This is a genomic window from Saccharothrix xinjiangensis, from assembly GCF_039527585.1.
GTDB lineage: Bacteria > Actinomycetota > Actinomycetes > Mycobacteriales > Pseudonocardiaceae > Actinosynnema > Actinosynnema xinjiangensis.
This window is the reverse complement of the sequence record NZ_BAAAKE010000039.1, coordinates 1-56,462: the sequence shown is the minus strand read 5'-3', so window position 1 is coordinate 56,462 and position 56,462 is coordinate 1. Positions and strand designations below refer to the sequence as shown.

49 protein-coding genes are annotated in these 56,462 nt (G+C 74.3%); 22 read left to right on the top strand and 27 right to left on the bottom strand.

The genetic code is table 11. The annotated features are described in order from the left end of the window. Nucleotides 1–169 precede the first annotated feature (169 nt). The gene (locus ABD223_RS40325; RefSeq protein ID WP_344043033.1) at nucleotides 170–1,438 is read right to left on the bottom strand and encodes a glutamate mutase L; all 1,269 of its coding nucleotides are present in this window, start codon (nucleotides 1,436–1,438) and stop codon (nucleotides 170–172) included. Between the two features lie 100 nt (nucleotides 1,439–1,538). On the opposite strand from ABD223_RS40325, the gene ABD223_RS40320 reads away from it, so the two are divergent. Then, nucleotides 1,539–3,059 carry an amino acid permease gene (locus tag ABD223_RS40320; protein WP_344043031.1) on the top strand — a complete coding sequence of 507 codons (1,521 nt, stop codon included), beginning with the start codon at nucleotides 1,539–1,541 and terminating at the stop codon, nucleotides 3,057–3,059. A gap of 201 nt (nucleotides 3,060–3,260) precedes the next feature. Here the strand turns inward: ABD223_RS40320 and ABD223_RS40315 are convergent, their stop codons facing one another. The 6 genes from ABD223_RS40315 to ABD223_RS40290 form a co-directional block, all read right to left on the bottom strand. Beyond that, complete coding sequence (locus ABD223_RS40315) at nucleotides 3,261–4,190, bottom strand: cation diffusion facilitator family transporter (RefSeq protein WP_344043029.1); 930 nt, start codon at nucleotides 4,188–4,190, stop codon at nucleotides 3,261–3,263. Between the two features lie 43 nt (nucleotides 4,191–4,233). Continuing rightward, complete coding sequence (gene manA / locus ABD223_RS40310) at nucleotides 4,234–5,451, bottom strand: mannose-6-phosphate isomerase, class I (protein WP_344043027.1); 1,218 nt, start codon at nucleotides 5,449–5,451, stop codon at nucleotides 4,234–4,236. A gap of 4 nt (nucleotides 5,452–5,455) precedes the next feature. Then, nucleotides 5,456–6,532, bottom strand: a complete 1,077-nt coding sequence (locus ABD223_RS40305) for an SIS domain-containing protein (RefSeq protein ID WP_344043025.1) — start codon at nucleotides 6,530–6,532, stop codon at nucleotides 5,456–5,458. Nucleotides 6,533–6,538: 6 nt separating this feature from the next. Then, complete coding sequence (locus tag ABD223_RS40300) at nucleotides 6,539–6,736, bottom strand: Trm112 family protein (RefSeq protein ID WP_344043041.1); 198 nt, start codon at nucleotides 6,734–6,736, stop codon at nucleotides 6,539–6,541. A 5-nt stretch (nucleotides 6,737–6,741) separates the two neighbouring features. Next, a complete protein-coding gene (locus ABD223_RS40295) occupies nucleotides 6,742–8,094 on the bottom strand; it encodes a phosphomannomutase/phosphoglucomutase (RefSeq protein ID WP_344043039.1) in 1,353 nt (450 codons plus the stop codon). A 79-nt stretch (nucleotides 8,095–8,173) separates the two neighbouring features. Beyond that, complete coding sequence (locus ABD223_RS40290) at nucleotides 8,174–8,530, bottom strand: DUF3499 domain-containing protein (RefSeq protein ID WP_344043023.1); 357 nt, start codon at nucleotides 8,528–8,530, stop codon at nucleotides 8,174–8,176. A gap of 148 nt (nucleotides 8,531–8,678) precedes the next feature. Between ABD223_RS40290 and ABD223_RS40285 the strand changes: the two genes are divergently transcribed. Beyond that, the gene (locus tag ABD223_RS40285; protein ID WP_344043037.1) at nucleotides 8,679–9,125 is read left to right on the top strand and encodes a metallopeptidase family protein; all 447 of its coding nucleotides are present in this window, start codon (nucleotides 8,679–8,681) and stop codon (nucleotides 9,123–9,125) included. Nucleotides 9,126–9,360: 235 nt separating this feature from the next. Here the strand turns inward: ABD223_RS40285 and ABD223_RS40280 are convergent, their stop codons facing one another. Continuing rightward, the gene (locus ABD223_RS40280) at nucleotides 9,361–12,666 is read right to left on the bottom strand and encodes a glycosyltransferase (RefSeq protein ID WP_344043021.1); all 3,306 of its coding nucleotides are present in this window, start codon (nucleotides 12,664–12,666) and stop codon (nucleotides 9,361–9,363) included. Between the two features lie 71 nt (nucleotides 12,667–12,737). Continuing rightward, a complete protein-coding gene (locus ABD223_RS40275; RefSeq protein ID WP_344043019.1) occupies nucleotides 12,738–13,019 on the bottom strand; it encodes a WhiB family transcriptional regulator in 282 nt (93 codons plus the stop codon). Nucleotides 13,020–13,327: 308 nt separating this feature from the next. On the opposite strand from ABD223_RS40275, the gene ABD223_RS40270 reads away from it, so the two are divergent. From ABD223_RS40270 to ABD223_RS40250, 5 genes are all read left to right on the top strand, one after another. Continuing rightward, nucleotides 13,328–14,074, top strand: a complete 747-nt coding sequence (locus ABD223_RS40270; RefSeq protein ID WP_344043017.1) for a site-2 protease family protein — start codon at nucleotides 13,328–13,330, stop codon at nucleotides 14,072–14,074. 24 nt (nucleotides 14,075–14,098) lie between these two features. Further along, complete coding sequence (gene cofD, locus ABD223_RS40265) at nucleotides 14,099–15,064, top strand: 2-phospho-L-lactate transferase (protein WP_344043015.1); 966 nt, start codon at nucleotides 14,099–14,101, stop codon at nucleotides 15,062–15,064. A gap of 124 nt (nucleotides 15,065–15,188) precedes the next feature. After that, on the top strand, nucleotides 15,189–16,496 hold the full coding sequence (locus ABD223_RS40260) for a coenzyme F420-0:L-glutamate ligase (protein ID WP_344043013.1): 1,308 nt from the start codon (nucleotides 15,189–15,191) through the stop codon (nucleotides 16,494–16,496). Next, a complete protein-coding gene (locus tag ABD223_RS40255; protein ID WP_344043011.1) occupies nucleotides 16,493–17,032 on the top strand; it encodes an NUDIX hydrolase in 540 nt (179 codons plus the stop codon). The genes ABD223_RS40260 and ABD223_RS40255 overlap by 4 nt, the downstream gene beginning before the upstream one ends. Nucleotides 17,033–17,111: 79 nt before the next feature. Then, nucleotides 17,112–18,257 carry a glycoside hydrolase family 6 protein gene (locus tag ABD223_RS40250; protein WP_344043009.1) on the top strand — a complete coding sequence of 382 codons (1,146 nt, stop codon included), beginning with the start codon at nucleotides 17,112–17,114 and terminating at the stop codon, nucleotides 18,255–18,257. A 266-nt stretch (nucleotides 18,258–18,523) separates the two neighbouring features. Here ABD223_RS40250 and ABD223_RS40245 read toward each other — a convergent pair whose 3' ends face one another. Next, on the bottom strand, nucleotides 18,524–18,940 hold the full coding sequence (locus ABD223_RS40245) for a hypothetical protein (RefSeq protein ID WP_344043007.1): 417 nt from the start codon (nucleotides 18,938–18,940) through the stop codon (nucleotides 18,524–18,526). Between the two features lie 158 nt (nucleotides 18,941–19,098). Here ABD223_RS40245 and manB point away from each other — a divergent pair, with 158 nt between their 5' ends. Together manB and ABD223_RS40235 are read left to right on the top strand one after the other, a co-directional pair. Further along, nucleotides 19,099–20,175, top strand: a complete 1,077-nt coding sequence (gene manB / locus ABD223_RS40240; RefSeq protein WP_344043005.1) for a mannose-1-phosphate guanylyltransferase — start codon at nucleotides 19,099–19,101, stop codon at nucleotides 20,173–20,175. 86 nt (nucleotides 20,176–20,261) lie between these two features. Further along, nucleotides 20,262–21,188, top strand: coding sequence for a DNA-3-methyladenine glycosylase family protein (locus tag ABD223_RS40235; RefSeq protein ID WP_344043003.1), 927 nt, complete (start codon nucleotides 20,262–20,264; stop codon nucleotides 21,186–21,188). Here ABD223_RS40235 and ABD223_RS40230 read toward each other — a convergent pair. The 4 genes from ABD223_RS40230 to ABD223_RS40215 form a co-directional block, all read right to left on the bottom strand. Further along, nucleotides 21,181–24,327: an NACHT domain-containing protein gene (locus tag ABD223_RS40230; protein ID WP_344043001.1), complete on the bottom strand. Its 3,147-nt coding sequence runs from the start codon at nucleotides 24,325–24,327 to the stop codon at nucleotides 21,181–21,183. The genes ABD223_RS40235 and ABD223_RS40230 overlap by 8 nt on opposite strands. Before the next feature lie 64 nt (nucleotides 24,328–24,391). Next, a complete protein-coding gene (locus tag ABD223_RS40225; RefSeq protein WP_344042999.1) occupies nucleotides 24,392–25,246 on the bottom strand; it encodes a glycosyltransferase family 2 protein in 855 nt (284 codons plus the stop codon). 141 nt (nucleotides 25,247–25,387) lie between these two features. Further along, nucleotides 25,388–26,515, bottom strand: coding sequence for a glycosyltransferase family 4 protein (locus tag ABD223_RS40220; RefSeq protein WP_344043035.1), 1,128 nt, complete (start codon nucleotides 26,513–26,515; stop codon nucleotides 25,388–25,390). Between the two features lie 79 nt (nucleotides 26,516–26,594). Continuing rightward, nucleotides 26,595–27,629, bottom strand: a complete 1,035-nt coding sequence (locus ABD223_RS40215; protein ID WP_344042997.1) for a glycosyltransferase family 4 protein — start codon at nucleotides 27,627–27,629, stop codon at nucleotides 26,595–26,597. A 20-nt stretch (nucleotides 27,630–27,649) separates the two neighbouring features. Between ABD223_RS40215 and ABD223_RS40210 the strand changes: the two genes are divergently transcribed. From ABD223_RS40210 to ABD223_RS40190, 5 genes are read left to right on the top strand one after another with little or no spacing between them, the layout of a single operon-like run. Next, complete coding sequence (locus tag ABD223_RS40210) at nucleotides 27,650–28,570, top strand: glycosyltransferase family 2 protein (RefSeq protein WP_344042995.1); 921 nt, start codon at nucleotides 27,650–27,652, stop codon at nucleotides 28,568–28,570. A gap of 24 nt (nucleotides 28,571–28,594) precedes the next feature. Beyond that, complete coding sequence (locus tag ABD223_RS40205) at nucleotides 28,595–32,380, top strand: nSTAND1 domain-containing NTPase (RefSeq protein ID WP_344042993.1); 3,786 nt, start codon at nucleotides 28,595–28,597, stop codon at nucleotides 32,378–32,380. Continuing rightward, a complete protein-coding gene (locus tag ABD223_RS40200; protein WP_344042991.1) occupies nucleotides 32,377–32,754 on the top strand; it encodes a CU044_2847 family protein in 378 nt (125 codons plus the stop codon). The genes ABD223_RS40205 and ABD223_RS40200 overlap by 4 nt, the downstream gene beginning before the upstream one ends. A gap of 47 nt (nucleotides 32,755–32,801) precedes the next feature. After that, nucleotides 32,802–35,294 (top strand): glycosyltransferase, encoded by a 2,493-nt coding sequence (locus ABD223_RS40195; protein WP_344042989.1) that lies wholly within the window; start codon nucleotides 32,802–32,804, stop codon nucleotides 35,292–35,294. After that, nucleotides 35,287–36,369, top strand: a complete 1,083-nt coding sequence (locus tag ABD223_RS40190) for a glycosyltransferase family 4 protein (RefSeq protein ID WP_344042987.1) — start codon at nucleotides 35,287–35,289, stop codon at nucleotides 36,367–36,369. The genes ABD223_RS40195 and ABD223_RS40190 overlap by 8 nt, the downstream gene beginning before the upstream one ends. A 61-nt stretch (nucleotides 36,370–36,430) precedes the next feature. On the opposite strand, the gene ABD223_RS40185 is transcribed toward ABD223_RS40190, so the two are convergent. After that, a complete protein-coding gene (locus ABD223_RS40185) occupies nucleotides 36,431–36,577 on the bottom strand; it encodes a hypothetical protein (RefSeq protein ID WP_344042985.1) in 147 nt (48 codons plus the stop codon). A gap of 119 nt (nucleotides 36,578–36,696) precedes the next feature. On the opposite strand from ABD223_RS40185, the gene ABD223_RS40180 reads away from it, so the two are divergent. After that, a complete protein-coding gene (locus ABD223_RS40180; RefSeq protein WP_344042983.1) occupies nucleotides 36,697–37,137 on the top strand; it encodes an Imm1 family immunity protein in 441 nt (146 codons plus the stop codon). A gap of 9 nt (nucleotides 37,138–37,146) precedes the next feature. Here the strand turns inward: ABD223_RS40180 and ABD223_RS40175 are convergent, their stop codons facing one another. Next, nucleotides 37,147–37,878 (bottom strand): hypothetical protein, encoded by a 732-nt coding sequence (locus tag ABD223_RS40175; protein ID WP_344042981.1) that lies wholly within the window; start codon nucleotides 37,876–37,878, stop codon nucleotides 37,147–37,149. 46 nt (nucleotides 37,879–37,924) lie between these two features. On the opposite strand from ABD223_RS40175, the gene ABD223_RS40170 reads away from it, so the two are divergent. Beyond that, nucleotides 37,925–38,917, top strand: a complete 993-nt coding sequence (locus tag ABD223_RS40170) for a BUD32 family EKC/KEOPS complex subunit (RefSeq protein WP_344042979.1) — start codon at nucleotides 37,925–37,927, stop codon at nucleotides 38,915–38,917. A 93-nt stretch (nucleotides 38,918–39,010) separates the two neighbouring features. On the opposite strand, the gene rfbD is transcribed toward ABD223_RS40170, so the two are convergent. Continuing rightward, on the bottom strand, nucleotides 39,011–39,904 hold the full coding sequence (rfbD, locus tag ABD223_RS40165; protein WP_344042977.1) for a dTDP-4-dehydrorhamnose reductase: 894 nt from the start codon (nucleotides 39,902–39,904) through the stop codon (nucleotides 39,011–39,013). Continuing rightward, nucleotides 39,904–40,896, bottom strand: a complete 993-nt coding sequence (gene rfbB, locus ABD223_RS40160; RefSeq protein ID WP_344042975.1) for a dTDP-glucose 4,6-dehydratase — start codon at nucleotides 40,894–40,896, stop codon at nucleotides 39,904–39,906. The genes rfbD and rfbB overlap by 1 nt, the downstream gene beginning before the upstream one ends. Nucleotides 40,897–41,067: 171 nt before the next feature. On the opposite strand from rfbB, the gene ABD223_RS40155 reads away from it, so the two are divergent. The 3 genes from ABD223_RS40155 (at nucleotide 41,068) to ABD223_RS40145 (ending at nucleotide 44,755) form a co-directional block, all read left to right on the top strand. Beyond that, nucleotides 41,068–42,594: an LCP family protein gene (locus ABD223_RS40155; protein ID WP_344042973.1), complete on the top strand. Its 1,527-nt coding sequence runs from the start codon at nucleotides 41,068–41,070 to the stop codon at nucleotides 42,592–42,594. Between the two features lie 91 nt (nucleotides 42,595–42,685). Beyond that, nucleotides 42,686–43,885 (top strand): LCP family protein, encoded by a 1,200-nt coding sequence (locus ABD223_RS40150; protein WP_344042971.1) that lies wholly within the window; start codon nucleotides 42,686–42,688, stop codon nucleotides 43,883–43,885. Between the two features lie 174 nt (nucleotides 43,886–44,059). Next, complete coding sequence (locus ABD223_RS40145) at nucleotides 44,060–44,755, top strand: TIGR03089 family protein (protein WP_344042968.1); 696 nt, start codon at nucleotides 44,060–44,062, stop codon at nucleotides 44,753–44,755. On the opposite strand, the gene ABD223_RS40140 is transcribed toward ABD223_RS40145, so the two are convergent. Beyond that, entirely contained in the window at nucleotides 44,752–45,150 is a 399-nt protein-coding gene (locus ABD223_RS40140) for a DoxX family protein (RefSeq protein WP_344042966.1), read from the bottom strand. The two genes, ABD223_RS40145 and ABD223_RS40140, sit on opposite strands and share 4 nt — an antisense overlap. A gap of 193 nt (nucleotides 45,151–45,343) precedes the next feature. Between ABD223_RS40140 and ABD223_RS40135 the strand changes: the two genes are divergently transcribed. Further along, nucleotides 45,344–45,937 (top strand): hypothetical protein, encoded by a 594-nt coding sequence (locus tag ABD223_RS40135; protein WP_344042964.1) that lies wholly within the window; start codon nucleotides 45,344–45,346, stop codon nucleotides 45,935–45,937. Here the strand turns inward: ABD223_RS40135 and ABD223_RS40130 are convergent. The 7 genes from ABD223_RS40130 to ABD223_RS40100 all read right to left on the bottom strand — a co-directional run bounded on the left by ABD223_RS40130 (nucleotide 45,843) and on the right by ABD223_RS40100 (nucleotide 53,696). Beyond that, nucleotides 45,843–48,263, bottom strand: a complete 2,421-nt coding sequence (locus tag ABD223_RS40130; RefSeq protein WP_344042962.1) for an NACHT domain-containing protein — start codon at nucleotides 48,261–48,263, stop codon at nucleotides 45,843–45,845. The two genes, ABD223_RS40135 and ABD223_RS40130, sit on opposite strands and share 95 nt — an antisense overlap. Nucleotides 48,264–48,422: 159 nt before the next feature. Then, nucleotides 48,423–49,586 carry an acyl-CoA dehydrogenase family protein gene (locus ABD223_RS40125; protein WP_344042960.1) on the bottom strand — a complete coding sequence of 388 codons (1,164 nt, stop codon included), beginning with the start codon at nucleotides 49,584–49,586 and terminating at the stop codon, nucleotides 48,423–48,425. 37 nt (nucleotides 49,587–49,623) lie between these two features. Further along, nucleotides 49,624–50,145, bottom strand: coding sequence for a 5-(carboxyamino)imidazole ribonucleotide mutase (gene purE / locus ABD223_RS40120; protein WP_344042958.1), 522 nt, complete (start codon nucleotides 50,143–50,145; stop codon nucleotides 49,624–49,626). Next, entirely contained in the window at nucleotides 50,142–51,335 is a 1,194-nt protein-coding gene (locus tag ABD223_RS40115) for a 5-(carboxyamino)imidazole ribonucleotide synthase (protein ID WP_344042956.1), read from the bottom strand. The genes purE and ABD223_RS40115 overlap by 4 nt, the downstream gene beginning before the upstream one ends. 80 nt (nucleotides 51,336–51,415) lie before the next feature. After that, nucleotides 51,416–52,441: a hypothetical protein gene (locus ABD223_RS40110; RefSeq protein WP_344042954.1), complete on the bottom strand. Its 1,026-nt coding sequence runs from the start codon at nucleotides 52,439–52,441 to the stop codon at nucleotides 51,416–51,418. After that, nucleotides 52,438–53,310: an ABC transporter ATP-binding protein gene (locus ABD223_RS40105; RefSeq protein ID WP_344042952.1), complete on the bottom strand. Its 873-nt coding sequence runs from the start codon at nucleotides 53,308–53,310 to the stop codon at nucleotides 52,438–52,440. Before ABD223_RS40105 ends, ABD223_RS40110 begins: the two co-directional genes overlap by 4 nt. Further along, the gene (locus ABD223_RS40100) at nucleotides 53,307–53,696 is read right to left on the bottom strand and encodes a GntR family transcriptional regulator (RefSeq protein WP_344042950.1); all 390 of its coding nucleotides are present in this window, start codon (nucleotides 53,694–53,696) and stop codon (nucleotides 53,307–53,309) included. The genes ABD223_RS40105 and ABD223_RS40100 overlap by 4 nt, the downstream gene beginning before the upstream one ends. Nucleotides 53,697–54,008: 312 nt before the next feature. Between ABD223_RS40100 and ABD223_RS40095 the strand changes: the two genes are divergently transcribed. Next, nucleotides 54,009–54,488: a ricin-type beta-trefoil lectin domain protein gene (locus tag ABD223_RS40095; RefSeq protein WP_344042948.1), complete on the top strand. Its 480-nt coding sequence runs from the start codon at nucleotides 54,009–54,011 to the stop codon at nucleotides 54,486–54,488. Between the two features lie 147 nt (nucleotides 54,489–54,635). On the opposite strand, the gene ABD223_RS40090 is transcribed toward ABD223_RS40095, so the two are convergent. Continuing rightward, the gene (locus tag ABD223_RS40090; RefSeq protein ID WP_344042946.1) at nucleotides 54,636–55,442 is read right to left on the bottom strand and encodes a GGDEF domain-containing protein; all 807 of its coding nucleotides are present in this window, start codon (nucleotides 55,440–55,442) and stop codon (nucleotides 54,636–54,638) included. A 149-nt stretch (nucleotides 55,443–55,591) separates the two neighbouring features. Between ABD223_RS40090 and ABD223_RS40085 the strand changes: the two genes are divergently transcribed. Then, the coding region (locus ABD223_RS40085) for a sigma-70 family RNA polymerase sigma factor (RefSeq protein WP_344042944.1) at nucleotides 55,592–56,462 on the top strand (871 nt) is incomplete at its 3' end.

Here is a 56,462-nt window from a genome sequence, read left to right as displayed (position 1 = left end):
GACCGCCGAGAAGGCGTTCTCCGACCTGAGGAAAGCGGGGGTGGTGGTCAGTCACCTGAGGCGTGACGTGCTGGTGCCGGACCTGGCCGGTTTGCGCGAATTCGCGGGAATCTGAAGACCCGCCGAGGCGGCCCGGCCCGTTGACCGGGTCGGGCCGCCGGCCGACCTGTCAGCCCAGGCGCGCCAGCAGCCGGTCGGCGGCGTCCACGCGGCCCTCGCCCGCGAGCAGCCCCGCCGGCGCCAGCACGTGCTCCCGGTCGACGGTGACCACCGCGTTCCGCAGCACCGGCCGCAGCACCGGGTCGGCGCGCAGCGCGCGTTCCACCTCCCCCACGGGCCCGGCGTGCCGGAACACCCCGCCCGACAGCACCAGCAGCCCCGCGCCCCGCGGACCCAGCTGCCCGTCGACCAGCGCCAGGTGCCTCCGCACGGCCAGCACCGCGGCCAGCACGCCCAGCCTCACGTCCTCGGCCGGGTCCTCCGGCAACCACGACACGTCGGCCGACCTCGTCACCGCGTCGGCCTGGAGCGCGATCGCCTCCGACCGGTCGACCAGCTTCTCCCGCAGCGCCGCGCTCACCAGCGTGCCCGCCGACCAGCGCACCCCCAGGTCGCCCTCGACCGTGCGGCGGTCCGGCGGCAGCGCCACCACCCGCTCGGGACCCTCCGCGGACGCCGTCGACACCGCCGAGTACACGTCGGTGGTCGCGCCGCCCACGTCGACCACGAGCACCGCGCCCTCGCGGTCCCGCGCGGCGAGGCGGGAGACGCCCGTGAGCACCGCGTCCGGCGTCACCGCGCGCACCAGCCGGCGGAACCGCGGCCCCCTCGACAGGCCCTTGCCGCCGATGACGTGCCGCAGGAACACCTCGCGGATCGCCTGGCGCGCCGGGCCCGGGGCCAGCTCGCCCACGTCCGGCAGCACGTTCGCGGTCGGCACCACGGTGCGCCCCGCCAGCAGCCGCAACGCGCCCTCGCGCGCCTCGGCGTTGCCCGCCAGCACGATCGGGCAGGCCAGCCGGTTCGCGCCGAGCCGCCCGGCGTTGTGCAGCAGCACCGAGTCGTCGCCGCCGTCCGTGCCGCCGACCAGCAGCACCACGTCCGGTCGGGTCGCGCGCAGCTCCCGGACGCCCGCGCCGTCCAGCGGCCCGGCGGAGACGTGCACGACCTTCGCGCCCGCCGACAACGCCACCCGGTACCCCGCCTCGGTGCTGACCAGGCGTTCCTGCCCGACGACCGCCAGCTTGAGCCCGCCGCCCGCCGACGAGCACGCGAGCACCCGCCCGACGGGGTTTAGCGCACCGCCGACCGCGTCAACCCCGCGGAGCACCTCGGGTGGGGTGGTCGGGTGCTGCGCCGTGCCCAGCAGCTCCCCGGCCTCCGACACGAGGGCGCCCTTGGTCCACGTCGAGCCGACGTCCAAGCACAGCACGGTCATGCGGCGCAACCTACCGGTGCGGCCGTTCGGGGCACCTGACCTTAGTCTGACCGGATCTACCAGCACCTCATCAACCACCAGCACCCCAGGGAGGCCGGCAGTGCCGGGTAACGGGCTGTGGCGCACGAAATCGGTCGAGCAGTCGATCGCGGACACCGACGAACCGAACACCAGGCTGCGCAAGGAGCTCACCGCGTGGGACCTGACCGTGTTCGGTGTCGCGGTGGTGATCGGCGCGGGCATCTTCACCCTCACCGCCTCCACGGCGGGCAACCTCGCGGGACCGTCGGTGTCCTTGGCGTTCGTGCTGGCGGCGGTCGCCTGCGCGCTGGCCGCGCTGTGCTACGCCGAGTTCGCCTCGACCGTGCCGGTGGCGGGCAGCGCGTACACGTTCTCCTACGCCACGTTCGGCGAGTTCGCGGCGTGGATCATCGGCTGGGACCTGGTGCTGGAGTTCGCGGTCGGCGCGGCCGCCGTGGCCAAGGGCTGGTCGCTGTACCTGGAGACGGTGCTCGGGCAGCTCGGGCTGTCGGTGCGGACCACCGCGAGCGTCGGCGGCTTCGACGTCGACTGGGGCTCGCTGCTGCTCGTCGCGGCGCTGACCGGGCTGCTGATCGTGGGCACGAAGCTGTCGTCGCGGGTCAGCACCGTGATCACCGCCGTGAAGGTGGCCGTGGTGCTGCTGGTGATCGTGCTCGGCATCGGGTACATCAACACGGCGAACTACAGCCCGTACATCCCGCCCGCCGAGACCGGTGAGGCGACCGCCACGGGCCTGGAGCAGTCGCTGTTCTCCCTGCTGACGGGCTTCGACGGCAGCACTTACGGCGTGCTGGGGCTGCTCGCCGCCGCGTCGCTGGTGTTCTTCGCGTTCATCGGCTTCGACGTGGTCGCCACGACCGCCGAGGAGACCCGCGACCCGCAGCGCGCCGTGCCGCGCGGCATCCTCGGTTCGCTGGCCATCGTGACCGTGCTGTACGTGGCGGTGTCGCTGGTGATCACCGGCATGCTGCCCTACACCGAGCTGAAGACGCAGCCCGACGGCACGCGCGCCACCCTGGCCACCGCGTTCTCCGCCAACGGCGTCGACTGGGCGGCCACGGTGATCTCGGTGGGCGCGCTGGCCGGCCTGACCACCGTGGTGATGGTCCTGATGCTCGGCCAGTCGCGGGTGCTGTTCGCGATGTCCCGCGACGGCCTGCTGCCGCGCGGCCTGGCGCGCACCGGGCGGCGCGGCACGCCGCACCGGATCACCGCCGTCATCGGCGTGCTGGTCGCGATCGCGGCCGGTTTCTTCCCGGCGGGCAAGCTGGAGGAGATGGTGAACGTGGGCACGCTGTTCGCGTTCATCCTGGTGTCGGCCGGTGTGCTGGTGCTGCGCAAGACCAGGCCGGACCTGCCGCGCGGGTTCCGCGTGCCGCTCGTGCCGGTGGTGCCGGTGCTGGCCATCCTCGCCTGCCTGTGGCTGATGCTGAACCTGACCGCGCTGACCTGGGTGCGGTTCCTGGCGTGGATGGCGCTGGGCGTGGTGGTGTACTTCGCGTACGGCCGCCGGCACTCCCTGCTGGGCAAGCGGGGCGCCACGGCCGCGCCCGTGGTGGAGGAGGACGAGGTCCCGTAGCTCCGGACCGGTGGACCCGGTCCGCGTCGAGACGTCGAGACGTCGGGCGAGGCGGCGTCGAAAGAACGGCGAAGGGCGACGAGCGCTGCGCACAGCGCTCGTCGCCCTCGCGGTCACGGGCGAACTCCCCGGTGGCGGGGAACTCCTCGCCTCAGGGCTGTAGCCCTACGGGTTCAGCCCTGCGGCTACAGCCCTGAGGCATCAACCCTGCGCCTTCGCCGCCGTCGACCGGTCCAGGTCGGGCTCCAGGTAGATCAACCGCGCCGACGGCACCCGGTTGCGCACCCGCTGCTCCGCGTGGTCGATGGCCTGCGCCACCTCGGTCAGCGACAGCCCCGGCTCCAGCGCGATCTTCGCCGCCACCAGCAGCTCGTCCGGCCCGATGTACTGCGTCTTGACGTGGATGACCCGCTGCACCTTGCCCGCCGCCAGCTCGTCCACGATCACGTCCAGCTCGGCCGGCGCCGCGCCCTCGCCGATCAGCAGCGACTTCATCTCGATGATCAGGATGACCGCGATGACGCCCAGCAGCACGCCGATGCAGATGGTGCCGATGGCGTCCCACACCGGGTCACCGGTGATGGACGACAGGCCGACGCCGCACAGCGCCAGGACCAGGCCGAACAGCGCGCCCGCGTCCTCGAGCAGCACCACCGGCAGCTCGGGCACCTTCGACTGGCGGATGAACTGCCACCACGTGGCGTTGCCCTTGACCGCCCTCGACTCGACGATCGCGGTGCGGAAGCTGTAGCACTCCAGGCCGATCGCGACGACCAGGATGACCACCGCGACCATCGGGCTGTTCAGCTCTTCGTGGGCCTCCAGCTTGTGGATGCCCTCGTAGAGCGCGAACACCGAGCCGAGGCTGAACAGCATCAGCGCCACGATGAACGAGTAGAAGTAGCGGTCCCGGCCGAACCCGAACGGGTGGGCCAGGGTCGCCTTCCTCTTCGCGGTCTTCTGCCCCAGCAGCAGCAAGCCCTGGTTCGACGTGTCCGCCACCGAGTGCACCGACTCGGCCAGCATCGACGACGACCCGGTGATCAGGAAGCCGATGAACTTGGCCGTGGCGATACCGGCATTGGCGACCAGCGCGGCGATGATCGCCTTGGTCCCGCCCCCTGCTGACACGATTGCTCCCTACGCGCCCGAGGTCTGTTTGGTCGGGGTGACCCTACTCAACCCCGGGGGTGGCGCGGAAAAGCTGAACCGAAACATCCGCGGATACCACCACGGCCGGGTCGCGGGCCGGCAGCCACACCGACTGACCCCGTCCCACCACCAGCGACGCGCCGTCGGAGGTCAGCGTCGCCCGGCCGCGCGTGCAGATCATGATCTGCGGCCCGCCGTGGTCCAGCCGCACCTCACCGCCCGGCGGCACCTCGACCCGGGACAGCTCGAACTCCGGGCACGGCGTCCGGTACGCCCACAGCCCCGGCGCGGTCTCCTCGCCCCGCAGCACGGTCATGTCGCCGCAGGCGAAGTCCAGCACGCGCATCAGCTCGGGCACGTCGACGTGCTTGGGCGTGAGCCCGCACCGCAGCACGTTGTCCGAGTTCGCCAGGATCTCGATGCCCGTGCCGTGCAGGTACGCGTGCAGGTTGCCGGCGGGCAGGAAGATCGCCTCGCCCGGCTGGAGCACGTGCCGGTTGAGCAGCAGCGCGGCCAGCACGCCCGCGTCACCGGGGTACGCCTCGCCCAGCTCCAGGGCGGTGCGGCACTCCAGGTCGAACTCGCCGTGCTCCTTCACGTGCACCACGCACGCGTCCAGCACCTGCGGCAGCAGCACGTCCAGCGCGGTCTGCGGCAGCGTGATCAGCGTGGTGAACAGCGCGCGCAGGCCGTCGGGGTCCGGCTGGGCGGCCAGCAGCTCGGTGTAGGGCGCGAAGTCGGGCGCGTCCAGGGACCGCAGCAGCGCCACCGTCCGCGCCGGGTCCCGGAACCCGGCCAGCGCGTGGAACTCGGTCAGCGCGCAGATCAGCTCCGGCTTGGCCGACGGGTCCTTGTAGTTCCGCACCGGCGAGTCGATCGGCACGCCCGCCGCGTCCTCGACGGCGAACCCGAGCGCGGCCTGCTCGGCCGACGGGTGCGCCTGGAGGCTCAGCGCCTCCTCGGCGGCCAGCACCTTCAGCAGGAACGGCAACCGGCTGCCCCAGCGGTCGGCGCACCGCGCGCCCAGCTGCCCGTCGGGGTCCTCGGCGAGCAGGTCCAGCAGCGAGCGCACCGCGCCGTCCGGGCCGACCACGCGGGACGGGTCGCCCGGGTGGGCGCCCATCCACAGCTCGGCCTCCGGGTGCGGCGCGGGCACCTCCCTGCCGAGCAGCTCGGCGATGGCCGTGCGCGAACCCCACGCGTACGGCCGGACCGCGTTGTGCAGCAGTTCCACAGTCATCCCCTCACACGGCCGGCGCGTAGCGCCCCGGCCCGCCGAGCGTGCCCGCGGCCAAGCCCAGGTACAGCGCGGCCAGCTCGAACCGCAGCGCGAGCAGCGCGGCGCACACGGCGTCGCCGCCGCCGACCTCCTCGGCCGGTTCGAGCACGTCGGCTCCCGACAACGTCTCCAGCGCGACCCGCCGGGCGAACTCCGCCTGCGGCCCCTGGCGCACGGCCAGCAGCAGCACGCGCACCAGGCCGTCCTGCTCGTCGTCCGGGTCTGCGAAGAGGTCGGCGCCCGACGTGCCGCTCACCGCCCGGCGGTGCAGCACCGAGCGCGTCAGGGCCTGAGGATAGCCGGCCACGTCGCTCACCACGCCCGCGTACGCCGCCAGCGCGTTCGCGCCGTGCGCGGCCACGGCCGTGGCCAGGTCGTCCAGCCCCCACAGCAGCGGGGTGCGCTCGGCCACCCGCAGCGCCAGCGCCTTGGCCGGGTTCACGAACGACTCGTGCGCCGGGTGGCAGCGCTCGGCCTCCCGGTCCAGCTCGTCGGCGATCGCCTGCACGTCCACGTCGAGCAGCCGCAGCGCGTTCAGCGCCGACAGCCACGCGGCGAACCCGCGGGCGAAGCCGAAGCCCTGCGGCACGGGCACGCGCGGCGGCACCAGCAGGGCGCGCTGCGCGGCGGCGGCGGCCACCGGGCCCTCCGACTCGGCGGTGAGCAGCACCCGCGCGCCGCGCCGGACCGCCCGGTCGACCGACTCGGCCAGCAGCACGTCGCCGGGGTCCTCGGTGTGCGCGAGCACCACGTCCAGCGCGCCCACCCACGCGGGCACGTCGTCGGAGACCACGACCGGCACCGGGCAGCGCGGCCCGAGCAGCGCGGTCACCAGGCCCGCCACGGCGCTCGCCACGCCCGGCCGGGTGACCATGACCACCGCGCGCGGGCGGTCGGCGAACAGGCGTGCGACGCCCAGCTCACCGGTCGCCTCGGCGGTGGCCCTGACCTGCGCGCCCGCTCGGGCGGCCGCGCGCAGCAGGCCGCCCGGGTCGGCGTCGATGAGCCGGTGCTGGTCGTCGAGCAGGCTGTCGTCAAGCACGCTGGGTCACCCGGCCGTCGGCTCGACTGCCTCGTCCAGCAGCAGCACCGGGATGCCCTCCCGGACCGGGAACGACCGGCCGCACGAGGTGCAGGTCAGGTAGTCCGCCTGCGGGTCGGTCGCGGTGCCGGTCTTCAGCGGGGCGTGCTCCGGGCACGGGCACGCCAGGATCTCCAGCAGTTGCGCGTCGAGTTGGACCGCCACGGCGCTCATCCCCTCACGATCGCCAGGACCTCGTCGCGCAGTGCCGCGACCGAGGCCGCGTCGGCGGCTTCGACGTTGAGCCGCAGCAGCGGCTCCGTGTTGGAGGCGCGCAGGTTGAACCACGAGCCGTCGGGCAGGCTCACCGTGAGGCCGTCCAGCTCGTCCAGCTCGACGCCCTCGCGGCCGCCGAACTCGGCCTTGATGGCGGCCAGCCTGCCCTGCTGGTCGCCCACCGTCGAGTTGACCTCGCCGGACGCGGCGTAACGCTCGTAAGCGCTGGTCAGGTCGGACAGCGGGCCGTCCTGCTCGCCGAGCGCGGCCAGCACGTGCAGCGCGGCCAGCATGCCGGTGTCGGCGCGCCAGAAGTCCCGGAAGTAGTAGTGCGCGGAGTGCTCGCCGCCGAAGATCGCGCCGGTCTTGGCCATCTCCTCCTTGATGAAGGAGTGGCCGACGCGGGTGCGCACCGGGACGCCGCCGTGCTCGCGCACGATCTCCGGCACCGCGTGCGAGGTGATCAGGTTGTGGATGACCGTGCCGCCCGGGTCCTTGGCCAGCTCGCGCACGGCGACCAGCGCGGTGATCGCGGACGGCGACACCGGCTCGCCGCGCTCGTCGACCACGAAGCAGCGGTCGGCGTCGCCGTCGAACGCCACGCCGGCGTCCGCGCCCTCCTCCAGGACGCGCGCCTGGAGGTCGACGATGTTCTTCGGGTCGAGCGGGTTGGCCTCGTGGTTGGGGAAGCTGCCGTCCAGCTCGAAGTACATCGGGACGACCTCGATCGGCAGGCCCTCGAAGACCTGGGGCACGGTGTGGCCGCCCATGCCGTTGCCCGCGTCGACCACGACCTTCAGCGGCCGGCTGTCGGACAGGTCCACCAGCTGCCGCAGGTAGGCGGCGTACTCGGAGAGCATGTCGCGCTCGGTGACGGCGCCCTTGGCCACGCCCTCCGCGTCGGGCACGCCCTGCTCGGCGTCCTGCCGGATCTGCCCCAGGCCGCTGTCCTGGCCCACCGGGGCGGCGCCCGCGCGGCACAGCTTGATGCCGTTGTACTCGGCCGGGTTGTGGGAGGCGGTGAACATCGCGCCGGGCAGGTCGAGCTTGCCGGAGGCGAAGTAGAGCATGTCCGTGCTGGCGAGGCCGATGGTGACGACGTCGACGCCCTGGGCGGTCACGCCGTCGGCGAACGCGGCGGCCAGGCCCGGCGACGACTCGCGCATGTCGTGGCCGATGACGACGGCGGGTCCGCCGACCAGGCGCGCGAACGCCGCGCCGAAGTCGCGCACGACGCCCTCGTCGAGCTGCTCCCCGACCAGACCGCGGATGTCGTAAGCCTTGACGATGCCGGACAGATCGCGCACAGCCACACTCCCAAGTTGGCTCTTGACACTGCCTTGGGAAGCGTACCGGCGCGCGCGTCGGCGGCGTGTCCGGTGTCGTTCAGTCTTCGTTCGGATCGGGCAGAACGCGCAGGTGGCCGCGTCTGATGGTGCCCGCCGGCACCTCCGGCACCTCGATCGCCGGTGTGCGCCCGGCCTCGCGCACGGCCTCCGCCAGGGCGGTCAGGTCGTCCACGGTGGGTTCGGGGGCGCGGAACTCGCCCTGGTGCCGCACGACCTCCCAGCCGCGCGGGGCGGTGAGGCGCAGCGCGTGCTCCTCGCAGAGGTCGTAGGAGTGCGGTTCGGAGTACGTGGCCAGTGGTCCGACCACCGCCGTGGAGTCCGCGTAGGCGTACGTGAGCGTGGCGACTGCCGGGTTCCCGCACCCGGTTCGCGAGCACCGTCTCACGCTCCGCACGGCGGGGACGATATCGCGTCCCGCGTCGGGTGTGTTGGATTACCTCCGGCGCGGCGCTGGAGGTGGCCGCGGAGTTCGGCAAGTTGCCTGGTCGAGGAGGTACCCGGCGGGGGCCCGACGGCGGACAACTACCCTGGACGCCGTGGTGATGGCTCGGGGTTCACGGAGGCAGGGCGCTCCGCGGCGACGCAACCGCGACCGGCACGGGCGCGGGTTGCGCGGTCCGCTGTACCCGGCCTCCCTGCCGGCGGCGCGGAGCCGGGCCGAGCGCTTCGACGCGCTGGTCCTGGAAGCGCTGGAACCGATCGAGGCGCGGTGGCGCACCGAACTGACCCAGCTGGACGTCGCGGTGGACGACGTGCCCGACGTGGCGCCCAACGGCGACGACGGCGACGTGGTGGAGGACGGCAACGTCCCCCTGGCCCGCCTGGTGCCCGCGGGCGCCGACCGCCGCGCCCGGATCGTCCTGTACCGGCGGCCCCTGGAGGCCCGCGCCAAGGACGGCGCCGACCTGTCCGACCTGGTCCACGACGTCCTGGTCGAACAGGTGGCCAACTACCTGGGCCTGGACCCGGACGTGATCGACGGCGACTGACCGCCCCCGAACGCGGAACTCGGGGGTCCTGAACGTACGACACGGCAGTCCCGAACGTACGACTCGCGATGCCCGAGTGGACGACACGCGATGTCGGAGTGGACGACACGCGCGGGTGTGAGCGCTCTCACTGCGCGTGTCCTCCGGTCGGGCAGCGCGTGTCCTCCGGTCCGGTGTCGCGAGTCGTACGTCCAGGACGACCGTGTCGTACGTTCAGGTTGGTCGAGTTGTGCGTTCAGGGGCGCCGGGTCCTGCGTTCGGGGCGGCGGGTCGGCAGGGCGGTCAGGAGGGTGAAGAGGGTCGCGGCCGCCTGGAGGAGCAGGAGGAGCTCGCGGAGCGTCGAGGAGGCCTCCACGCGGACCTCCGAGGCCGTGTCGGGCAGCGTCACGCCGACCAGGTGGCCCCACGCCCGGACGGTGGCCACCTCGCGGCCGTCGACCCACGCGCGCCAGCCCGGCTCCTCCTCCGCCGCCAGGACCAGCAGGCGCCCTTCCGGGCCCTCGGACACCCGCACGGCCACCTCCGGCGGCGCGGCCTCCACGGGCGCGGTGCCGGGCGCGCCCAGCTCGGTGGGCGGGTCGCCGCCGGTGCGGGCGCGGCGGCCCAGTTCGGGTGACAGCAGCACGGCGTTGCCGGCCGCCGGCTGCACCCGGAGGACCGGGCGGCCGTCGGTCATCGACGGGGTCACCGCCACCAGGTCGCCCGCCGCGTCGCGCAGCCGCTGCGCCGCCTCCAGGTCGGGCAGCACCACGAACGCCACGCCCGAGGCGGCGGCCTGCGCCAGGGCGGTCCGCGCCGCGTCCGGCGCGCCGCCGGTCAGCTCGCGCGCCCAGCGGTCCAGGCGCGTGGTGGCCGTCGCCACGGGCACGTGGTCGTCGTCCCCGAACGCGGGGAGCCTGCCGGCCACCAGCCGGTTCGGCGTGCCCAGCACGAGCACCGAGCGGCCGGTCTGCGCCAGCTCCTGCTCCAGGGTCGACGGCAGCCGGGCCGGCGAGGCGGTCAGCGGGCCCGAGCGCAGGCCGGCGAACCCCGCGCAGGCCAGGGCCAGGACCGCGAGGGCGCCGACGACCGGGACGACCCGGGCGAGGGGCAGGGGCGCCACGTCGCGCCGGAACGCCGACAGCACCACCCACAGCAGGCCCCAGCCGACCACCACCAGCGGCGCGCCCGCCCACCCGGGCTGGGCCGGGCCGCCGGGCAGCGGCGTCACCGCCGCGGTCCGCACCACGACCACCGCGAGCCCGCCCAGCACCACCACCGCCAGGCCGGCCAGCATCGACCGGTGCGGGCGCAGCGCCGCCGCGGCGAGGGCCAGGACCACGACCACCAGCCCGACGAACGGCGCCGCACCCGGCCCGCCGGGCCGCAGCGACAGCAGGTCGACCAGGCCGGCGACGGGCGTCTCCGCGAACGCGCCCACGCCGTGCAGCACCACCGACGGGTGCTGGAGCACCACGGCGGGCCACGGCAGCAGCAGCGCCATCGGCAGCAGCACCACCACGAACAGCGACGCCACCCGCCGCCGCCCGTCGCCCTCCCGGCCGGGCACCACGACGAACCCGACCAGCGCCGCCAGCGCCACCAGGCCGTGCACCAGGGGCGAGAACGCGCCCAGCGCCGCCACCGCCAGCGCCGTGCCCGACGCCACCGGCAGCCACGACACCCCGGCGCCGCCGCGCAGCACCGACACCACCCCGGCGGCCACCAGCGGCAGCAGCACGTGCACCACCACGACGTCCAGCCGGCCCTGGCTCACCGCCGACGTCGCCGCGGGCAGCAGCGCGTACCCGGCCGCCACCAGCGCCCGCACCGGCCGCCGCACGGGCAGCCGCCGCGTCGCCACGTACGCGAACAGCCCGGCCAGCGGCGCGTCGCCGACGAACAGCACCGCCACCAGGGCGGCGGGCGAGCCGAGCGGCGCACCCAGCGCGCCCAGCACGGCCAGCGCGGCGGGCGCGGGCGCGGTCGTGCCGCCGGCCACCGGGTGCCAGGACGCCAGGTACGCCGACCAGGTCTCGGCCAGGTCGCCCACGGGCAGCAGCCGCCCGCCGGCCAGGTCGAGGCCGATCCGGGACGCGTTGGCCAGCACCCCGAACACCGCCAGCCCGAGCACGAGCAGCAGCGGCGGCCCCAGCACCAGCGACCGCAGCAGCCGCGCCCGGTCCACCTCGACGAACACGATGCCGGACGGGACCGCGGTGGTGCCGCGCGGCACGGGCGAGGGCCGCGGGCGGGGTAACGGGCGCGACGCCGGGGCGATCGCGGCCGGTGTCTCCACCGGCACGGTCACCGCGGGCCGGCGCAGGCCGCCCGTCGCCCGCACGGGCCGCCGCCGCGACAGCACGCCCGCGGGCAGCGCCGCCGGCCCGACCGGTGGACGCTCCACTTCGGACGGCAGCGACCACGCCACGGGCCGCCGGTCGTCGTCGGGCAGCCGCCCGAGCGCCAGGTCCGCCTCGACGCGCCGGCGGATCAGGTGGGCCGCCGCGGCGCGGACCGCGTTGCGCGACCGGGTGAGCCGACTGGTGGACAACCCGCGCACCACGCCGTGCTGCGGCCGCTCGGCGCGCCCGGCCCGCAGCCGCGCCCGCCCGCCCAGCAGGTACCGCAGCGCACCCACCTCGGCGCGCGCGTCGGAGAACCGCCGCAGCAGCAGGAACCCCAGGGCGCGCAGCACCGCGAGCACGGCCAGCCGCGGCAGCCCCACCGCGAACGCCACCGCGCCGCAGTTCACCAGGAACGTCCGCAGCCCGTGCGCCCGGTCCACGCCGCGCGTCGCGGGCCCGGGGGCCGCCGCGACCGCGTCCGGTCGCCGCAGGCCGCGCCCGATGGCCCGCGCGTGCCGCATCCGCGCCACCGGCACGGACAGCACCAGGTGGCCGGCGAGGTTCGCCCGCCACCCGAAGTCGACGTCGTCGCGCAACAACGGCATCCGCCGGTCGTAGCCGCCGAGCTCCTCCCACACCCGGCGCCGCACCAGCGACCCGGCCGAGGGCACCGCCAGCACCTCGGTGCTCTGCTCGAACGCCCCGGCGGGCTCCGCCGCGCCGATGCCGGTCTGCCGGTGACCGGACGCGTCCGTGGACAGCCCGGCCTCCACGACCAGCCGCGGGTCGGACCAGTCCAGGCCCAGGGGTCCCAGCACGGCGGCCGAGGGCGACACCTCGGCGGCGGTCAGCAGCGCGGACAGGCAGTCCGGTTCGGGCGCGCAGTCGTCGTGCAGCAGCCACACCCACGCGCCGGGGTCGCCCCACCGCTCCACGGCGTGCTCCACGGCGGCGTGCACGGCCTCGCCGAACCCCGTGCCGCGCGGGAGCGTCAGCACGCCGTCAATCACCCGATCGATACCCTCGGCGGCCTCGGCGAGGAGCCCGGCCGTCCCGTCCGCGGACCCGGTGTCGACCGCGATCACGTGCCTCGGCCTCGGCCGCTGCCCGCGCAGCGCGGACAGCGCCGCGCCCAGCCACCGGTCGCCGTCGTGGCACACCAGCACCGCCAGCACGGGCGCGGTGCGCAGCCGTGGAGCAGCCCCGCTCGTCAAGTGCCGCTCCTCGCAAGATCGTCCGACTACGCCGTGGGACGCCCACGGTAAGCCAGGCGGATCTCAAGCGGTCACACGGCGCGCTTCTTCAGCTTCCTCCGCTCGCGTTCGGACAGCCCGCCCCAGATGCCGAAGCGCTCGTCGTGCTGCAACGCGTACTCCAGGCACTCCGAGCGCACCTCGCAGCCCAGGCAGATGCGCTTGGCCTCCCTGGTGGAGCCGCCCTTCTCGGGGAAGAACGCCTCGGGGTCCGTCTGCGCGCACAGGGCGCGCTCCTGCCAGTCCTGCTCATCCGTCACGTCGAACAGGCCGAGCACGACCGGCTCCGGTGCCGGGACATCCCCGTCCACCATGCGACCCCCGTCGATTTCCCGGTCAGAAATTTCCTGCACAGTCCGCCTCCTCGCCTTCCGCTCTCCCCGGTTGGCGGACACCACTCGCCGTCCCCACAACGACGAATGACACCGATGTGATTACACCTGTGTCACAACACCCGGTCAAGCGGAGTCCACAGGACGGGGGATATTCGCGCGGATGGCCGCAAAAACCTTGACCAGCAGCACAGACAGTGATTCAAGCGCTGCGCGGGGCGATGGCGGGTGCGCGAACGGCCCAGCGGACGGGCTACCTGGCCCGCCCCCGGGCGGGCCACACTGGTGTGGTGAAGAGATCAGCGGTGCGTCCGAGTCCACTGTTCCTCAGCCTGCTCGCGGTGACGGTGGCAGGCGCCGTGCTGACCCTGTTCGACGACGCCCTGCGCACGCTGGGCACGGTCCTGTTCGTGCTCGGTGGCTGGGCGGTTTCGCTGTGCCTGCACGAGTTCGGTCACGCGATCGTGGCATATCGGGGCGGTGACCACGCGGTCAAGGGCAAGGGCTACCTGACGCTGGACATCCGCCGGTACACCGACCCGGTGTTCAGCATCGTGCTGCCGTTGGTGCTGCTGGCGTTCGGCGGCATCCCGCTGCCCGGCGGCGCGGTGTGGATCAACCACCACGCGCTGCGCGACCGGCGGGTGGAGTCGATGGTGTCGCTGGCCGGGCCGGCGAGCAACCTGGTGCTGGGCGCGCTGCTGGCGGCGTCCGTCGCGCTGTTCGACCCCGCGCCCGGCCTGGCCGCCGCGCTGTCCTACCTGGCCGCGGTGCAGGTCATCGCGTTCGTGCTGAACATCCTGCCGATCCCCGGCCTGGACGGCTGGGGTGCGATCGAGCCCTACATGTCCTACTCGGCGCGGCAGTTCGGCGCCAAGGCGCGGCCGTGGGCGCCGTTCGTGCTGTTCGCGGTGCTGATCGGGTTCCCGACCGTCAACGCCCTGTTCTTCGACGCCGCCTACTCGGTGTTCGACCTGCTCGGGGGCGACCGCTGGCTGGCCTACGTGGGCGCGGACACCTTCCTGTTCTGGCGCTGACGCGCGGTGGGAGGATGGCGTCCCGTGAAGGTCGTCGTACTGGTTGGCGGGGTCGGCGGGGCGCGGTTCCTGGTGGGGTTGCGCGCACTCCTGCCCGGTCCTGAGCACGAGATCACCGCCGTGGTGAACACGGGTGACGACGTGTGGATGCACGGGTTGCGGGTCTGCCCCGACCTGGACACCTGCATGTACACCCTCGGTGGCGGGATCGACGGTGAGCGCGGCTGGGGCCGGGCGGACGAGACGTGGGCGGTCAAGGAGGAGCTGGCCGCCTACGGCGCGGACCCGACCTGGTTCGGCCTCGGCGACCGGGACGTCGCCACGCACCTGGTGCGCACCCGGATGCTGCGGGCCGGCTACCCGCTGTCGGCCGTGACCGAGGCGCTGTGCCACCGCTGGGCGCCCGGCGTGCGGCTGCTGCCGATGTCGGACGACCGGGTCGAGACGCACGTGGTCGTGGACGCGGACGGCGGCGAGAAGGCGATCCACTTCCAGGAGTGGTGGGTCCGGCACCGGGCCGCGCTGCCCGCGCGGTCGTTCGCCTCGGTCGGCGCGGAGACCGCGACGCCGGCCCCCGGCGTGCTGGACGCGCTCGCGGAGGCCGACGCGGTGCTGTTCGCGCCGTCGAACCCGGTGGTGAGCGTGGGCACGATCCTCGGCGTGCCGGGGGTGCGGGACGCGTTGCGCAAGACCGAGGCCGGTGTGGTCGGGCTGTCCCCGATCGTGGGCGGCAAGCCGCTGCGCGGGATGGCCGACGCGTGCCTGTCGGCGATCGGCGTCGAGACCTCCGCCGAGGCGGTGGGCAGGCACTACGGGTCGCGCAAGACCACCAGGAACGGCGTGCTGGACGGCTGGCTGGTGCACACCGGCGACCGCTGCGACGTGCCCGGGGTGGCGGTGCGCGCGGTGCCGCTGCTGATGTCCGATGTGGACGCGACCGCCGCGATGGCGAAGGTGGCGCTGGAGCTGGCCGGGGTGGACGTTGGCTGAGCCGGGTTCTGTCGGCGGGATTTCACCCGAAGGGGATTCCACCGGAGGGGATTTCGCCGGAGGGGGTTCTGTCGGCGGGGGTTCTGTCGGCGGGGGTTCCCCCGACCACGCCGCGCCGGGCGCGGTGACGTTGCTGCCGGTGCCGGGCCTGCCGGAGTTCCGGCCCGGTGACGACCTGGCGGGCGCGCTGGCGTCGGCCGCGCCGTGGCTGCGCGACGGCGACGTGGTGGTGGTCACGTCCAAGGTGCTGTCCAAAGTGGAAGGTCGGCTGGTGCCGGTGCCCGCCGACCCGGAGGCCCGGGACGCGATCCGGCGGGAGTGGGTGTCGGCCGAGGCGGTGCGCGTGCTGGCGCGGCGCGGGCGGACGCTGATCACCGAGAACAAGCTCGGCATCGTGCAGGCGGCGTCCGGGGTGGACGCGTCGAACGTGGCGGGCGACGAGATCGCGCTGCTGCCGGTGGACCCCGACGGGTCGGCGGCGGCGCTGCGGGCCGAGCTGTTCGAGCGGCTGGGCGTGCGCGTGGCCGTCGTGGTGACCGACACCATGGGCCGGGCCTGGCGGGTCGGCCAGACCGACGCGGCGATCGGGGCGTCCGGGCTGGCCGTGCTGCACCGGTACGCGGGCTCGGTGGACCGGCAGGGCAACGCGCTGGTGGTGACCGAGGTCGCGGTGGCGGACGAGGTCGCCGCGGCGGCCGACCTGGTGAAGGGCAAGCTGGGCGCGGTGCCGGTGGCGGTGGTGCGCGGGCTGCCGGTGTCCGACGACGGCTCGTCGGCGCGCGACCTGACCCGGCCGGTGGAGGACGACCTGTTCCACCTGGGCACCGCCGAGGCGCTGGCGCGCGGGCGGGCCGAGGCGGTGCTGGTGCGCCGCTCGGTGCGGGCGTTCACGGCGGAGCCGGTGTCCCCGGAGGCGATCAGGCGGGCCGTGGCGGCGGCGCTGACCGCGCCCGCGCCGCACCACACGCGGCCGGTGCGGTTCGTGCGGCTGACGGACCGGCGCGCGGAGCTGCTGTCGGCGATGCGGGCCCGGTGGGAGGACGACCTGCGGGGCGACGGGCTGCCCGAGGAGCGGATCGCCCGGCGGACCGCCCGCGGCGACTTCCTGCGGGACGCGCCGGAGGTCGTGGTGCCGTTCCTGGTGCGGGAGGGCGCGCACGACTACCCGGACGAGCGGCGCTCCGCGGCCGAGCGGACGATGTTCACCGTCGCGGGCGGCGCGGCCGTGCAGGGGCTGCTGGTGGCGCTGGCCGCCGAGGGGCTCGGGTCGTGCTGGGTGTCGTCGACGATCTTCTGCCCGGACGTCGTGCGGTCCGCGCTGGAGCTGCCCGAGGACTGGGAGCCGCTGGGCGCGGTGGCGATCGGCCACCCGGTGGAGGAGCTGGCGCCGCGACCGCCGCGCGAGCCGGACGAAGGGTTCCTGGAGCGTTGAACCTGCACGAGGACACCGCGGCGACGTTGGCGGGGTGGCGTCCGGCCGACTCCGCGCAGGAGTCGCTGCGACAGGCGTACCTGGGGTTCCTGGCCGCCCGGCCGGACGCCTGCGCGCGGTCGTGCGAACCCGGGCACGTCACCGCGTCGGCGCTGGTCCTGGACGACTCCGGCGAGCGCACGCTGCTGACGCTGCACCCCCGGGTGGGGCGGTGGCTCCAGCTGGGCGGGCACTGCGAGCCGGGTGACCTGACGCTGGCCGGGACGGCGCTGCGCGAGGCCGCGGAGGAGTCCGGGATCGAGGGGCTGGTGATCGAGCCGGAGCCGCTGCACCTGGACGTGCACCCGATCACGTGCTCGCTCGGCAAGCCGACGCGGCACTTCGACGTGCGGTTCCTGGTGCGGGCGCCGGCCGGTGCGCGGCACGCGCGCAGCGCCGAGTCCGTCGACCTGCGGTGGTGGCCGCTGGACGCCCTGCCGCCGGACGTCGACGACCTTCGTCCGATGATCTCCGCGGCGCTCGTCCGGATGGCCTGAAGGGCTTGTGATCCCGGTCATAGGGCTTCATGCTGTCACCGCTCTGGGAGCGCTCCCAGCGCAGTGAGGAGCTGTCGACGTGGACAAGGGAGCAAGACGGCGCCGGGCGTTGCCCGCCGCACTGGCCGCGGTGGCCCTGCTGATCGGCGGCGGTGGCGTGGCCGCCGCGGGACCCGGTCACCACCACCACCCGTCCAGGGGAACGTCGTTCTACGTGGAGCCGGACTCCAACGCGTCGCGACAGGCCGCGGCGTGGCGGGCGGAGGGCCGGGTCGCGGACGCCGAGCTGATGGAGGCGGTGGCGAAGCAGCCCACCGCCATCTGGTTCACCACGGCGGGCGCCGAGCAGGTGCGGACCCGCGTGCGGGACGTCGTGCGCGCGGCGAAGCGCAAGAACCAGGTGCCGGTGCTGGTGGCGTACTTCGTGCCCTACCGGGACTGCTCGCAGTGGTCGGCGGGCGGCGCGCTCAGCGAGCAGGAGTACCGGGAGTGGATCGACGCGTTCGCCGCCGGCATCGGCGACGACAAGGCGGTCGTGATCGTCGAACCCGACGGGCTGGCGCTGATGACCAGTGAGCCGTGGTGCGCGATCGGGCCGGACGAGGAGCTGGTGCCGCAGCGGTTCCGGGAGATCAACCACGCGGTCGACGCGCTCAAGCGCGGCAGGCGGACGAAGGTGTACCTCGACGCCGGCCACTCGGCGTGGCAGGCGCTGAACGACTACGACGCCGGGTACGGCGAGCCGCGGCAGCAGCTGGGCATCGTGAACCGGTTGTTGCGGGGTGGCGTGACGCGGGCGGACGGTTTCGCCCTGAACACGTCGAACTACCGCTACACCGCGGACCTGGTGCAGTACGGCACGCGCGTCTCCAAGTGCCTCTACCTGCGGACGCACCGCGGCGCCACCGCGTGCCCGACCGACGCCGAGCTGGACGCGCTGCGCGTGCACGAGCGGAAGATGACGCACTTCGTCCTGGACACCAGCCGCAACGGCCAGGGCCACTACACGCCGGGCGAGGGCGAGACCGACTGGTGCAACCCGCCGGACCGCGGCCTGGGCGAGCGGCCGACCGCGCGCACCCGCATCCCCCTCGTCGACGCCTTCCTGTGGATCAAGCGGCCCGGCGAGTCGGACGGCGAGTGCCAGGGCGGCCCACCGGCCGGCCAGTGGTGGCCCGAACAGGCCCTGGACCTGGCCACCCACGCCACCCCACCCCTCCGCTAACCCTCCCTTTCCCCCGGCCGGGGCGGCCTCACCCACCGCCCCGCCCACCCTCCCCACCCCGCGTGTCCGCCACTGAGGCATCGCGAGTCGTACGTTCAGGACCACCGTGTCGTACGTCCAGGACCACCGAGTTCAACGTTCGCGTCAGAACAAGACAGGTGCCGAGGGTGCCTGAATGCAGAACTCGGAGGTCGCGAACGTACGACACGGTGGGTCTGGACGTACGACTCGCGCGTTCTGGACGTACGACTCGCGGGTGGGTGGGGTCAGGTGTCGCCGTTCAGGCGTTGGGTCAGGCCCTGTTGGGGGTTGGGCGCGCCGCCGTTCAGGCGTTGGGACAGGCTCGGGCGCGCGGGTTGGACCTGTTGGACCGTGGGGATGGGGCCCGGGGCCACGCGGAGTTCCGGTTCCGAGGTGTGGGGCGCCGGGTGGGGGGAGGGCGGCTGCGAGGGGTGCGGCTGCGTGGGGGGTGACTGGGGGTGGCCTGCGGCTACGTGGGAGGCCAGGACCATGGTCGAGTCCGGGTCGGCGGTCTTCGGGTCCACGGCGTTGACCAGGCTGCGCGGGATCTGCTGGGTGGCCGACGAGTCCATCGGCGAGGTCATGTTGTCCGGCGTCACGACGTGCATGCCACGTGCACGAGCACGGGCGAGCGCCGCGTCGGCCCGAGCGCGGGGGTCCATCCGGATCTCTCCTGCGTGTGCTTGGGCCGGCGGAGACGCCGGCGTTGCCGTCGGTGGCGCCCTCACCGCGACACGGGACCACCGCCCGTGCCACCGGAGTGCTCGTGCCAGAGTATTCGCAAACCACGGGTGGAAGTAAGCGGAGGAGGAAAAACGGCATGTCGGAGCTGCAAGGCGCCGAGGCGGTGGTCCTGGTCGGGGGCAAGGGGACCCGGCTGCGGCCACTGACCTTGTCCGCCCCCAAGCCCATGCTGCCGACCGCCGGGGTGCCGTTCCTCACCCACCTGCTGTCGCGGATCGGGGAAGCGGGGATCACCCACGTCGTGCTCGGCACGTCCTACAAGGCCGAGGTCTTCGAGGAGCACTTCGGGGACGGCTCGGCGCTCGGCCTGGAGCTGGAGTACGTCGTCGAGGACGAGCCGCTGGACACGGCGGGCGCGATCCGCAACGTCGCGCACAAGCTGCGCGAACGCGACGTGATGGTGTTCAACGGCGACATCCTGTCCGGTGTGGACCTGCGCGCCGTGCTCGCCACGCACCGCGAGGCCGAGGCCGACGTCACCCTGCACCTGGTCCGGGTCGACGACCCGCGCCGGTTCGGGTGCGTGCCGACCGACGAGGACGGCCGCGTCACGGCGTTCCTGGAGAAGACCGAGAACCCGCCGACGGACCAGATCAACGCGGGCTGCTACGTGTTCCGCCGCGAGGTGATCGAGGGCATCCCCGCAGGTCGGCGCGTGTCGGTGGAGCGGGAGACGTTCCCCGGCCTGCTGGCGTCCGGTGCGCGCGTGCAGGGGCACGTCGACGCGTCGTACTGGCTGGACCTCGGCACGCCCGCCGCGTTCGTGCAGGGCTCGGCGGACCTGGTGCGCGGCGTCGCGCCGACGGCGGCGCTGGAGCTGAGGGGCGAGGCGGTGCTGCTGGAGGGCGCGTCGGTCCACGAGGACGCGGTGGTCCGGGGCGGCGCCACGATCGGCGCGGGCTGCACGGTCGCGGCCGGTGCGATGGTCGACGGCGCGGTGCTGTTCGACGGCGCGGTGGTCGGCGAGGGCGCCCGGGTGGAGCGCAGCGTGGTGGGGGCGAACGCGCTGGTCCAGGCCGGTGCGGTGGTGACCGACTCGGTGATCGGCGACGGTGCGGTGGTGGGTGCGCGGTGCGAGCTGGTCAACGGCGCGCGGGTGTGGCCGGGAGTGGTGCTGCCCGAGGCGGGGATCCGGTTCTCCGCCGATGTCTGATGGCTGATGGCAAGCGGCAGTCGGCGAGCGGTGGGCAACAGGGGCGAGCACTAGGGCGGTAGGCGGCGGGCGGTGGGTGGCGGGCGATGACGATCGATGGCGGCCGGCGAGCGACGTCGGCGGTGGTGAGCCGGACCTGGTCGCCCCCGTTCCCGCTGGACCTCGGCGTCGTGCTGCGGCCGCTGGGTCGGGGGCCCGGTGACCCGGCGTTCCGGGTCGACGGCGGGGTGTGGCTGACCGCCAACACCCCGGTCGGCCCGGGGACGCTGCACGTCCGGCGCGCGGACGCGGTCGAGGCGCGGGCGTGGGGCGAGGGCGCGGGGTGGCTGCTGGACGGGCTGCCCGCGTTGTTGGGCGCGGGGGACGACGATTCGGCGTTCGAGTGCCACCACCCGGTGGTTGAGCAGGCGCGGCGGCGGTGGCCGGGGATGCGGCTGACCGCGACCGGGCGGGTGTGGGACGCGCTGCTGCCGGCCGTGCTGGAGCAGAAGGTGACGGTGGTGGAGGCGCACCGGTCGTACCGGGAGCTGTGCCGCCGGTTCGGCACGCCCGCGCCGGGGCCGGTGGCGGACCTGGTGGTGCCGCCGACGCCGCGCGCGGTGCTGGGCATCGCGGACTGGGAGTGGCACCGGGCGGGTGTCGACGGCGCCCGGCGGCGGGCGCTGATCGCGGCGGCGCAGGTGGCGCACCGGTTGGAGGGCGCGTTCGGGCTGGGCGGGGAGGCCGGGCGGGCGCTGCTGCGGAAGGTGCCCGGCATCGGGGCGTGGACGGCGGCCGAGGTGGCGCAGCGGGCCTGGGGCGACCCGGACGCGGTGAGCTTCGGCGACTTCCACCTGGCCGGGATCGTCGGGTGGGCGCTGGTCGGTCGCGGGGTCGACGACGACGGGATGGCGGAGGTGCTGGCCCCGTACGCGCCGCAGCGGCAGCGGGCGGTGCGCTACGTCACGGCGTCGGGGTCGCGGAAGCCCCGCTTCGCGCCCCGGTTCCAGCCCCGGGACTACCGCGTCATGTGAGCTCGACCAGGTGCCCGAGGCCGATCGCGCCCATGGCCCACCCCAGGCGGGTGGCCAGGCCCCGGTCGGCCTCGGCGAGCGCGGCGAGGTCGAGCTGCCGGAGGAACGCGGGCAGGTCGCGGAAGAGCCCGACGTGCGCCCCCGGTTCGAGCCCGAGTTCGACGCAGCGGATCAGGACCTCGACGGCCTGCGCCGGGGAGGGCGAGTTCCCGAGGACCGCGTTGATCGCTCCGAAGGCGACCGCGTTGTCGCCGGCGCCCACCAGCATCCGACGGGCGCAGGCGAGCAGGTGGTCCGGTGGGGCGTTGAGCAGGGCGCCGGCCTCGACGACGTCCCTCATCAGGTCGGGGGTGGCGCAGGGATCACCGGCCATGATCTTCAGGACGGGCTCGTAGTAGAAGTGCTTCGAGCGCATGATCGATGCCTGCGCCCTGCCGAGGGCGCGGTAGGCGTCGACCCTGTCACCGGGACTGCCGGCCGCCAGGAGGGTCGTCAACAAGCGCGTCAACGACACCACCGGGCCGCCCTCCGAGGACACTGCGACCCCCGCCGCGCGGAAGTTCGACAGGAGCGGCTCCAGCCCGTCGTGCACCCAGTCGACGTCGGGTGAGCAGCGGAAGTTCCGGTAGCGGCGCAGGGCGTCCGGGGAGGTGTCGGGGAGCTCGTGGTCCCCTCCGAGGTCGCCGGGTGGCACGGGCCGGCCGCTCGCCGGTTCCACCACCACGTCGCGGTGACCGCCGGCCACGACCCGGGTCACGTCGAACTGGTGCACGAGGCTCAGCCACTCCTCGGGCTCGAACTGCGATTCCCACAACAGCGCCAAGGCCCGCCACCGCCGCACGGCGTCCTGCTCGCCCGGCAGGCCGGACGCGACGAGCCGACCCCGCACCGCCACGACCAGCACCACGAGGTTCGCCGTGCAGGCCGCGATGCGCCGCGCCGCCGGCAGGACCCGCGGTTCGTAGGCGGCGTCGACCGGGTGGCGCCGCGCCGCGTCGAGGAGGCGGACCAGCAGGCGGTGCAGCGGTTCCCGGTCCGCCTCGGCCACCCCGGCGAACAGCTCGCGCAGGAAGCCGATCACGGGGGAACGCGTGGTGAGCGGGGCGAACGACAGCAGCGGCCGCAGCCAGCCGGCCCCGTCCTCGGCCGGCCGGTAGTGGAACGACGAGGCCGCGCGCTCCCCCGCCACCGCCTCCAGCGACACCCGGTGGACCAGGCGGGCGACGAGGTACTCGCCGAACGTGGCGTGCAGGAACTCGTAGGTGTGGCGGGGCCGGCCGTCGTGCGCGGAGCGGGCCTCGTGGACGAAGAAGAACCGCCCCACGGCCAGCTGGGCGGCGCTGAGCCGGACGCGCTTGCCCGGGCCGGCGCGGGGACCGGAGGGGAACAGGGCGTCCAGGTCCTCGTCGAGGTCGGCCTCCTCGACCCACTGGGCGCCCCGGTTGAACATCGCGAAGGCGATCACCGACAGCCTGATCAGCTCCTGCTCGACCGCCCGGTCGACGTCGTGGTCGGGCGCGTCCCGGAGGTGCTTGACGACCTCGCGCCGGGCGAAGCGGGTCAGCAGCTGCTCGTAGAGCTGGGCCCGGCCGAGGGAGGCGGCGCCCCGCAGCGCGCCACCGCCCGCGTTGTGGAGGGCGAGCATGAACAGCAGCAGCGGCTGACCGGCCAGTTCCGCGTGCTGGAGCGCCACCTCGGGCGCGAGCCGCGCCCCGGGGTTGACCCGGTTCCACGTCCCCAGCCACTCGCGCACCTGCTCCTCGCCGAACGGCTCCAGCCGCAGCACCACCGCCGCGTCGGGGAACCTCGCCCGGTCGGCGACCGCGATGCGGCTGGTCACCACGACGACCGCGGCGCGCCCCTGCTCCAGCTCGCGCTGCTGGAACCGCTGGACGTCCACCAGGTAGTCCGACCTGCTCACGCCGGTGGCCTGCAACAACTCGTCGAACCCGTCCAGCAGCACCACCGGCACGGCGGGCGCGGCGGCGCGGGCCAGGGCGGGCCAGTCCCACCGTTCCCCGGTGGTGGCCCGGACCGCGTGCTCGACCTGCTCCTGGAGGTCGGACTCGGCGGGCACGTCGCGCAGCACGACCCGGATCGGCAGGAAGTCGCCGGGCAGCTGCGCGGCCAGGACCTTGGTCAGCAGCGACTTGCCCGCGCCCGGCTGGCCGAGCACCACCAGCGGCGCGCGGGTCGCCCGGGAGGAGGTGAGGTGCCCGGCGAGGTAGTCGTCCAGGTCCGACCGGGTCGGCACCCCGGCCCACCAGCCCTCCCGGCCGGCGTCGCCGTCCCGCCCGGCCTCGGCGACCCGGAACAGGGGCGCCACGTACGCCTGCTCCAGCGTCGGCGCGACCAGCCCGGCGGGCAGGTCGCCGTCCACGACCGGCTGCCGGAGCGCGGGGCGGTAGCCGTTCGCCAGGGCGTCCCGGTGCGCGTCGGGCAGCAGCCGGGCCGCGATCCGCTCCAGCAGCTCCCGCATCCCGCCCAGGGCGGTCCGGGTCGCGGCGTGCTCGACGCCGCTGGTCCACACGCCGAACTCGGGGCAGTCGAGCGCCAGGCGGCGGTAGTGCGCCCGGTAGCGCTCCAGCGCCCTGCCCGGCACGTCGGGCAGCGCGACCTCGCCGAACCCGTCGAACCCCTCGAACCCCGCCAGGAACCCGAGGTACTCCCCGGTCATGTGCGCGTAGTACGAGGACAGGTCCTCGGCGACCTGCTCGGGCGGCGATTCGGGGCCGGGCAGCGGCAGCCCGGTCCCCAGCAGGGTGGTCAGGAGGTCCGACCAGCGGTCCGACCCCGCCCACGACGACGTGGCCAGCGCCGCCTGCCCGGCCCGGCTGAACCGGGGCTTGAACGGCAGCTCCGCCTCGTCCAGGGCCTCGAACAGCGCCGTGACCACGATGACGCCGTGCGCCGCCTCCAGCAGCCGCGTCCGGTCGACCCGGTGCAGGCCGGTGACGCGCTCGCGCACCGACGCCAGCAGCTGCCTGCCCACCCTCACCACCTCGGTGCGGGCGTCGAGCAGGTCGATCCCGCCCGCGGCCGTCACGACGCCGGCCGAGGCGTGGTCGAGGAACTTCAGCAGCGCGGTGTCGCCGCCCAGCAGCTTGACCGCGTCCGCGTAGGAGAAGGAGCGGCGCACCGGGACATCATCCGGACCGCAGCCGGTGAGGACGGCCGCGGCGGGAGGAGACCGCCCGAACGGCTCAGCGGCGCGTCATGACCTTCAGCCGCAGCCCCAGCCCGGTCCGCACCGCCAGCCTCAGCGGCGCCCAGGCCACCCCCGCGTGCCGGTCGGCCAGGTAGCGGTAGGCGCTGGAGTGGTGGGCGGCCAGCATCCGGGCCGAGGCGTTCCGGGTGGAGTGGCCGCCGATGTGCACGACCTCCGCGTCCGGCACGTACACGTTCAGCCAGCCCGCGCGGCCGAGGCGGTCGCCCAGGTCCACGTCCTCGAAGTACATGAAGTAGCGGGGGTCGAAGCCCTCCACCGAGTCGAACGCCTCGCGGCGCATCAGCAGGCACGAGCCCGACAGCCAGCCCGCGGTGCGCTCCTCGACGGACGCCGTCTCCTGCCGGTACGCCTGCGTCCAGGGGTTGCCCGACCAGACGGGGCCCAGCACGGCGTGGCCCAGGCCGCGCCCGAGGGCCGGCAGGAGGCGCGCGGACGGGTACACCGCGCCGGACGGCTCGCGGATCAGCGGGCCGAACGCGCCGCCGCGCGGCCACCGCTTGGCCGCCTCCAGCAGCTTGTCCAGGCTGCTCTCGCCCCACGACAGGTCGGGGTTGGCCACCACGACCCACCCCACGTCGTCGGGCAGGGAGGCCACGCCGCGGTTGGCCGCCGCGCCGTAGCCGAGGTTGCCGCCGGTCGGCAGGAACGTCACGTGGTCGTGCGCCTCGGCGGCGCGCTCGGGCACGCCGTCGGTGGACCCGTTGTCCGCCAGCACCACCGACACCGGCCGGGTCGTGGCCGTGGCGAGGGTGGACAGGAAGGTCTCCAGGGTTTCACCGGGCGAGTAGGTGACGGTCACGACCGCCAGCCCGTCTCCGTAGCGCGTCACGCGGGCCACCCTAGTGGTGGTGGACGTGGGACGTGACCGCGTGCCCCTCTCCGCAGGACGCGGCGGCGGTGCGCGCGGCGGCGGTTCAGCGGCGACGGTGCACGTGGCGGTGGTTCAGCGGCGGCAGTTCGCAGCGGCGGTTCAGCGGCGGCGGTGCACGCGCACCGCGCGCTCGTAGGCCTGCCGGTGCCGGACCGCCGACGTGGCCCACGAGAAGTCCTTGGCCCTCACCAGGGCCGCCGCGGCCAGCGCGTCCCGCCGGGCCGGGTCGTCCAGCAGGTCGCCCAGGGCCGCCGCGATGTCACCCGCGCCGACCCCGCAGTACGCCACCGCGTCGCCACCCACCTCGGGCAGCGACAGCCGCCGCGTGGTCAGCACCGCCGCGCCGCACGCCATGGCCTCCAGCACCGGCAGCCCGAACCCCTCGCCCAGCGACGGGTAGGCCACCAGCTCGGCGCCGCCCAGGAAACCGGCCAGCGACGTGAACGGCAGGTAGCCCGCCCGGATCACGCGGACCCGGTGCGGCACCGCGTCCAGCGCCCGCTCGACCTGGCTGTCCCAGCCCGGCTGCCCGGCCAGCACCAGCGCCGGCGGGTTCGCCCGGCCCCGGCACGCCTGCGCGAACCCGCGGACCAGCGCGGGCACGTTCTTGCGCGGCTCCAGCGCGCCCAGGAACGCCACGTACGGCGCGTCGCCCAGCGACAGCAGCCGCCGCACGTCCGCCACCTCCGCCGTCGTCGGCGGGTGGAACCGCTCGGTCTCCACGCCGTGCTGGGCGATGTGCAGGGCCTGCCGGTCCGCGCCCGCCACGCGCGCCAGCTCGTCCGCGGTCGCCCGCGACGGCACGACGCACAGCTCCGCGCGGCGCAGCGAGGCCCGCGTCCAGGCCCGGAAGAACCTCGCCTTCACCGACGAGTGCAGCGCCGGGTCGGTGAAGAAGGTCGCGTCGTGCAGCGTCACCACCGACGCCGTCCGGTTCGCCAGCGGCACGGTGTAGTGCGGCGAGTGCACCACGTCGACGCCCAGCCGGGCCGCCAGGCGCGGCAGCGTGGTCTGCTCCCAGGTCAGCCGGGCGGTGCGGGTGGCGACGGCCTCGGTCGCGGCGACGACCCGCGAGTTCGGGGCCAGCGCGCCGTACAGCTCGGCGTCGCGGGGCTGGCACACCACGCCGAGCCGGGCGCCGTCCGCGTCCAGCGCGGCCACCAGGGAATCCACGTACCGACCGACACCACCGCGGTCGGTCGGGACGGCGGTGGCGTCGATCAGCACGCTGGGCTCGGCGGGCGACACGCGGTGAAGGGTACGACCGGTGGTCGGCAGGTGGCCCCGAAATGGGGCAAACGGTTGCTTACCCAAACAGCGCCAAATGGACCCGCCACACCGACTGGGCTGCGTTTTGCCAGGTGAAGGACTCCGCTCGGGCAAGACCGGACGTGATCAGCCTCTCGCCGCGCGCCGGGTCCGACAGCACCGAGCGCAACCCGGCCACCAGCGCCGCCCGGTCGCCGCGCGGCACCGCGACGCCCGCGCCGCCCGCCACCTCGACCAGCGCCGGCGCGTCGGAGTGCACCACCGGCACCCCCGCCGCCATCGCCTCCACCACCGGCAGGCCGAACCCCTCGGCCAGGCTCGGCGCGGCCAGCACCGCCGCCCGCCGCAGGACGAACGCGAGCCGCGCGTCGCTCACCCGGCCCAGCAGCGTCACGTGCGGCGCCCGCAGGTCCACCCCGCCCCAGCCCGGCGGTCCGACGACGACCAGCGGCACGCCCAGCTCGGCGGTCGCGGCGACCAGCAGGTCGAACCCCTTGCGCGGCTCGACCGTGCCGACGGCCAACACGTACCGCGGCGGGAGGTCGACCGGGTCCTCCTCGGGGAACGCCGTCACGCCGTTGGGCACGACGTGCACCGGCGCGGGTCCGGGCGCGTGCCGGCGCAGCTCGTCCGCCACCACCGACGTGGGCGCCACGACCCCCGCCGCCCTCGCGGTCGCGCGCCCGATCACGCGCCGGTGCCACGCCGCGCCGCGCGGCGTCAGCGTCTCCGGGTGGGTCCACGGCACGGTGTCGTGCACGGTCACCACGACCCGGCCGCGCGGCGGCGCGAGCGGCGTGCAGGCGTGCACCGAGTCGCCGCCCGGCCAGTACGGCACGCCCCGCTCCCACGCCGCGATCAGCGCCCGCCGCGGCAGCGGGAGCACCCGCGGGCCCCCGACACCGGGCACGACGGCCGCCGAGACGTCCGCGTGCCTGCTCACCGCCCCGGTCACGGTCCACCCGGCGGGCGCGGTGCGGGCCAGCGCGGCGGCCAGCTCGCGCGTGTACCGGCCCGTGCCCCCCGGCACGGGGGCCAGCAACTGCTCGGTCAGCACGACGAGGTTCGGCACGTCGCGTACCGTCTCACGCCGTGTCGAACCCGCGGACGACGGTGGTCGTGGTGACGTGGCGAGGCCGCGAGCACATCACCGCGTGCCTGGACGCCCTGGCCCGTCAACGTCCACACCGGACACTCGTGGTGGACAACGCCTCCGACGACGGCACGGCCGACCTGCTGGCCGCCCACCCGGGCCGCCCGGAGGTCCTGCGCCTGCCGGCCAACCGCGGTTACGCGGGCGGCCTGGCCGCGGCGCTGCCGCGCGTGACCACCGAGTACGTGGCCTGGCTCAACGACGACGCCGCGCCCGACGAGGGCTGGCTGGCGGCCCTGGAGGACGCCCTGGACGCCGCGCCGGGCGCGGCCGCCGCGACCTCGACGATGCTGCTGGACGACGGCTCGACCCAGTCGGCGGGCGTCCGCCTCACCGCCGACGGCCACGGCGCGGACCTGGTGCGCGCGGACCGCGGCGTGTTCGGGTTCTGCGGCGGCGCGGCCCTGGTGCGGACGGGCGCGCTGCGCGGCGCGGGCGGCGTCCCGGAGAGCTTCTTCTGCTACTACGAGGACACCGACACGGCCTGGCGGCTGCGCCTGAACGGCCACGACGTGCTGTCCGTCGCCCCGGCGCGGGTCCGCCACCGGCACGGCGCGAGCACCCGGCCCGGCTCCCGGCCGTTCCACCGGTGGAACGAGCGCAACCGCCTGCTGATGCTGCTGCGCTGCGCCCCGGCGGCCGTGGCGGTGCGCGAGCTGGCCAGGTTCGCCGCGATCACGGTCCTGCTGCCGCTGCGCCGGAGCCGCCCGGACGCGGAGAACTTCCGGGTGCCCCTGCGCGCCCGGGTGCTGGCCGAAACACTGCTGCGGCTGCCGGCGACAGGGGTGCAGCGGGTGCGGATCGGCCGGCGCGCGTCGGTGGCCCGGCGCGACGTGTGGCGGGAGTGGGCGGGCCGTTAGGGGGCCGGCCGTTAGGGGGCTGGGGTGGTCGAACGGGCGTTGCTGCGGGTGCTCCACGACGGCGAACCCGTCGGCATGGGCTTCCTCGTCGGCCACGACCTGGCCCTGACCTGCGCGCACGTCGTGACGTCCGACGAGTTCGAGGTCGACTTCCCGATCGCGGGCGGCACGGCGCGGGCCCGCGTGGTGCACCGCGCCGAGGGCGTCGACCTGGTGGGCCTGGAGCTGGACCGCACGCCGGAGGGGGCGAGGGCGGTGCACGTGGTGGCCGTGGACGACGTCCGCGACCACCGGGTGCGCACGCTGGGCGTGCCGGACGGCCGCCCCCACGGCCTGTGGTCGCGGGGCGTGGTGCGGGGCGCGATCGGCGGCGGGCGGCTCCACGTCGAGGACGACGCCGCGCACGGCGTGCCGATGCTGCGGGGGTTCAGCGGCGGCCCGGTGATCGACGACGACCTGGGCGCGGTCATCGGCATGGTCGTCGAGGTCGACGCGCTCCAGGGGCAGCGCATCGGCTACGCCCTGTCCGGCGCGACCCTGCACGACGCGTGGCCCGCGCTGGCCACCGGCCGGCCGAACCCGTTCCGCGGCCTGGAGCCGTTCCGGCCGGAGGACGCCGAGGTCTTCTTCGGCCGCGCGCGACAGGCCGTGGACCTGCGGGAACAGCTCGACCTCGACGGCGTCCTGGTGGTCACCGGACCGTCCGGCTGCGGCAAGTCGTCGCTGGTCCTGGCCGGGCTGTTACCCGGGCTGGGCGAGCACGCGGTGGTCCGGCCCGCCGCCGGCGGCTCGCCCTGGAGCGCCCTGGCCACCGCCCTGGGCGTCGACGAGGTCCCACCCGACCGGGTCGAGGACGTGGTCGCCCGCCGCGCCGCCCGCGCCGACCCGCGCCGCTTCACGCTCGTGGTCGACCAGTTCGACGAGGCCCTGGCCCGCTTCCCCGAGGCGTCGGCCGACCTGCTGGCCGCGCTGCTGGACGTGGCCGAGGCCCACCACCGCGCCCCGCGCGTCGACCTGGTGGTCACCACCACCGGCGGCCCGCTGGACCACCTGCTGGCCGATCCCCGCCTCGGGCCCCGGCTGGCCCGCCGCACCGCCACCCTGGGCACGCCCGACCCGGACGAGCTGCGCGAGGTCGTCGAGGGACCGCTCCGGCCGCCCGGCACGCCCGTCCTCGAACCGGGCCTGGTCGACGTGCTGCTGGCGGACGTCGGGCGCAACCCGCTGCCGCTGCTGGAGTTCACGCTCACGCTGCTGTGGGAGCGGCAGGAGCGCGGTGTGCTGACCCACGCCGCGTACCGGGAGCTGGGCGGGGTCGGCGGCGCGGTGTCGACCTACGCGGAGCGGGTGTGGCGGCGGTTCGACCCCGAGGAGGTGCGGCGGGCGCTGGTCCAGCTGGTCAGCCCGCTGCCGGACGGCGGGTTCGTGCGGCGGGTGGCGCCGGCGGGGCAGGTGGGCCCCCTCGCGGCGGAGCTGGCCCGCACCCGGCTGGTGACGCTCGGCCCGGACGGCGTCGAGCTGGCCCACGAGGCGCTGGTCCGGCACTGGGACCGGCTGCGGGACTGGGTGGAGGAGGCCCGCGCGTTCCGGCTGTGGCAGGACGAGCTGGACCGGCAGGCCGCCCGGTGGGAGGAGACCCGGGAGCGCGGCCTGCTGCCGCGCGGCAAGGACCTGCGGCGGGCGCGGCGACAGGCGCACGAGCTGACCGAGCGGCAGCGGCGGTTCGTCGGCGCCGGGACCCGGGGCCTGGTCAGGCGGGTCGGCGTGCGGACCGCGGTGGTGGTCCTGGTGGTGGGCCTGGTCGCCTCGCTCGGCTACCTGGTCCCCCGGTTCGCCGGGCAGCGCGACGAGGCCGGGGCGAACAGCGCGGCGGACGTCCTGGCCGGTCGCGACGCCGCGGTCACGCCCTTCGCGGAGCGGTTGGACAACACCCTCCGGGCCCAGCTCACCGCCGACCGGCTGGACACCAGGGAGGACCTGTACGTCCTGTCCCGCGCGCTGCGCCACGCCGAGGTGGTGCTCCCGGGGTTCGCCACGCCCAACCCCGGGGGGAACCGCGTCCTCCTGTCCGGGAACGGCGGGACGGCCGAGCTGCTGGACCTGACGACCTCGCCGCCGACGCGGGTGGCCGTGCCCGACGTGGACTCGATCGTCACGTGGGTGGGCGACGACGTCTTCGCCGAGCGGACCCCGGACTCGATCCGGCTCCGCAGCGGGCGGACCGGCCACGTCCTGCGCGTCCTCGGCGCTCGGGCCCGGACCGTCCTGGCCGACCCCACCGGCCGGTGGCTCGCCCACACCGACGGCGGGCCGGAGGTGCGCGTGGTCGACCTGGCGTCGGGGGCCGGGACCACCCTGACCGCGCCCGGCGACCAGGTGAGGCCGGTGGACCTCCTGCCGACGGGCGAGGTGCTGTTCCACAACGGGAGCGGGTACGGGGTGCTGTCCGCCACCGGCGCCCGCGACCTGCCCGACGCCGAGATCGGGGTCGTCGCGGCCTGGTCCGAGCCGGTGGCCTTCCGGTGCGACCGGGAGACCTGGTCCGCGCTGGGCGCGTCCACCGGGCTGGAGCTGGCGCGCGTGCCCACCGCGGGCACCCCGTGCCACGACTCCGCGACGCCGGTCCTCAGCGCCGACGGACGGGCTTGGGCGGTCAGGGGGGCGACCGGGTCGGCAGGGTCCGAGCTGGTGTTGTTCGGTGTCGTCGGCGGGGACGACGCGCTGGGCGCGCTCATCCCCGACAACGGCACGATCGAGGCGGTCGCGCTGGAGCCTTCCGGCGCGTACCGGCTCCTGGTGGGGTACCCGGACGCGTCGCTGGTCTTCCGGGCGCCGCCACCGGACGCGCTGGACCGGTCGATCCGGCAGGCCGGTCGCGTCCGGGCCACCCCGGACGGCGCGCACGTCCTGACCAGCGAGCCGAACGGCCGCATCGAGGTGTGGCGGACCGCGGACCGCACGCTCGTCGCGCACCTGGACGGGGGCGACTCCCGGTACCGCACCGGCTACGGGGGACCGGGCCTCCTCGTCTCACCGGATTCGAGGACCCTCCTCGTGAACAGCCCGGCGAACCTCGTGGTGCGGAACCTGCCCGACCTCGCGCTGCTCGCGGACCTGGGCTCCGGGACCGGGGACGCGTCGTTCCTCGACGGGGACCGCGTGGTGGTGTGGCGCGACACCGCCCTGCACGTCCTGGCGGCGCGGTCCGGGCTGCCGCTCGGGCCGCCCTTCGAGCTGGAGCACTCCCCGGACTCCGTCGCGGCCGCCGGCGACGTGCTGCTCGTGGTCGCCTCCGCCTACCGCCTCCTCCGCCGCTCGGTCTCCGGTGGTCGGGAGATCGGCTCCGCGATCGCGTTCAGCGACGAGTTCACCTCGGTGGGCGGACTGGCGGTGCACCGGGGCGGCGAGGTGGCCGCGGTGGTCCACGACGGCGTCGTGCGGGTGTTCGACCTGGTGCGCGGTGAGCAGGTCGGCACCTTCCCGGTGCCGACGGACTCGGACGTGGACCGTTTGCGGTTCCGCGACGACCCCGACGAGCTGGAGATCACCCTGACCGGCCCGAACGGGGTCGGGATCACGCAGCTGTGGCGGCTCCGCGCGTGGTGGGGCGACGCGCCGGTCGAGAACCTGGGCGGGCCGGTCGAGCCCGTGGTCGTCGCGGACGACCACCCGAGGAGCCTGGAGCCCGGCGACCCGCGGGCGTGGCGCGCGCGGATCTGCGCCCTCGTGGGGCGCAGCGGGCTGGAGCTGGACCCCGGCGAACCGCCGACCGGGGCTTTCGAAGGTGACGTCTGCGGAGGAGCGAAGTGACCGAGTACGTCGAGGTGCGCACCGAGGACGGCGAGCTGGTGCCGTTCGAGACCGACGGGTACGACGGCCCCGTGCGGGCCGGCCGGAACTGGGACCGGGTCCAGGAGACCCTGGAGCAGGGCGTCGAGCGGGCCAGGCACGTCGCCCGCGCGGTGGCCGCGCGGGTCGCCGACATGCCACCGCCCCGGCCCGACCGGGTGGCCGTGGAGATCGGGCTCAAAGCGGGCCTGAGCGGCGCGTTCGGCATCGCCAAGTCGTCCACCGAGGCGCACATCAAGATCACCGTCGAGTGGTCCCGGGACACCGCGCCCACCCCCGCGCCGCCGGAGGACGGCGAGTCGAAGCCCGCCGAGGACGGGGTTACCGAGGCGTAGGCCACGGTGACGCCCCGCTGCGGAGCGTGATGAGGCAGAGTTAGCGCGTGGAGCGAGCGAGCCTGCCCGACGTGTCGGTGGTCGTGGTCAACTACCGCGGGGCCGAGGACACCAAGACGTGCCTGCGCGCCCTGTACGGGGAGCTGGACTACCCGGTCGACAAGCTCCAGGTGGTGGTGGTCGACAACGCCTCGGGCGACGGGGGCGCCGACGCGATCCGGGCGGCCGAGCCGCGGGCGGACGTCGTCGAGGCGCCGGCCAACCTCGGGTTCGCCGGCGGCTGCAACCTCGGCGTCGAGCACGCCCGGGGCGCCGTCGTCGCGTTCCTCAACAACGACGCCAGACCCCACCGGGACTGGCTGCGCGCGGCCGTGCGGGTGCTGCTCGACGAGCCCTCCGTCGGCGCGGTGGCGAGCAAGGTGCTCGACTGGGAGGGCCGGGCGGTCGACTTCGTTGACGGCGGCCTCACCTGGTTCGGCATGGGCTACAAGCGGCACGCCGGGCAGCCCGACGACGGCAGCCACGACGCGCCGCGCGACGTGCTGTTCGGCACCGGCTCGGCCCTGGTGGCACGGGCCTCGGTGTTCCGCGAGCTGGGCGGGTTCGACGAGCGGTTCTTCATGTTCTACGAGGACGTCGACCTCGGCTGGCGGATGAACCTGCGCGGCTGGCGCGTCCGCTACGAGCCGACCTCCCTGACGTTCCACAAGCACCACGCGTCGATGTCCGAAGTGGACAGCAGCCGTGAGCTGTACCTGTTGGAGCGCAACGCCCTGGCCGCGCTCTACAAGAACTTCTCCGACGAGACGCTGGCGCGCGTGCTGCCCGCCGCGCTGGCCCTGGCAGTCCGCCGGGCCACCGCGCGCGGCGAGCTGGACCCGACCCAGCTGGAGATCACCCGCCGACCGGCCGACCCGGCGGACGACCTCGCGCCCGTGCCCGTGCCGCGGCAGGCGCTGGCCGGGTTCCTGGCCGTCGACCGGTTCGTGGAGCTGCTGCCGTCGCTGGCCGCGTCCCGCCAGGTGGAGCAGGCCGCGCGCCGGGTGACGGACGCGGACCTCGTGCCGCTCATGCGCAAGGCGCTGGAGCCCGCGTACCCGCTGCCCCGTTACCTGGCCGCGCACGACGTGCTGGTGGACGTGTTCGGGCTGGACGAGGTGTTCGGCAGGCCCCGCAAGGTGCTGGTGCTCACCGGCGACGTGATCTCCGCGCGGATGGCGGGGCCGGCGATCCGGGCGTGGCACATGGCCGACGTGCTGTCGGCCGAGCACGAGGTGCGGCTGGTCACGGTCAACCCGGTGTGCGACCCGCCCGACGCGCCGTTCGGCGTGCTCCGCGTGGCGCGCCGCGACCTGGAGCCGCAGGTCGACTGGGCGGACGTGGTGGTCCTCCAGGGCCACGCGCTGGAGTTCGCGCCGAAGCTCAAGGAGCCGGGTTCCACCAAGGTCGTCGTCTGCGACGTCTACGACCCGATGCACCTGGAGCTGCTGGAGCAGAGCCGCGACGACACCGACGAGAAGCGCGCCGCCGACCTGACCGCCGTCACCAGGGTGCTCAACAACCAGCTCGTGCGCGGCGACTTCTTCCTGTGCGCGTCCGAGCGGCAGCGGCACTTCTGGCTCGGCCACCTGGCCGCGCTCGGCCGGCTCACGCCGTCGCTGTACGACCACGACCGGACCACGCGGTCGCTGATCGCGGAGGTCCCGTTCGGGCTGTCGGCCAAGCCGCCGCACCGCACCGGGCCCGGCCTGCGGGAGACCCTGGGCCTGCCCGCGTCGGACAAGGTGGTGCTGTGGGCGGGCGGCGTCTACAGCTGGTTCGACCCGTTGACGCTGGTGCGCGCGGTGGACCGGCTGCGGGGCCGCCGGTCGGACGTGCGGCTGGTGTTCCTCGGCATGAAGCACCCCAACCCCGAGGTGCCCGACATGGACGTCGCCGGGCAGACGCGGTCGCTGGCCCAGCGGCTCGACCTGGTCGGGTCGCACGTGTTCTTCAACGAGACGTGGGTGCCCTACCAGGACCGGCAGAACTGGCTGCTGGACGCGGACGCGGGCGTGACCACGCACTACGAGCACGTGGAGACGACGTTCGCGTTCCGGACCCGCGTGCTCGACTACCTGTGGGCCGGGCTGCCGATCGTGACCACGGACGGCGACTCGTTCGCCGACCTGGTGCGGCGCGAGGGCCTGGGCGTGGTGGTGCCCTCGGAGGACCCGGGCGCGCTGGCCGACGCGCTGGAGAAGGCGCTGTACGACGAGGAGTTCGCGGCGGCCTGCGCCGAGCGGATCGCCGTGGTGCGGGAGCGGTTCACGTGGGAGAACGTGCTCGCGCCGCTGGTCGACTTCTGCCGCAACCCCCGGCCCGCCGCCGACCGGCTGCCCGGGTCGTCGCCCCTGGTCCGGAACCGGCCCCTGGCCAAGAAGGACAGGGTGCTGCGCGACGTGCGGCTGGTGAAGGAGTACCTGGACGCGGGCGGTCCGGGCGAGGTGGCGCGCCGGGCGACCGGGCGCGTGCTGAAGAAGTTGCGCGGCCATGGCTAGGCCCCTCAAGGTGCTGATCGACGGCACACCCCTGCTCGGGCACCGGACCGGCATCGGCCGCTACACCGCGGCGCTGGCCGAGGAGCTGGCGTCGATGCCGTCGGTGCAGGTGAGGGCGGTCGCGTTCACCCTGCGCGGTTGGCGGGGGCTGCGGACCGTGCTGCCGCACGACGTGGTGGCGCGAGGGCTGCCGGTGGCGGCGCGGCTGCTGCGGCAGCTGTGGTTGCGGGCGCCGTTCCCGCCGGTGGAGTTCCTGGCCGGGACGACCGACGTGATGCACGGGACGAACTTCGTGCTGCCGCCCGCGCTGCGGGCCGGCGGCGTGGTCACGGTGCACGACCTGGCGTTCCTCGACGCGCCCGGCGACCTGCCGCCGTCCGACCGGCGGCTGCCGGAGCTGGTGCAGAGGTCCGCGTCCCGGGCCGACGTCGTGTGCACGCCGACCCGCGCGGTGGCGTCGGTGGTGGCGGAGCGGCTGGGCGTGGACCCGGGCAAGATCGTGGTGACCCCGCTGGGCGTGGACCCGGCGTGGTTCGCGGCGCGCCCGCCGTCCGCGTCGTTGCGGGGCCGGTTGGGCCTGCCGTCGGAGTACCTGCTGTTCGTGGGGGCGGGCGGGCCGCGCAAGGGGCTGGGGACGCTGGTGGCGGCCCACTCGTCACGGCCCGCCCTGCCGCCGCTGGTGCTGGCGGGACCGGGCGTCACGTCGGCCGACGACCGGGTGCTGCGCACCGGGTACCTGAGCGACGTGGACCTGCGGAGCGTGGTGGCCGGCGCGGCGGCGCTGGTGCTGCCGTCGCGGGACGAGGGCTTCGGGCTGCCGGTGCTGGAGGCGTTGGCGTGCAACGTGCCGGTGGTGTGCACGGACGTGCCGGCGCTGCGCGAGGTGGCCGACGGGCACGCGACGCACGTGCCGGTGGGCGACGTCGAGGCGCTGGCGCAGGCCATGGCGGACGCGGTGGAGACGACCGCGACGCCGGCCGACCAGGCGGCGCGCCGGGCCCACGCGTCCGGGTTCACGTGGCGCAGGACGGCGGAGAAGACGGTCGAGGCCTACCGGATCGCGGCGAGGCGCTGACGGCGGCCCGGTGACGGCGGGGCGCTGACGGGTGCCCGCTGATGGGGGCCGGCGACGGGCCCTACGACCCCCGCGGCTCGCGCCGGGGCTCCTTCACCACGTTCCAGGACACCTGCCGCGACCCGGTCACGGCGCACACGCGACGCAGGAACCGGCGGCGCTCGCTGTCGGAGCGGGACGCGGTCGCACCTGGCGAGGGCTCGGCCATGCGGCACAGGATCACGTATTCGTTGAAGATAAAACCAGCCCCGTGCGGCACTCCTACCCCAACGGCCCAACACCACCCTCAAGTGGTCACGCACCGCAGCCGCTGCCATGATGCCGCCCATGAATTTCACGGCCGTGTGGCCGATCTCCGACCCGAGCGACTCCGACGCCGCGGACAGCCTGGGCGTGGGCACGCCCGAGGACGTCGACGCGCTGCTGGCGCGCCTCGCCGAACCCGGCGCCGGCCCGGCGACGCTCGAACACGCCGAACGCGACCTCATCACCGACACCGAGGGCCTGCTCGGCGCGCCGGGTGACACCAGGATCCCCGACCACGACGTGGTCACCGCCGTCCACGGCGGCTACGGCTACCTCACCTACGCCGACCCGGAGCACGACTACGCCGTGCTGAGAGGCCGGGCCGACTCGCCCGCGCACCACACCGAGCACGTCGACTACCCGGCGGGCTCGGGCGTTCCGGTCGGGGAACTGGCCGCCGCGCTGAAGGACTTCCTCGCCACCGGCGAGCGGCCCACCGCCGTGGAGTGGCGCGAGGTCTGACCCCGGGCCTCAGGTGGAGTGGCGCACCCACACGTTCGGCTCGACGTACACGGCGTGGTCGTGCCCGACCGACACGTGCACGGGTGCCAGCGCACCCGGCACCACCACCGGCCCGTCGCGGTCGAACGGCAGCCCGGTCCACCCCCGCCACCGCTCCAGCGGCGCGGCCACGGTCGACGAGCACGGGGCCACCCCCTCGACCCGGCCACCCGCCCGCACGTGCGTCCGCAGCCACCGGTCCGCGGGCAACCCGTCCGCCCGCACCCGCCCCGCGTACTCCGCCATCGGCACCTCGGGCTCCGCGGCCTTGTCCGGCGGCCGCAACGGCACCAGCAGCGACGCCAGCCCGGCCGCCCGGACCGCCGACCTCATCGCGCCCAGCACGACCGACGACAGGCCGCGCCCCGCCCGGGAGGGGTGCACCGCGATCTCCAACGCGCACGCCACGTCGCACACCACCCCGTCGAGCGCGTCCTCCGCCGCCCACGTGGCCGCCTCGTCCCACCCCGACGGGAGCGGGCCGCGGGCGGTCGAGAGCGGCACCGCGATCCCCCGCGCCACCGGCCGGCCGCCCTCCAGCGCCGCCACCACCAGGTGCGGCCACCGCTCGACCACCCGCCGGCCCCGGACCAGCAGCGACGCCAGGTTGCCGCGCATGAACGCGGGCGAGCCGGCCGGGTAGGGGATGTCGTAGGTCGCCGACGCCAGGTCGGGGCGCTCGGCCAGGGTCGCGGTGTCCATCGGTGGACCACGGTACGGCCCGGCCGCCGACGGGCATGATCGGAGCATGACCACCGACCGGCGCGCCCGCCACGACGAGCTCTCCGCCGCCCTCTCCTCGTACGACGACGACGCGCTCGCCGCGCTCGTGGCGGCGGAGGAGACCGTCGGCGTGGGCGGCGGCTCGGCGGTGCTCGACGTCGGCGGCCTGCCGGTGTTCGTCAAGCGGGTCCCGCTGACCGACCTGGAGCTGTCGCACCCCCGCTCCACCGCGAACCTGTTCGACCTGCCGGTGTTCTGCCAGTACGGCGTCGCCGGCCCCGGGTTCAACGCCTGGCGCGAGCTGGCCGCCAACGAGGTCGTCACCGACGCGGTCCTGGCCGGCGAGGCGGAGTCGTTCCCGCTGCTCCACCACTGGCGGGTGCTGCCCGGCCGGCCGCCCGTCGCGGACGAGCACGCCGACGTCGACGCGGCCGTCGCCGCGCTCGACGGCCACCCGGCCGTGCGCGCCCGCTTCGAGGCCCTGGCCGCCGCGACGCGCAGCCTCGTGCTGTTCTCCGAGCACCTGCCCCGCCCGGCGGTCGACTGGCTGGGCGAGGACCCGGCGGGCAAGGCCGAGGTGGTCGAGGAGCAGCTGTCGCACATCGTGGCCGCCCTGCGCCGCCGCGAGCTGCTGCACCTCGACGGGCACCTCGGCAACCTGCGCAGCGACGGCGAACGGCTCTACCTCACCGACTTCGGGCTGGCCACGTCACCGCGCTTCGACCTGTCGGCCGACGAGCGCGCCTTCGTGCGGCGCAACGCCACCCACGACGCGGGCTACGCCTCCATGCGGCTGGTCAACTGGCTGGTGACCTCGGTGTGCGGCGTGCCGGCCGAGAGCGTGCCCGTGGCCCGCAACGAGTACGTGCGCCGGTGCGCCGCCGGTGAGGTCCCGGGCGACGTGCCGCCGGCCGTGGCCGCGGTCCTGGCCCGGCACGCGCCCGACGCGGCGCGGCTGAACGCCTTCTACTGGCGGCTGTTCGACGGCGACGTGCGCGCGGAGTACCCGCTCCCGTGACGCGCCGGCCCCGGGTTCGCCACCGGGTGGCCGAACCTCACGCCGCGCGGGCCGAAGTCCTCGCCCGGCGACTTGAGCGCCACCGCGCGCGGTTCACGGCACCGCGCGCGACGCCACCGCCGCGGACAGCGCCTCCCGCCAGTGCCGCAGCGGCGGCAGGCCCGCCTCCTCCCACGCCTTCCCGGACAGCACCGAGTACGCGGGCCGGGGCGCGGGGCGGGGGAACTCGTCGGTCGTGCACGGCAGCACCCGCGCCGGGTCCAGGCCCAGCTCCTCGAACACCGCCCGCGCGAACCCGCACCACGTGGTCTCGCCGGCGTTGGTCGCGTGCAGCACCCGCGCGGCCGGGCCGCCGGTCGCGGCCAGCGACGCCAACGACACCAGCCCGCGCGCGAGGTCGAGCGACCACGTCGGCGAGCCGACCTGGTCGTCCACAACGGACAGTTGCTCGCGCGACCCGGCCAAGCGGGCCATGGTCTTCACGAAGTTCGACCCGTGCCGCCCGTACACCCACGCGGTCCGCACCACCCACGAGCGGTCCCACGCCGCGAGCACCCGCTCCTCGCCCGCGAGCTTCGTGCGCCCGTACGCCGACCGCGGCCCGGTCTCGTCGGAGGGCTCGTACGGCCGCACGCCGTCGCCCGGGAACACGTAGTCGGTCGACACGTGCAGCAGCGGCACGTCGTGCTCGGCGCACCGCCGCGCCAGCAGGCCGGGTCCCGTCGCGTTCACCGCGAACGCGCGGTCCTCGTCGGTCTCGGCGGCGTCCACGGCGGTGTACGCCGCCGCGTTCACCACCACCGGCCGCAGCCCGGCGTCGCGGGCCGCCGCGGCGAAGCCCGCCACCGCGTCGCCCACCGCGGCGTCGTCGGTCAGGTCCAGCTCCGCCGACGACGGCGCGCGCACGAGCCCGTCCGCCGGCGCGGCGGCCGCCAGGTCCTGCCCGAGCTGGCCCCGACCGCCGGGCACCAGGAGCGCGAGCGCCATCAGCCGGCCAGCGCCGCGCGCTGCTTGAGCGGCTCCCACCAGGACCGGTTCTCCCGGTACCACCGGACGGTGGCGGCGAGGCCCTCGGCGAAGTCGACCCGCGGCGCGTAGCCCAGCTCCGTGCCGATCTTGGTGATGTCCACCGAGTAGCGGCGGTCGTGGCCCTTGCGGTCCTGGACGGGCTCGACGAACGAGTCCCAGTCGCGGCCGGTGGCCGCCAGCAGCCGCTCGGTCAGCTCCCGGTTGGTCAGCTCGGTGCCGCCGCCGATGTTGTAGATCTCGCCGCCGCGACCGCCCTCAAGCACCAGCTGGATGCCGCGGCAGTGGTCGTCCACGTGCAGCCAGTCGCGGACGTTGAGGCCGTCGCCGTACAGCGGCACCTTCCGGCCGTCGACGAGGTTGGTCACGAACAGCGGGATGACCTTCTCCGGGAACTGGTACGGACCGTAGTTGTTCGAGCACCGCGTGACGCACACCGGCAGCCCGTGCGTGCGGTGGAACGAGCGGGCCAGCAGGTCGGACGAGGCCTTGGACGCCGAGTACGGCGAGTTGGGCTCCAGCAGGTGGTCCTCGGTCCACGAGCCCTCGTCGATGGTGCCGTAGACCTCGTCCGTCGAGACGTGCACGAACTTGGCCACCCCGGCCTCCAGCGCGGCCTGGAGCAGCACCTGGGTGCCCAGCACGTTGGTCAGCACGAAGTCCGCGGACCCGGCGATCGAGCGGTCCACATGGGACTCGGCGGCGAAGTGCACGACCACGTCCACCCCGCGCACGACGTCCACGACCAGCTCCCGGTCGCAGATGTCGCCCCGGACGAAGCGCAGCCGCGGGCTGCCCGCGACCGGCGCCAGGTTCGCCTCGTTGCCCGCGTAGGTGAGCTTGTCCAGCACCACCACCTCGGCGTCGGCGTAGGCCGGGTAAGAACCGCCCACCAACTCCCGCACGTAGTGCGAGCCGATGAACCCGGCCCCACCCGTTACCAGTACGCGCATGCTCGGTGCCTCCTAATGGCGGTACGCGTGACCAAGTCTGTCACGGTTCTTAACCGTGCAACCCACCGCGTTGTTACAGCGTCTCCCGTATACAGGCGAAAACAGGACGAGTTTCACCCGTCCGCGATTAACCTTGGCCCAGTGGCAAGGCACCCGGGGGAGGCAGGGCAAGTGGACGTGCGTCCGCCCAAGGCGGCCGGTGGATCGGCTGCTCTGCGTGTGCTCGTGCTCACCGGGCGTTCACTGCTGGCGCTCGTGTCGGCCGCTGTGCTCGTCGTCACGTGGTACGGCTGGTACCACCTCGGCGACATCGACGACGGCATGACGACGACCGACGTCATCTCCTCCTCGGTGGCCGAGCAGACCGAGGGCGTGACCCGCAAGCCCCTCGACGGCGCGGTGGACATCCTGCTGGTCGGCGTGGACAGCCGCACCGACGCGCAGGGCAACCCGCTGTCGGACGAGGTGTTGGCGCTGCTCAACGGCGGTGTGGCGGACGGCACGATGAACACCGACACGATGATCCTGGTGCACGTGCCCCAGGACGGCACGCGCGCGGTGGCCATCTCGTTCCCGCGCGACTCGCACGTGGAGATCGCCGACGGCTTCGGCAAGCACAAGCTGAACTCGGCGATGGCCAGGCAGCGCAACGACACCGCGCAGGAGCTGCGCGCACAGGGCGTGACCGACGAGGCACGCGTCGAACGCGAGTCGATGCAGGCGGGCCGCCGCACGCTGATCAAGACCATCGAGGGCCTGACCGGCGGCTCGGTCACCATCGACCGGTACGCCGAGGTCAACCTGGCCAGCTTCTACGAGGTGACGAAGGCCATCGGCGGCGTCGAGGTGTGCCTGAACGCCGACACCAGCGACCGGGACTCGGGCGCGGACTTCCGCGCGGGCAGGCAGACGATCTCCGGCGCGCAGGCGCTGTCGTTCGTCCGGCAGCGCGGCGGGTTGCCGGGCGGCGACCTCGACCGGATCGTGCGGCAGCAGGTGTTCATCGGCGCGCTGGCCCGGCAGGTGCTGTCCACGGGCACGCTGACCGACTTCGACAAGCTCGACCAGCTGGTGACCGCGGTGAAGAAGTCCGTGGTGCTCAGCGAGCGGTGGAACATCACCGAGTTCGCCGAGCAGATGCAGGGCCTGGTGTCGGGCAACATCCAGTTCCGCACGATCCCGGTGGGCCCGCCGACGGACACGTGGACCGACGGCAACGTGCTGCCGGTCGACCCGGCGCAGGTGCGCCAGTTCATCAAGGGCCTGGCGACCGAGCCGACGTCCTCGTCCGCGCCGACCACGACGGCGTCCGCGCCGCCGAACTCGGCGATCACCGTGAACGTGTTCAACGCGGCGGGCGTCGCCCGGTTGGCCGCCACCGTGCTGGACATCCTGGCGGAGCGGGGCTTCGACCGCGGCGCGGCCGAGACCGGCGCCTACGCGGAGACGTCCGTGGTGCGGCACGCGCCGGGCGAGCTGGCGAGCGCCGAAAAGGTGATCTCGGCCCTGGGCGGTAACGCCGAGGCCGTCGAGGACGACACCGTGCCACGGGGACAGGTCGAGGTGCACGTCGGCGCGGACTTCTCGCCACCGGGGCAGTCCGACCCGGCGGCCGCGGGGGGCACCGGGCCGACGGGCTCCTCCGCGCCGAGCCCCACCCCGCCGATCACCGCCGACGGCATGGTCTGCGTGAACTGAACCCACCTCGCGGCGAACCCGGGCGTCCGACCGGCCGGAGGTGGTTAGCCTGGTCGGACGGAGCCGAGGGTCGAGGGTGGGAGGAACGCCGGTGAAGGTCGCCGTGGTGATCTGGCGCACGGTGCTGGCGTTGCTGTCCGCGGTCGTGCTGGCGACGTCCGGGTACGGCTGGGCCGCGCTCCAGCGGGTCGAGGAGAGCGTCAACAAGACCGACGTGCTGACCGTGCTCCAGGACGAGGAGGGCGCGCCGCCCGTCGAGGACGGCGCCACCGACATCCTGGTGGTCGGCAGCGACAGCCGCACCGACGCGCAGGGCAGGCCCCTGCCCGCCGACGTGCTGCGCCGGCTGCGCACCGAGGCGACCGACACGCTCAACACGGACACGGTCATCGTGCTGCGGGTGCCCGAGAACGGCGGCCAGGCGCACGCCGTGTCCATCCCGCGCGACACCTGGGTCACCCTCCCCCAGCACGGCGAGGAGAAGATCAACGGCGCGTACGGGGTGACGAAGCTGCGCACCATGGAGCGGCTGGCGGCGGAGGGCGTGCCGCTGGACGAGCGGTCCCGGCAGGGCGACCAGGCCGGTCGGCGGGCGCTGGTGCAGGTGGTGCAGGACCTGACCGGGGTCCGGGTCGACCACTACGCGGAGGTCAACCTCTACGGGTTCTACCTGCTCACCGAGGTCATCGGCGGCGTGGACGTGTGCCTCAAGGCGGCCACCTCGGACCCGGACTCGGGCGCGGACTTCCGCGCGGGCGTGCAGACGATCTCGGGCGGCGACGCCCTGTCGTTCGTGCGGCAGCGCAAGAACATCCCGAACGGCGACCTCGGCCGGATCACGCGGCAGCAGGTGTTCATGTCGGCGGCCATGTCGAAGCTGCTGTCGGCGGGCACCCTGGCCGACCCGGCGCGCCTGTCGGGGCTGCTGGACGCGGTGAACAAGTCGGTCGTGGTGGACGAGGGGTTCGACCTGGCCACGTTCGCGGGTCAGGCGAGGGGGCTGGCGGGCGGGAACGTGGAGTTCGCGACGATCCCGGTGACGGGCGTCGGGGTCCGCAACGAGCGTGGCCAGAGCATCGTGACCGTGGACCGGGCGCAGGTGAAGGCGTTCGTGGCGCAGGTGCTGGGCGAGAAGACGACCACGCGCACCCCGGCGCCGACCACGACGCCGGTCCCGACGACCACGGAGCCGGCTGCTCCGACCACGACCCAGGGCTTCGGCGGCGGGAAGCGGGTGTCGCTGGACGGGCGGGCGCGAACGGCGCTCCAGGGACCGCCCTGCGTGGACTAGCCCCGCCTGGCCCGGGGCGTCGAGCGGAGCAGGGCCCCTGCTCCAACCAGCCCCGGCCCGGCCCGGCCAGACCCCGCCCCGCTCCCACCCCGGCCGGTCCTCCGCTCCGCCGCCCCCTCCCCTCCGTCCAGGGTCCTGCGAGCCCGGAGCCGGCCGGCATGGCACGCTTGATCCATGACCGTCACGGATGCCCTGTTCGCGCCCCTGTTCGCGGCGAACCCCGGCCGTCCCCTGATCACCCACTACGACGACGCCGCGGGCACGCGGGTGGAGCTGTCCCGGGCGACCGTGCGGAACTGGGCGGCCAAGACGGCGAACTGGCTGCGCGACGAGCACGACGTCGAGCCGGGCGACCCGGTGGCGGTGCTGCTGCCCGCGCACTGGCAGACGGCGGGCGTGCTGCTGGGCGCGTGGTGGTGCGGCGCGGCGGTGACCGACGACCCGGCGGGCGCGAAGGTGGCCCTGGTGCCGCCCGGCGGCGCCGCGCCCGGCGCCGAGGTGACGGCGGTGGTGTCGCTGCACCCGATGGGGCTGGGCAGCGGCGCGCCGGTGGACTACAACGACGACATCCGGGTGTTCGGCGACGACTTCGCGCCGTGGGAGCCGGTGGCCGGCTCGACGCCCGCGCTCCTCAAGTCCACTGTGGACGAAGTGGTCTCGGAAGCCCACCACCGCGCGGAGACGCTGGGCATCACGACCACCTCGCGCGTGCTGTCCACTGTGGAATGGTCCATGCCGGACGGTCTGCTCGGCGGCTTCCTCGCCGTGCTGGCGGGCGGCGGTTCGCTGGTGCAGTGCAGCAACGCCGCACCGGACCTGCTCTCCGCGCGCCGCACCGCCGAGCAGACCACCCTGGACCTCGTGGGCTAGGCGGGCTGCTTCGCCCGCACCAGCCGGGCGACCGAGAGGTTGCCCGGGTTGAACCCCAGCGCCAGCGAGGCCACCGCGAGCACGAGCACGTACTCGTAGCCGCCCTGGCCGAGCAGGCCGTTGGGCAGGTGCACGATGACCAGCGCGCCGAGCATGGCGAACGCGAGCAGCGCGCCCACGACCGGCGTGGCGACGCCGAGGATCAGCAGCGCGCCGCCGCCCAGTTCGACGAGCGCGGTGAACCAGGCGGACAGCGTCGGCAGCGGCACGCCCATGGCCTCGAAACCGGCCGCCGTGCCGTCCATCCCGGACTGGACGAGCTTCTGCCAGCCGTGCGCGATGAACACCACGCCGAGCCCGATCCGCCCGATGAGCGCGGCCACGTCCTTGATCATTGACGACTCCCCTTCGTGGTCAACCGACCCTCGCAAGCTATATGAACTTTCAACGACCACACCGGTCCGGACAGCAACTCGACAGCCACCCCACAGGCACCTGACAGACCGGGCGAACCCGACCGGGCACGATGCCGCCCCGCCTGACGAATCCCTGTCGACCCCACCCCGACCGGCCCGGCATCATCCGTCCGTGAACTACGTGCTGCTGGGCTACCGGGTGATGCCGCCCTGGGAACCGGGGTCCGACCTCCCGTCCCGAGTGGTGACGTGCAGCGACCACCTGGTGAACGCCCAACCGGACGACGACGCCTGGTTCACCACCCCCGTGCCCGCCACCCACCTGCTCGCCGTGGGCGTGGCGGAGGCCGACTTCGACGCACCCCTGCTGTCCCGCCTGACCGAGCACCCGGACCGCCTGCTCCTGACCGGGCGCACCCCCTGGCCGCCCGCCATCCGCCCGCTGGGCCACGAGGTGATCGGCGTGGAGGACGTGGGCTTCCACAGCCTGCTCTGCTACGAGGGCGTGGTGACGAACCTGGCGACCGCCGGCGCCCACCTCAACCAGCACGGGTTGATCAGCCGGCACGAGGACGCGAGGCGTGCCGCGGACGCCGCCGGCGAGGCGTGGGACGTGCCGGACCTGCCGTGGCTACCGGTCGTCCTGGGCCGGCCGGACAGCGCCAACCGGCCTAACGGGAGATCCGGTCCGCCGCGTCCAGCGTTCGCAGCGTCGACTCGACCCGCCGTCGGTCGTCGTCGTCCAGTCGGCGGTGCGTGGCCTTGAACACCGACACGAGCAGGGTCGCGGAGAGTTCCCGGTCCGAGTTCACCACGGCATGCCTCAGCGCGGCCTCGATCCGCCATTGGGGGTCCACGAACTGGTCCTTGGCCATGTCCACCAAGCACCTCAGTGCCACGCGTCGCCTCGTCGACAGCAGGAAATCCGCCGCGTCCATCCGAAGGCCGGGGGAATTGGCCCGGTTGTCCGCCGCCGCGATGACCGCCCTGAGCAGCCGTCCGTGCACCGGCGGGTTGTCGACGGCCGTTCGCACCAGTTCGAGCAGTGCCTCGAGGGTCTCGGCGTGGGCGGCGACGGTGTCCCTGAACATCGCCACGGCGAGTCGGTGCCCGGCCGGATCACCGGTCCTGACCAGGCAGACCAGCGCCTTCGCTCGAACCTGTGGCGAATTCCCCGGGCGCCAGAGCAATTCGTGCAACGCCGAGTGGGCAGCCGTCAAGTCGACTGCCACCAAGCCGTCCACCACGTGGAGGTGGTCCTCAGGAAGGTGCTTTTCTCCCAGCATGGCCTGGAGGAGCGGCAAGCCCTCCTCTTCCAGGGCGAGCGCTGCCCGAACCCGATCGGGGATGTTCCGGTGCCCGGTGGAGGCGAACCGGCGCAACGTCGCTTTCCCGTGTTGATCGCCGTGCCGCCACAGCAGGGTCGCGGCGGCGCAGCGATCGCGGAACAGCGCGTTCCGATCATTGGCCAACTTCCGCAACGAGTCAGTCATGTGCCGACGCAGCCGGTCCCCGATGTCGACCCCGTCAGCCGCCAGGTCGGTGAACAGCCTGATCCCGGCCAGGGTGTCCCGACCACCCCGGCGGGCCACCCTGGCAAGCCCCGGCCTCGTCAACGGGAACCCGTTGGCCAACCACGCCGCCAGCAGGAACCGGATGTAGGAGTTGTTGTTCCACTCGGTCCGCGCGCTGTGCCGCGAACGCACGGAACTTTCAACGGGATTGCGGTTGTGCGTGAGGCCGAACAGTTCGACGTGGGTCCGCAGGCTCCTCCGCCGGCTGGTCGCCACGTGTTCGGCGGCCAGGAACTCGGTCATGGTCTGGTGGATGAACTTCAGGTCGTCCCGGTGGGCCGCGAACAGGCCCGTCGACAACATCACGTCGTACACCAGGTCGCGCCACCGGTTTTCCGGGAGGTCCTGAGGTCGCGCCGCGGAGGTGGACTGTGCCAGCAGGTCGACGGTGGCTGCCGTTTCCCCCTCCTGCCTCAGCTTCGCGATCGCCCGGGCGATCCTCATGTGGGCTTCCCGCAGTCGTATGACGGAATCGGCGTGCTGCGCGGGAGGCGTGCTCGACAGGACCCGGCTGTAGAGCAGTTCGGTGAAGCGCTGGTACACCTCACGCCTGGTGGTGGGCAGTTTCGCGTCCGGTCTGGCGGCGAACAACTGGCACAGCATGGTCGCCATCAGCGGAGTGGTGGCGAGCGTGCCCAGGCTCATCCGCTCCACCGACGTGGTGAACCTGGCCGCCAAGCCCTGCGGGTCGGGCAGGTCCAGCGCCTCGAACCACGCTTTGGCGAACACGGGGAGTTGGTGCTGCCGGAACTCCTGCAACCTGAAGCTCGTCCGCTCCCACTGCCGGACCTGGCGCTCGTCGACTTCCAACATGGGACGGGTGGCCACCAGCAAGCGGTGCGTGTCATGGTGGTCGTGGGCGATCCTGGAGAGTTGCCGCAGCATCCGGCCGCGGTTCTCGACACCGGAGACCTCGTCCAAGCCGTCGACCATGACCAGCCAACGCCCACCCCTGATCGGTGGCTCGCGGAAGAACCCGGCCGACCACCCGCGCATGGCTCCGGCACCGAAATCCGCGCGGATCGCCGCCGCGAGGCTCTCCGCGAAGGGGCGGTCGGGCAGCAGGTCGGTGGCCAGGATTCGAACGGGCACCTGAGCGTCCTCCGCGCCGGCGGCCAGCGACTGGACCAACTTGACCACGCCCATGCGGAGCAGGCTCGACTTGCCCGCGCCCGGTCCGCCGCTGACCACGCAGTCGTCCTCACGGCGGAAGACCAGTTCCGCGGGGATGCCGGCCGACAACTCGTCGGTGGCCTGTTGCTCCAGGTAGACCTCCGAGAGCGGAGGCGGCTGGGTTTGCGGCAGCACACCGGGGTAGGGGTGCTCCACGGCCAGGCGGAGGGCTGCGACGAGGTAATCGGTCAGGCGCTGCTCGGGTGACTCCCACCCCTCCTCGCGGAGTCGGGCGCGTTCCAGGTCACTCGGCTCCACGCGCAGGTGGTGGTGCAGCACCACATCTCCGTGGATCACCCCGGCCTGGAACAGGTTCCCGTGAACCGGCCCCGCGTTGTTGGTCATCTCGAACAACTGTCGCCGCTCCAGCGTGGTGGTAACGGGAACGCCGTGGAACGGACACTGTAGCTCCGGGCCGCGATGCTGTCAGCGTCCGACCAGGTAGGCCGAGGCGGCCTGATCATGGAGACCAGGCACCTCCAGGCCGCGACGGAACCAGGTGATCTAGCGGTTGAGCAGCGCCCGCGACATCACGACCCGCTGCACCTGGTTCGTGCCCTCATAAATCTGCGTGATCTTCGCGTCACGCATCATGCGCTCCACCGGGAAGTCCCGCGTGTACCCGGCCCCGCCGAACAGCTGCACCGCGTTCGTCGTCACCTCCATGGCCACGTCGGACGCGAAGCACTTGGCCGCCGCGGTGATGAAGCCCAGGTTCGGCTCACCCCGTTCCGCCCGCGCCGCCGCCACGTAGACCATGTGGCGGGCCGCCTCGACCTTCATCGCCATGTCCGCCAGCATGAACTGCACGCCCTGGAAATCGGCGATCGCGCGGCCGAACTGCTTGCGGTCCCCGGTGTAGGCGACGGCCTGGTCCAGGGCGCCCTGGGCGATGCCCACGGCCTGCGCGCCGATGGTCGGCCGGGTGTGGTCCAGGGTGCGCAGGGCGGTCTTCAGGCCGGTGCCGGGCTCGCCGATGACCCGGTCCGCCGGGATGGTGCAGTCCTCGAAGTGGATCTCGCGGGTCGGGGAGCCCTTGATGCCGAGCTTGCGCTCCTTCGACCCGACCACGAAGCCCGGGTCGTCCTTGTGCACCACGAACGCCGAGATGCCCTGCGACTTCTTCGGCGCGTCCGGGTCCGACACCGCCATCACCGTGTACCAGGTCGATTCACCCGCGTTGGTGATCCAGCTCTTGCTGCCGTTGAGCACCCAGTGGTCGCCGTCGAGGCGGGCCCTGGCGCGCATGGACGCCGTGTCGGAGCCGGCCTCCCGCTCGGACAGCGCGTAGGACGCCATGGCGTCGCCCGTCGCGATGGACGGCAGCACCTGGCGCTTCAGCTCCTCGGACGCCGCCAGCAGGATCGGCATGGTGCCGAGCTTGTTCACCGCCGGGATCAGGGAGGACGACGCGCAGACGCGCGCCACCTCCTCGATCACGATGCACGTGGCGACCGAGTCGGCGCCTTGGCCGTCGTAGGCGTCCGGGATGTGCACTGCCGAGAAACCCGATTTGACCAGCGCGTTCAACGCCTCGGACGGGAAGCGCTCCTGCTCGTCCACGTCCGCCGCGTGCGGCGCGATCTCCTTCTCGGCCAGCGAGCGGACCGCCGACCGCAGCTCCTCGTGCTCCTCGGCGAGCTTGTAGGTACCGAAGCTCGGGTCCACGTTAAGTTACCTCCCGGTAGGGCGTACTACCAGGATGTTAGCGCGCGTTCACGCCCCTGTCCGCTGTGCTGTCGGCAACAGCCCTGAGCGCCGCGTCCTTCTCCAGCACCAGGTCGGCCAGGTCGGCCTGGAACCGCGCCATCTTCTCCGCCAGGACCTGGTCGGACGCCGCCAGCACGCGCACCGCCAGCAGGCCCGCGTTGCGCGCGCCGCCGACCGACACGGTGGCCACCGGCACACCCGCCGGCATCTGGACGATCGACAGCAGCGAGTCCATCCCGTCGAGGTACTTGAGCGGCACCGGCACGCCGATCACCGGCAGCACCGTGGCCGACGCCACCATGCCCGGCAGGTGCGCCGCGCCGCCCGCGCCGGCGATGATCACCTTCAGCCCGCGGGACGCCGCCGACGCCGCGTAGTCCAGCATCCGCTGCGGCGTGCGGTGCGCCGAGTACACGCCGACCTCGTACGGCACGCCGAACTCGGCCAGCGCCTCGGCGGCGGCGCCCATCACCGGCCAGTCCGAGTCGCTGCCCATGATCACGCCGACCTGTGTCACCGCTGCCCCCCGTGGATGTCGTACCCGTCCAGCCACACGCCGTCGGACAGCCAGTGCGCGGCGAGCCCCGCTCGCTCGCGCACCTCGTCCATCCGCTCACCGAGCACGGTCACGTGGCCGATCTTGCGCCCCGGTCGCTCCGCCTTGCCGTACAGGTGCACGTGCGCGTCGGGGAACCGGGCGAACAGGTGGTGGAGCCGCTCGTCGGGCCCCATCTCCGGCGGCGACGACGCGCCGAGCACGTTGGCCATCACCACGGCGGGCGCGGCGAGGTCCGTCGCGCCGAGCGGGTAGTCGAGCACGGCGCGCAGGTGCTGCTCGAACTGCGAGGTCCGCGCGCCCTCGATGGTCCAGTGGCCGGAGTTGTGCGGCCGCATCGCCAGCTCGTTGACCACGAGCCCGTCGTCGGTCTCGAACAGCTCCACGGCCAGCAGCCCGACCACGTCCAGCTCCGCGGCCACGGTCAGCGCCAGCTCCTGGGCCCGCTCGGTCAGCTCGCCCGCGCCCGGGGCGGGCGCCAGCACCTCGACGCAGATGCCGTCCCGCTGCACGGTCTCCACCAGCGGCCACGCCGCGCCCTGCCCGAACGGCGAGCGCGCGACCAGCGCGGCCAGCTCGCGGCGCATCGGCACGCACTGCTCGACCATCAGCGGCGTGCCGGCCTCCAGCAGCTCGGGCACCACGCGCTGCGCGCTCTGCGGCGTGTTCAGCATCCACACGCCGCGGCCGTCGTAGCCGCCGCGCACCGCCTTGAGCACGCACGGCCACCCGTGCTCAGCCCCGAACCGCAGCACGTCGCCCGCCTCGCGCACCTCGGCGAACGGCGGCACCGGCAGGCCCAGCCCGGCCAGCCGCACGCGCATGACCAGCTTGTCCTGCGCGTGCACCAGCGCGTCCGGCCCGGGGAGGACCTTGACGCCCTCGGCGGCCAGGGCCCGCAGGTGCTCCTGGGGCACGTGCTCGTGGTCGAACGTGACGACGTCGCAGGACTTGGCGAACCCGCGCAGGGCCTCCAGGTCGGTGTGCCCGCCCAGCTCCACGTCGCGGGCGACGAGCGCGGCGGGGTCGGAGTCCGACTCGGCGAGCACGCGCAGCGACTGGCCGAGCGGGATGGCGGCCTGGTGCGTCATGCGCGCCAACTGGCCGCCGCCGATCATGCCGACGACGGGAAGACGGGTACGTGAGTCCACGGTTCGGTGATCCTACCTGCACAAACAGGAGGTCCCGCACACACCCGGGGCGCGCGGGACCTCCTGCCGGCGACGAGCCGTCAGACGCGGTGCGTCCGCTTGACCCACCAGAAGGTCAGCGCGAACAGGCCGGCCGCGAACGCGGTGAAGATGCCCAGCTCGACGAGCTGGAACGACAGCACGCGGTCCACGGGCTGGTAGTCGACGAAGGTCTGCCTCACCCCCTGGTCGAACAGGCACCGCCCGTACCCGTCCGCCTCGTCGGCCGTCGAGAGGCAGGAGGTGTCGGTGACCGCGTCCATCTCGGCGCCCGCCGCGTCCAGGTACCCGACGTCCACCATCAGCGCGTCCCGGGCCGGCCAGGCGATGTTCCGCCCGTTCTCCGGCAGCGGGTCGTACGGCGCCACGCTGCGCAGCGGCGAGGCGTAGTACGGCCGCCACACGCTCGCGACCAGGCCCCGGACCAGGAAGAACACGACGAGCGCGAGCCCCATGGACAGCACCGTGCGGCGGGTGAGCGCGCTGAGCGCGAGGCCGAGCGCGAACCCGAACAGGGCGTAGCCGACCTGCACGTGCGGCACGACCTCGAACGCGTCGCTGTGGAACGGCAGGAACTCCGATCCCCCGTCCGTGTGCCGGTTCACGCTGTTCATCAGCACGACCACGGCCGCGCCGAAGCCCGCCGACAGGGCCGCGCCCGCCGCGCCGAGCAGCACGACCTTGCCCGCCAGCCAGCGGGCCGGGCTGAGGTCCTGGGTCCACACGACCAGGTGCGTGCGCTGCTCGTACTCGCGCGACAGCAGCGGCGCGGCCCAGAACACGGCGATCAGGAAGCCCGCGAGGACCGGCGCCACGGCCAGCGCCTGAGCCACCGTGAGGTAGCCGTACTCGTCGAACAGCAGCGTGTGCTCGACGTGGCCGGTGGCGTCGACGTGCCACGCCACGCCCAGCGCCAGCGCCGAGAGGCCGGCGGCGATCGCGGCCGTGCCGCCGACGGTCCAGCGGTGCTGCCGCCAGGTCAGCCAGAGCAGGTCGCCCCAGCCGACGCGGGCGCGGGTGGCCGCCGGGGCGGCGGTGGTCGCGGTCGTGGTGGTGGCGGCGGTCATGCCCCGAACCCCTTCCGGGTGGCCGCGAGCTGCGCGAGCACGTAGTCCTCCAAGGTCACCGGCCGTTCGCGCCACTGACCCGCGACGACCGGGCGGGGGTGGCCCTCGGGCAGCTCGACCAGGAACGTCGACTGGTTGCCCCGGTGCCGCGCCTCGACGACCTCGCCCAGCGCGGGCGGCACGTCCGAGCGCGGGCCGGTGTAGCTGACGTGGCGGGCGAGCAGGTCGTCCAGGTCACCGCCCGCCAGCAGCCTGCCGTGCGCGAGCAGCAGCAGGTGGTCCGCCACGCCGCCCAGCTCGGCCACCACGTGGGTGGACAGCAGCACGGTCATGCCGGTCTCGTCGACCTCGGTCAGCAGCTCGGCGGTGACCTCGCGGCGGGCCAGCGGGTCGAGGTTGGCCAGCGGCTCGTCGAGCATCAGCACGTCCGGCCGGGACCCGACGGCCAGCGCGAACGCCACCTGCGCCTGCTGGCCGCCGGACAGCTTGCCGCACGCCCGGTCCAGCGGCACCTCGAAGCGCTCCAGCCAGCGGCGGGCGCGCGGCTCGTCCCACACCACGTTGAGCCGCGCGCCCAGGCGCAGCACGTCGGCGGCGGTGAAGTTCCGGTAGACGGGCTTGTCCTGGGACACGAACGCCACGCGGCCGTCCGCGACCACCGCGCCCTCGTCGGGCCGGAGCAGGCCCGCCAGGACCGTCATCAGCGTCGTCTTGCCCGCGCCGTTCGCGCCGACGAGCGCCGCCACCCGACCCCTGGGCAGCTCGAACTCGCACCCGCGCAGCGCCCACCTGTCCTTGTAGCGCTTGCCCAGTCCCCGCGCGCGCACCGCGACCGCGGTGGTGTCGACCGGCTCGACCACGGTCGTCATGCGACCGCCACCCCTTCTCCGTTGGCCAGCACCGAACGCACGAGGGCGTCGATGTCCTCGGTGTCCAACCCCGCTTCGCGCGCCTCCCGCACCCACACGGCCAGGCGCGCCCGCAGCGCGGCCATCACCTCGGGCGACGTCGACCCGAGGCCCGCCTTCACGAACGTGCCCGACCCCTGGCGGGCCTCGACCAGTCCGGACATCTCCAGCTCCCGGTACGCCTTGAGCACGGTGTTCGCGTTCACCCCGCTGGACGCGACGACGTCGCGCACGGTCGGCAGCCGGTCGCCGGGTCTCAACCAGCCGAGGCGCAGCGCCTCGCGGACCTGGCGCACCAGCTGGAGGTACGCGGGGAGGCCGCTGGCACGTTCGACGTGGAACTCCACCCGACGCCTCCTAGATTGTTCTACTCAACTAAGACACTAGAAGACCACCACACCGGGACTGGTGTCAAACGCCCGGGGATCATCGGGCCACGACCGGGCGGCGCCGCGAGACCCGACCCGGGTCCTCCCCGGATCGGGTGGGATTTTCCGCCGATGGGGTGTCGCCGGCCCACCACCTCCGTGACCGTCGCGACGCCGGCCCCGACCAGGTCGTGTCATGTGCCGACACCATGGTCTTCCCGCCGCTCATGCCCCCTGTCCGGCGCTTTTACTCGACGGTGCGCACGTATCCACAGACCAGGAGGAAAGCGGATGAAGTTCGGACGGGTTCTCGCCACCGCCGCCGTGGCCGCCTCGGCGCTGCTCACCGCGCCGACCGCCAACGCCACCGGGCCCGACACGCAGCAGGACGAGTGGGTGGTCCAGAGCGACACCCGGAAGGACGACGTGTGGGACCAGACGAACTGGGCGTGGGACCCCGAGTACCCGGTCATCCCCCACGCGTACCACGGGCAGAACAACCAGAAGTGGCACATCTCCGATGACAACACGATCAAGAGCAAGGCGTACGGCTGGTGCGTGACCTCGGTCAACGGCCGACTGGCCGGCCGTGACTGCGTCGGCTCCCCTGAGCAGCGGTGGGTGGGCAGCTCCTACGACGGCTACCGCACCTGGCTGTTCGAGCTGAAGGGCACCGGCAGCTGCGCCACGCACAACGGCGTCCACAAGGAACTGGTCCTCGCGCCGTGCGAGGCCGGTCGGGCCGACCAGCGCTGGATCATCCGCAAGTAGCGGCCGGGTGCGCGTCGGCCGGGTGCGCCCCGGCCGGCGCGCGGGTCGCCGGCCCGTGCCCGGTGGGGACCGGGGCGGGCGCCGGACAGGAGTTCAACGCCGGGCAGGAGTTCGGCGCCGGGCAGGAGTTCAACGCCGGGCAGGAGTTCAGCGCCCGAGCCCGGTGATCAGCGCGACCGCCTCCTCCCAGGTGGGGGGCAGCTCCTCCACCCGGATCCGCACCGGGCCGGTCGGCGCCACGTGCGGGTCGACGGCCAGCCGGTCGGCGGCGAGCACGCGCAGGTTGCCCACCGCCAGGTCCAGCGCCTCGTCGCGCCGCAGCAGCACGCACGCCGTGGCCGGGCCCACCGACGCCACGGTCTGGCCCGCGTCGAACACCTCCCGCAGCGCGTCCGCGAGCAACGTCATCGCCACCACGCGGGACCAGCCGCTCACCCGGCTCAGGTCCAGCGCCGCCAGCACCAGCGCGTGACCGCGGCGACCGGTCACGCGCTCCTCCGCGTACACCTCGCGCAGCCTGGTGCGCAGGTAGGCGGAGGTGGCCAGGCCGGTGAGCGGGTTGTCCGCCGCGCACTCGGCCGCCTGCGCGCTCACCACGTCGCCCCAGCCGAGGGCGGTGGCCCGGAGCATCCGCGCGGGCACCGCGTCCACGTCCGGGGACACCATCCCGTCCGACCCGGTCGGCCCGGTGAGCACCGCGTGCAGCGCCGCCAGGTCCAGCAGCGTCTCGGCCAGCCCGGCCCCGGACTCCGCCCGCGCGCCGCCCAGCCGGTACAGCGCGCCGCTCGGGTCCGGCGCGCCCAGCACCGCCGCGCAGACCTCGTCGACCTCGCGCACCGGCCAGTCGGCGGGGAAGGCCCAGCCCGCGGCCATGGCCGCGGTCCGCCACCTCGACCGCAGGACGCGTGCCCCGTCCGCGCCGAACCGCCGTGCCACCGCTACCCGAACACCCACCCGGACGCCTCCTCGATGTCGGTCTGCCTTGTACGAGACTTCGCGACGGGTCATCCATGACGGCATTTCCAGGACACGATTGAGGGTCTTCCCGTGACGGTGCGCGACCCGGTGCGCCAAACTGGCCCACGCGCGAGGAGGGGAAACACGTGGCGACCGTTCCTGCCGACGTCCAGGGACCCGGTGACGCGGAGCTGATCGAGTCCGTGCGCGCCGGGTCGACCGACGCCTACGGGCAGCTCTACGAACGGCACGTGAGCGCGGCGTACAACCTGGCCCGCCAGCTGGCCAGGTCCTCGGCCGAGGCCGACGACCTGGTCTCGGACGCCTTCGCCAAAGTCCTGGACACGCTGCGCGCGGGCCGCGGCCCGGACACCGCGTTCCGCGCCTACCTGCTCACCGCGCTGCGCCACACGGCCTACGACAAGACCCGCCGGGACCGCAAGCTCGAACTGGCCGACGACGTGGCCGAGGTCGCGCCCGAGGCGACCTCCGTGCCGTTCGCCGACACCGCCGTGGCGGGCCTGGAGCGGTCGCTGGCCGCGCGGGCGTTCGCCCGGCTGCCCGAGCGCTGGCAGACCGTGCTCTGGCACACCGAGATCGAGGGCCAGTCGCCCGCCGAGGTCGCGCCGGTGCTCGGGCTGACCGCCAACGGCGTGTCCGCGCTCGCCTACCGCGCCCGCGAGGGCCTCAAGCAGGCCTACCTCCAGGTCCACCTGGCCGAGACGCGGGCCGAGCGCTGCCGCGCCACCGTGGACCGGCTGGGCGCGTGGACCCGCGGCGGCCTGTCCAAGCGGGAGACCGCCCAGGTCGAGGCGCACCTCGACGAGTGCGTCGACTGCCGCGCGCTGGCCGCCGAGCTGGCCGACGTCAACGGCGCGCTGCGCGGGATCATCGCGCCGATGGTGCTGGGCCTGGGCGCCACCGGCCACCTCGCCGCCGCCGCGGGCGGCGCCAAGGCCGCCGCGGCCGGCGCGGGCGCGGGCGGCGGCGCGGGCGCGGCGACCGGCGGCTCGACCG

Bases quoted from the DNA above. Each gene is read 5' to 3' on its own strand.
- ABD223_RS40170 (WP_344042979.1), top strand. From the start codon at position 37,925: ATGACCACCGACCGGCGCGCCCGCCACGACGAGCTCTCCGCCGCCCTC.
- ABD223_RS40325 (WP_344043033.1), bottom strand. From the start codon at position 1,438: ATGACCGTGCTGTGCTTGGACGTCGGCTCGACGTGGACCAAGGGCGCC.
- ABD223_RS40285 (WP_344043037.1), top strand. From the start codon at position 8,679: ATGGCTCGGGGTTCACGGAGGCAGGGCGCTCCGCGGCGACGCAACCGC.
- manA (WP_344043027.1), bottom strand. From the start codon at position 5,451: ATGACTGTGGAACTGCTGCACAACGCGGTCCGGCCGTACGCGTGGGGT.
- ABD223_RS40245 (WP_344043007.1), bottom strand. From the start codon at position 18,940: ATGGACCCCCGCGCTCGGGCCGACGCGGCGCTCGCCCGTGCTCGTGCA.
- ABD223_RS40105 (WP_344042952.1), bottom strand. From the start codon at position 53,310: ATGACGACCGTGGTCGAGCCGGTCGACACCACCGCGGTCGCGGTGCGC.
- ABD223_RS40140 (WP_344042966.1), bottom strand. From the start codon at position 45,150: ATGATCAAGGACGTGGCCGCGCTCATCGGGCGGATCGGGCTCGGCGTG.
- ABD223_RS40275 (WP_344043019.1), bottom strand. From the start codon at position 13,019: ATGGTGGACGGGGATGTCCCGGCACCGGAGCCGGTCGTGCTCGGCCTG.
- ABD223_RS40180 (WP_344042983.1), top strand. From the start codon at position 36,697: ATGAATTTCACGGCCGTGTGGCCGATCTCCGACCCGAGCGACTCCGAC.
- ABD223_RS40130 (WP_344042962.1), bottom strand. From the start codon at position 48,263: ATGACCAACAACGCGGGGCCGGTTCACGGGAACCTGTTCCAGGCCGGG.
- ABD223_RS40110 (WP_344042954.1), bottom strand. From the start codon at position 52,441: ATGACCGCCGCCACCACCACGACCGCGACCACCGCCGCCCCGGCGGCC.
- manB (WP_344043005.1), top strand. From the start codon at position 19,099: ATGTCGGAGCTGCAAGGCGCCGAGGCGGTGGTCCTGGTCGGGGGCAAG.
- ABD223_RS40095 (WP_344042948.1), top strand. From the start codon at position 54,009: ATGAAGTTCGGACGGGTTCTCGCCACCGCCGCCGTGGCCGCCTCGGCG.
- ABD223_RS40175 (WP_344042981.1), bottom strand. From the start codon at position 37,878: ATGGACACCGCGACCCTGGCCGAGCGCCCCGACCTGGCGTCGGCGACC.
- ABD223_RS40185 (WP_344042985.1), bottom strand. From the start codon at position 36,577: ATGGCCGAGCCCTCGCCAGGTGCGACCGCGTCCCGCTCCGACAGCGAG.
- ABD223_RS40145 (WP_344042968.1), top strand. From the start codon at position 44,060: ATGACCGTCACGGATGCCCTGTTCGCGCCCCTGTTCGCGGCGAACCCC.
- rfbD (WP_344042977.1), bottom strand. From the start codon at position 39,904: ATGGCGCTCGCGCTCCTGGTGCCCGGCGGTCGGGGCCAGCTCGGGCAG.
- rfbB (WP_344042975.1), bottom strand. From the start codon at position 40,896: ATGCGCGTACTGGTAACGGGTGGGGCCGGGTTCATCGGCTCGCACTAC.
- ABD223_RS40235 (WP_344043003.1), top strand. From the start codon at position 20,262: ATGACGATCGATGGCGGCCGGCGAGCGACGTCGGCGGTGGTGAGCCGG.
- ABD223_RS40190 (WP_344042987.1), top strand. From the start codon at position 35,287: ATGGCTAGGCCCCTCAAGGTGCTGATCGACGGCACACCCCTGCTCGGG.